This window comes from Phyllobacterium sp. 628 (genome assembly GCF_014189505.1).
Taxonomy (GTDB): Bacteria; Pseudomonadota; Alphaproteobacteria; order Rhizobiales; family Rhizobiaceae; genus Phyllobacterium.
Genome location: NZ_CP050301.1, coordinates 7,501 through 65,171, shown reverse-complemented (window position 1 = coordinate 65,171; position 57,671 = coordinate 7,501). Strand labels below are relative to the sequence as shown.

General features: G+C 55.2%; 52 protein-coding genes, 1 tRNA gene and 2 pseudogenes (2 of these 55 only partly in view). 30 read left to right on the top strand and 25 right to left on the bottom strand.

From position 1 onward, the window contains the following. The 4 genes and pseudogenes from HB779_RS01745 to argH form a co-directional block, all read right to left on the bottom strand. Positions 1 to 1,637, bottom strand: the 5' portion of a protein-coding gene (locus HB779_RS01745; protein WP_188344113.1) for a TIGR02302 family protein. 904 nt of this gene lie to the left of the window's left edge; 1,637 of the gene's 2,541 nt are visible here — the first part of the coding sequence; the start codon lies at positions 1,635 to 1,637; its stop codon lies off the left edge, out of view. Positions 1,638 to 1,766: 129 nt separating this feature from the next. Then, positions 1,767 to 3,033 (bottom strand): annotated as a pseudogene (gene lysA / locus HB779_RS01740) (diaminopimelate decarboxylase). An 11-nt stretch (positions 3,034 to 3,044) separates the two neighbouring features. Beyond that, positions 3,045 to 3,233, bottom strand: a complete 189-nt coding sequence (locus tag HB779_RS01735) for a lipoprotein (RefSeq protein WP_244642443.1) — start codon at positions 3,231 to 3,233, stop codon at positions 3,045 to 3,047. Between the two features lie 79 nt (positions 3,234 to 3,312). Beyond that, a complete protein-coding gene (argH, locus tag HB779_RS01730) occupies positions 3,313 to 4,713 on the bottom strand; it encodes an argininosuccinate lyase (RefSeq protein ID WP_188344112.1) in 1,401 nt (466 codons plus the stop codon). Positions 4,714 to 4,761: 48 nt separating this feature from the next. Here argH and HB779_RS01725 point away from each other — a divergent pair, with 48 nt between their 5' ends. Beyond that, the gene (locus tag HB779_RS01725) at positions 4,762 to 5,442 is read left to right on the top strand and encodes a TlpA disulfide reductase family protein (protein WP_188344111.1); all 681 of its coding nucleotides are present in this window, start codon (positions 4,762 to 4,764) and stop codon (positions 5,440 to 5,442) included. A 270-nt stretch (positions 5,443 to 5,712) separates the two neighbouring features. Here HB779_RS01725 and HB779_RS01720 read toward each other — a convergent pair whose 3' ends face one another. Continuing rightward, positions 5,713 to 7,656 (bottom strand): DEAD/DEAH box helicase, encoded by a 1,944-nt coding sequence (locus HB779_RS01720; RefSeq protein ID WP_188344110.1) that lies wholly within the window; start codon positions 7,654 to 7,656, stop codon positions 5,713 to 5,715. Positions 7,657 to 8,039: 383 nt separating this feature from the next. Here HB779_RS01720 and HB779_RS01715 point away from each other — a divergent pair, with 383 nt between their 5' ends. Next, complete coding sequence (locus HB779_RS01715; protein WP_188344109.1) at positions 8,040 to 10,013, top strand: CocE/NonD family hydrolase; 1,974 nt, start codon at positions 8,040 to 8,042, stop codon at positions 10,011 to 10,013. A gap of 55 nt (positions 10,014 to 10,068) precedes the next feature. Here the strand turns inward: HB779_RS01715 and HB779_RS01710 are convergent, their stop codons facing one another. The 10 genes from HB779_RS01710 to HB779_RS01665 all read right to left on the bottom strand — a co-directional run bounded on the left by HB779_RS01710 (position 10,069) and on the right by HB779_RS01665 (position 17,754). Beyond that, positions 10,069 to 10,545 (bottom strand): YaiI/YqxD family protein, encoded by a 477-nt coding sequence (locus tag HB779_RS01710; RefSeq protein WP_188344108.1) that lies wholly within the window; start codon positions 10,543 to 10,545, stop codon positions 10,069 to 10,071. Between the two features lie 2 nt (positions 10,546 to 10,547). Beyond that, a complete protein-coding gene (locus HB779_RS01705) occupies positions 10,548 to 11,186 on the bottom strand; it encodes an exopolysaccharide biosynthesis protein (RefSeq protein ID WP_188344107.1) in 639 nt (212 codons plus the stop codon). Between the two features lie 21 nt (positions 11,187 to 11,207). Next, positions 11,208 to 12,260, bottom strand: a complete 1,053-nt coding sequence (locus tag HB779_RS01700; RefSeq protein ID WP_188344106.1) for a TerC family protein — start codon at positions 12,258 to 12,260, stop codon at positions 11,208 to 11,210. 185 nt (positions 12,261 to 12,445) lie between these two features. Then, positions 12,446 to 13,327 (bottom strand): 3-hydroxybutyryl-CoA dehydrogenase, encoded by an 882-nt coding sequence (locus tag HB779_RS01695; protein WP_188344105.1) that lies wholly within the window; start codon positions 13,325 to 13,327, stop codon positions 12,446 to 12,448. Positions 13,328 to 13,426: 99 nt separating this feature from the next. After that, entirely contained in the window at positions 13,427 to 14,356 is a 930-nt protein-coding gene (locus HB779_RS01690; RefSeq protein ID WP_188344104.1) for an electron transfer flavoprotein subunit alpha/FixB family protein, read from the bottom strand. 20 nt (positions 14,357 to 14,376) lie between these two features. After that, complete coding sequence (locus HB779_RS01685; RefSeq protein ID WP_188344103.1) at positions 14,377 to 15,126, bottom strand: electron transfer flavoprotein subunit beta/FixA family protein; 750 nt, start codon at positions 15,124 to 15,126, stop codon at positions 14,377 to 14,379. A 197-nt stretch (positions 15,127 to 15,323) separates the two neighbouring features. Beyond that, positions 15,324 to 16,085 (bottom strand): rhomboid family intramembrane serine protease, encoded by a 762-nt coding sequence (locus HB779_RS01680; protein ID WP_188344102.1) that lies wholly within the window; start codon positions 16,083 to 16,085, stop codon positions 15,324 to 15,326. A gap of 18 nt (positions 16,086 to 16,103) precedes the next feature. Then, positions 16,104 to 16,685: a cob(I)yrinic acid a,c-diamide adenosyltransferase gene (locus HB779_RS01675; RefSeq protein WP_188345739.1), complete on the bottom strand. Its 582-nt coding sequence runs from the start codon at positions 16,683 to 16,685 to the stop codon at positions 16,104 to 16,106. Positions 16,686 to 16,692: 7 nt separating this feature from the next. Next, entirely contained in the window at positions 16,693 to 16,890 is a 198-nt protein-coding gene (locus tag HB779_RS01670; RefSeq protein ID WP_188344101.1) for a twin transmembrane helix small protein, read from the bottom strand. 30 nt (positions 16,891 to 16,920) lie between these two features. Beyond that, positions 16,921 to 17,754, bottom strand: a complete 834-nt coding sequence (locus HB779_RS01665) for an SDR family oxidoreductase (RefSeq protein ID WP_188344100.1) — start codon at positions 17,752 to 17,754, stop codon at positions 16,921 to 16,923. A 102-nt stretch (positions 17,755 to 17,856) separates the two neighbouring features. Here HB779_RS01665 and HB779_RS01660 point away from each other — a divergent pair, with 102 nt between their 5' ends. After that, positions 17,857 to 18,711, top strand: a complete 855-nt coding sequence (locus HB779_RS01660) for a YihY/virulence factor BrkB family protein (protein ID WP_188344099.1) — start codon at positions 17,857 to 17,859, stop codon at positions 18,709 to 18,711. On the opposite strand, the gene HB779_RS01655 is transcribed toward HB779_RS01660, so the two are convergent. Next, a complete protein-coding gene (locus HB779_RS01655; protein WP_188344098.1) occupies positions 18,678 to 19,562 on the bottom strand; it encodes a DMT family transporter in 885 nt (294 codons plus the stop codon). The two genes, HB779_RS01660 and HB779_RS01655, sit on opposite strands and share 34 nt — an antisense overlap. A gap of 282 nt (positions 19,563 to 19,844) precedes the next feature. After that, positions 19,845 to 20,699, bottom strand: a complete 855-nt coding sequence (gene gluQRS / locus HB779_RS01650) for a tRNA glutamyl-Q(34) synthetase GluQRS (RefSeq protein ID WP_188344097.1) — start codon at positions 20,697 to 20,699, stop codon at positions 19,845 to 19,847. Positions 20,700 to 20,774: 75 nt separating this feature from the next. Between gluQRS and HB779_RS01645 the strand changes: the two genes are divergently transcribed. Together HB779_RS01645 and HB779_RS01640 are read left to right on the top strand one after the other, a co-directional pair. Next, positions 20,775 to 21,419 carry a DNA-3-methyladenine glycosylase gene (locus HB779_RS01645; RefSeq protein WP_188344096.1) on the top strand — a complete coding sequence of 215 codons (645 nt, stop codon included), beginning with the start codon at positions 20,775 to 20,777 and terminating at the stop codon, positions 21,417 to 21,419. A 109-nt stretch (positions 21,420 to 21,528) separates the two neighbouring features. Then, positions 21,529 to 22,086, top strand: coding sequence for an HNH endonuclease (locus tag HB779_RS01640; protein ID WP_188344095.1), 558 nt, complete (start codon positions 21,529 to 21,531; stop codon positions 22,084 to 22,086). 33 nt (positions 22,087 to 22,119) lie between these two features. Here the strand turns inward: HB779_RS01640 and HB779_RS01635 are convergent, their stop codons facing one another. Beyond that, positions 22,120 to 22,626 carry a disulfide bond formation protein B gene (locus HB779_RS01635; RefSeq protein ID WP_188344094.1) on the bottom strand — a complete coding sequence of 169 codons (507 nt, stop codon included), beginning with the start codon at positions 22,624 to 22,626 and terminating at the stop codon, positions 22,120 to 22,122. Between the two features lie 36 nt (positions 22,627 to 22,662). Beyond that, complete coding sequence (locus tag HB779_RS01630) at positions 22,663 to 23,253, bottom strand: YqaA family protein (RefSeq protein ID WP_188344093.1); 591 nt, start codon at positions 23,251 to 23,253, stop codon at positions 22,663 to 22,665. A gap of 279 nt (positions 23,254 to 23,532) precedes the next feature. Here HB779_RS01630 and HB779_RS01625 point away from each other — a divergent pair. The 6 genes from HB779_RS01625 (at position 23,533) to HB779_RS01600 (ending at position 29,411) form a co-directional block, all read left to right on the top strand. Continuing rightward, positions 23,533 to 23,617 (top strand) — tRNA-Leu (locus HB779_RS01625). Positions 23,618 to 23,917: 300 nt separating this feature from the next. Beyond that, positions 23,918 to 24,241, top strand: coding sequence for an acyltransferase (locus tag HB779_RS01620; protein ID WP_188344092.1), 324 nt, complete (start codon positions 23,918 to 23,920; stop codon positions 24,239 to 24,241). A 1,401-nt stretch (positions 24,242 to 25,642) separates the two neighbouring features. Continuing rightward, positions 25,643 to 26,659 carry a porin gene (locus tag HB779_RS01615; RefSeq protein ID WP_188344091.1) on the top strand — a complete coding sequence of 339 codons (1,017 nt, stop codon included), beginning with the start codon at positions 25,643 to 25,645 and terminating at the stop codon, positions 26,657 to 26,659. 296 nt (positions 26,660 to 26,955) lie between these two features. Beyond that, positions 26,956 to 27,645 (top strand): alpha/beta hydrolase, encoded by a 690-nt coding sequence (locus tag HB779_RS01610; protein WP_188344090.1) that lies wholly within the window; start codon positions 26,956 to 26,958, stop codon positions 27,643 to 27,645. Between the two features lie 241 nt (positions 27,646 to 27,886). Continuing rightward, on the top strand, positions 27,887 to 29,140 hold the full coding sequence (locus HB779_RS01605) for an adenylate/guanylate cyclase domain-containing protein (protein WP_188344089.1): 1,254 nt from the start codon (positions 27,887 to 27,889) through the stop codon (positions 29,138 to 29,140). A gap of 34 nt (positions 29,141 to 29,174) precedes the next feature. Then, complete coding sequence (locus tag HB779_RS01600) at positions 29,175 to 29,411, top strand: BrnA antitoxin family protein (RefSeq protein ID WP_188344088.1); 237 nt, start codon at positions 29,175 to 29,177, stop codon at positions 29,409 to 29,411. Positions 29,412 to 29,420: 9 nt separating this feature from the next. Here HB779_RS01600 and bspF read toward each other — a convergent pair whose 3' ends face one another. The 3 genes from bspF to secA all read right to left on the bottom strand — a co-directional run bounded on the left by bspF (position 29,421) and on the right by secA (position 34,977). Next, entirely contained in the window at positions 29,421 to 30,704 is a 1,284-nt protein-coding gene (bspF, locus tag HB779_RS01595; RefSeq protein WP_188344087.1) for a type IV secretion system effector crotonyl transferase BspF, read from the bottom strand. Continuing rightward, positions 30,704 to 32,116: a lipopolysaccharide biosynthesis protein gene (locus tag HB779_RS01590; protein WP_188344086.1), complete on the bottom strand. Its 1,413-nt coding sequence runs from the start codon at positions 32,114 to 32,116 to the stop codon at positions 30,704 to 30,706. The genes bspF and HB779_RS01590 overlap by 1 nt, the downstream gene beginning before the upstream one ends. A 140-nt stretch (positions 32,117 to 32,256) precedes the next feature. Continuing rightward, positions 32,257 to 34,977, bottom strand: coding sequence for a preprotein translocase subunit SecA (gene secA, locus HB779_RS01585; RefSeq protein ID WP_188344085.1), 2,721 nt, complete (start codon positions 34,975 to 34,977; stop codon positions 32,257 to 32,259). Between the two features lie 267 nt (positions 34,978 to 35,244). Here secA and HB779_RS01580 point away from each other — a divergent pair, with 267 nt between their 5' ends. From HB779_RS01580 to HB779_RS01560, 5 genes are all read left to right on the top strand, one after another. Further along, positions 35,245 to 36,165 (top strand): peptidylprolyl isomerase, encoded by a 921-nt coding sequence (locus HB779_RS01580; protein WP_188344084.1) that lies wholly within the window; start codon positions 35,245 to 35,247, stop codon positions 36,163 to 36,165. 100 nt (positions 36,166 to 36,265) lie between these two features. After that, complete coding sequence (gene argJ / locus HB779_RS01575) at positions 36,266 to 37,507, top strand: bifunctional glutamate N-acetyltransferase/amino-acid acetyltransferase ArgJ (RefSeq protein ID WP_188344083.1); 1,242 nt, start codon at positions 36,266 to 36,268, stop codon at positions 37,505 to 37,507. A gap of 11 nt (positions 37,508 to 37,518) precedes the next feature. Further along, on the top strand, positions 37,519 to 38,268 hold the full coding sequence (locus tag HB779_RS01570; protein ID WP_188344082.1) for a GNAT family N-acetyltransferase: 750 nt from the start codon (positions 37,519 to 37,521) through the stop codon (positions 38,266 to 38,268). Next, positions 38,265 to 38,681: a (deoxy)nucleoside triphosphate pyrophosphohydrolase gene (locus HB779_RS01565; protein WP_188344081.1), complete on the top strand. Its 417-nt coding sequence runs from the start codon at positions 38,265 to 38,267 to the stop codon at positions 38,679 to 38,681. Before HB779_RS01570 ends, HB779_RS01565 begins: the two co-directional genes overlap by 4 nt. A 115-nt stretch (positions 38,682 to 38,796) precedes the next feature. Continuing rightward, on the top strand, positions 38,797 to 39,117 hold the full coding sequence (locus HB779_RS01560) for a hypothetical protein (protein WP_188344080.1): 321 nt from the start codon (positions 38,797 to 38,799) through the stop codon (positions 39,115 to 39,117). A 13-nt stretch (positions 39,118 to 39,130) separates the two neighbouring features. Here the strand turns inward: HB779_RS01560 and HB779_RS01555 are convergent. Next, positions 39,131 to 40,019 (bottom strand): annotated as a pseudogene (locus HB779_RS01555) (methyltransferase domain-containing protein). A gap of 64 nt (positions 40,020 to 40,083) precedes the next feature. On the opposite strand from HB779_RS01555, the gene HB779_RS01550 reads away from it, so the two are divergent. From HB779_RS01550 to HB779_RS01530, 5 genes are all read left to right on the top strand, one after another. Continuing rightward, the gene (locus tag HB779_RS01550) at positions 40,084 to 40,839 is read left to right on the top strand and encodes a ComF family protein (RefSeq protein WP_188344079.1); all 756 of its coding nucleotides are present in this window, start codon (positions 40,084 to 40,086) and stop codon (positions 40,837 to 40,839) included. 76 nt (positions 40,840 to 40,915) lie between these two features. Beyond that, complete coding sequence (gene grxC, locus HB779_RS01545; protein ID WP_188344078.1) at positions 40,916 to 41,185, top strand: glutaredoxin 3; 270 nt, start codon at positions 40,916 to 40,918, stop codon at positions 41,183 to 41,185. 10 nt (positions 41,186 to 41,195) lie between these two features. Next, positions 41,196 to 42,065: a carbon-nitrogen hydrolase family protein gene (locus HB779_RS01540; protein ID WP_188344077.1), complete on the top strand. Its 870-nt coding sequence runs from the start codon at positions 41,196 to 41,198 to the stop codon at positions 42,063 to 42,065. Then, on the top strand, positions 42,062 to 42,475 hold the full coding sequence (locus HB779_RS01535; protein ID WP_188344076.1) for a DUF1178 family protein: 414 nt from the start codon (positions 42,062 to 42,064) through the stop codon (positions 42,473 to 42,475). The genes HB779_RS01540 and HB779_RS01535 overlap by 4 nt, the downstream gene beginning before the upstream one ends. 64 nt (positions 42,476 to 42,539) lie before the next feature. Then, positions 42,540 to 43,445, top strand: coding sequence for a DMT family transporter (locus HB779_RS01530; RefSeq protein WP_188344075.1), 906 nt, complete (start codon positions 42,540 to 42,542; stop codon positions 43,443 to 43,445). On the opposite strand, the gene ubiG is transcribed toward HB779_RS01530, so the two are convergent. Beyond that, positions 43,435 to 44,178 (bottom strand): bifunctional 2-polyprenyl-6-hydroxyphenol methylase/3-demethylubiquinol 3-O-methyltransferase UbiG, encoded by a 744-nt coding sequence (ubiG, locus tag HB779_RS01525; protein ID WP_188344074.1) that lies wholly within the window; start codon positions 44,176 to 44,178, stop codon positions 43,435 to 43,437. The two genes, HB779_RS01530 and ubiG, sit on opposite strands and share 11 nt — an antisense overlap. Before the next feature lie 155 nt (positions 44,179 to 44,333). Between ubiG and HB779_RS01520 the strand changes: the two genes are divergently transcribed. The 9 genes from HB779_RS01520 to HB779_RS01480 all read left to right on the top strand — a co-directional run bounded on the left by HB779_RS01520 (position 44,334) and on the right by HB779_RS01480 (position 56,180). Beyond that, positions 44,334 to 44,597, top strand: a complete 264-nt coding sequence (locus tag HB779_RS01520; protein WP_188344073.1) for a type II toxin-antitoxin system ParD family antitoxin — start codon at positions 44,334 to 44,336, stop codon at positions 44,595 to 44,597. After that, the gene (locus HB779_RS01515) at positions 44,598 to 44,909 is read left to right on the top strand and encodes a type II toxin-antitoxin system RelE/ParE family toxin (protein WP_188344072.1); all 312 of its coding nucleotides are present in this window, start codon (positions 44,598 to 44,600) and stop codon (positions 44,907 to 44,909) included. A gap of 193 nt (positions 44,910 to 45,102) precedes the next feature. After that, complete coding sequence (locus HB779_RS01510) at positions 45,103 to 46,356, top strand: aspartate kinase (protein WP_188344071.1); 1,254 nt, start codon at positions 45,103 to 45,105, stop codon at positions 46,354 to 46,356. Positions 46,357 to 46,509: 153 nt separating this feature from the next. Beyond that, positions 46,510 to 48,750 (top strand): phosphoenolpyruvate--protein phosphotransferase, encoded by a 2,241-nt coding sequence (ptsP, locus tag HB779_RS01505; protein ID WP_188345738.1) that lies wholly within the window; start codon positions 46,510 to 46,512, stop codon positions 48,748 to 48,750. Positions 48,751 to 48,774: 24 nt separating this feature from the next. Continuing rightward, entirely contained in the window at positions 48,775 to 49,854 is a 1,080-nt protein-coding gene (gene prfA / locus HB779_RS01500) for a peptide chain release factor 1 (RefSeq protein WP_188344070.1), read from the top strand. Between the two features lie 5 nt (positions 49,855 to 49,859). Beyond that, positions 49,860 to 50,729, top strand: coding sequence for a peptide chain release factor N(5)-glutamine methyltransferase (gene prmC, locus HB779_RS01495; RefSeq protein ID WP_188344069.1), 870 nt, complete (start codon positions 49,860 to 49,862; stop codon positions 50,727 to 50,729). A gap of 295 nt (positions 50,730 to 51,024) precedes the next feature. Then, positions 51,025 to 51,768, top strand: coding sequence for a DUF4167 domain-containing protein (locus HB779_RS25675; protein WP_188344068.1), 744 nt, complete (start codon positions 51,025 to 51,027; stop codon positions 51,766 to 51,768). Between the two features lie 209 nt (positions 51,769 to 51,977). Continuing rightward, a complete protein-coding gene (clpB, locus tag HB779_RS01485; RefSeq protein WP_188344067.1) occupies positions 51,978 to 54,590 on the top strand; it encodes an ATP-dependent chaperone ClpB in 2,613 nt (870 codons plus the stop codon). 171 nt (positions 54,591 to 54,761) lie between these two features. Then, a complete protein-coding gene (locus tag HB779_RS01480; RefSeq protein WP_188344066.1) occupies positions 54,762 to 56,180 on the top strand; it encodes a L,D-transpeptidase in 1,419 nt (472 codons plus the stop codon). Between the two features lie 7 nt (positions 56,181 to 56,187). Here the strand turns inward: HB779_RS01480 and HB779_RS01475 are convergent, their stop codons facing one another. Continuing rightward, on the bottom strand, positions 56,188 to 57,671 hold the 3' portion of the coding sequence (locus HB779_RS01475; RefSeq protein WP_188344065.1) for a M23 family metallopeptidase. Its footprint extends 472 nt past the window's final position; only the last 1,484 of its 1,956 coding nucleotides appear in the window; the start codon falls outside the window, past its right edge; its stop codon occupies positions 56,188 to 56,190.

The following is a 57,671-nucleotide window of genomic DNA, read 5'->3' as shown; positions in this document are numbered from 1 at the left end:
GCCATGCGCTTTTCGATTTCTTCCGGGCTGGCATTCTGTTCGATTGCCTGCCGCAGCGCTTCCTGAGCTTCGCGCAGGCTGCGTTCGGCTTCCGACAAAGCCCCATCTTCAATGCCTCGGGCCACCTGCCACATATAGCCGACGACATCGCGCAACTGGTCGTCGCTGCGGGCAAGATTAAGCCGCGAACGGATACTGCGCAGTGCCAGATAATAGGTGGGGTTGTTGATGGTCTCTTCCGGCCAGATGGTGAGGGCATCGAGCATATCGAGCACGTTGCGCTTGGCATTGGCATCCAGTGCCAGAACGCGCCGCTGCTCGACAACAGCGCGGGCCAGCGGGTTGGCAAAGGGGCGCTCGGGCATCACGAGGGTCTTGGTCTCGCTTCTTGCTTCCTGCCCCGCATCATCGGTGGCAAGCAGCGTCATGCGGATTTCGGAACCGGCCCAGACATGTTCGGTCAGGTCTTTGGTTGTTTTGGTGTCTCCGCCTTGGGAGCCCCGCTTGGGCAGGCTCAGAGGCAGCTCAGGTGCGGTGTAAAGCGGGTGGGCATCTTGTGCGGGCGGCAGAGCCTGTTCGATCTTTGCCAGCGCACTGGCTGCGCCGTAGTCATCCTTGATTTCGTAGGTGAGTTCCATCGTGCCGTTGACGGCACTCGATGGTTCCTTGGTGAAGCGGATGCTGGGAGCTTGATCCGGCAGGACGGAAAAAGCCCATTCGGAATGAAGGCTGCCATTGTCAGACAGACCAATGCTGGTGTTGGTATCCAACGCGATTTCAAAGTTGCGAGGCTGATCCTTGACCGGGGCAGCCTCTTCCGCCTTTTTTCCTTCCTTGACGGCGACGTCGGTTGGCTTGCCATCCGGGAGCGTCTTCGTGACTTTTTCGGTGCCATTGCCACCAATCACGCGAATGACAAGGATGCTGTTCTGCGGAACGGTGAACTGTTTTTCCAGATCATTGGCCGACGACGTCAAAAAGACCGGCGGCCGGCCGGTATAGCGTGGCGGTGTTACCCATGCATCGATACGCGGCGGGATAGCATCGCTCGCGCCGTGGCTTCGAAAAGCATCGCTCAAATGCCCGCCAAACGGACTGCCGGAAAAGGCAAAGGCAACAAACAAAAGCAGCCCGACAACAGCACGCAAACCCCAAGGGTCGCGTTCGGGAATATCGGTCTGCGGCAGGCCGCTTTTCAGACCTCTGATCCGCTCCGCCATCCGCTTGCGGTGTTCGTCCCACAGGGCCTGCGCGAAGGGATCATCTTTGCTGGTGGCAATCGTTTCAGACTGAATGGCGATTGGCTGATGATCCAGCGCATTGACGTCTTCAAGGCGGCGGCTCACGTCGGCCTGATCCGGCAGGCGGAATTTCAAGAGAATATAAAGGCAGACCGGAAGCGAAAGAAGGAACAGCGCCAGCAACCCGAGCCGGGCCAGATCCGGAACCATTCGGAAAATACCGAACCACGACAGGATTACGAAGAGTGCGGCGACAAGCACAAGCGGCAAAAGGCGAGGCCAGAGGCGCTCGAACGCGAGGGTCAACCATGCGGACAAGCGGAGGCGATCGATACTTTTGAAAATATCGAACCTGACCCTTTCAGCGTCCCGTTGGTCGGGGTGTTGACCGGTCATCCTCACTCCATCTCGTCAACGGCGGTGATTCCTGATGCACGCGTTGATGTTCAACAAGAATAGCATTCATCGTGGCAAAGGCGAGGCCTTGGCGCAAAAAGCTCATCACCCTTGTGTGTAAAGGGCGATTTATAGCCAGTCCGGGATTGAATCGAGACCGATCAGTTCTTCATAGGACGTGCGCGGCCGCACAACATGGAAGCGGTCGCCGCTTACGAGCACTTCGGGTACGAGCAGGCGGGTATTGTAGGTCCCAGCCTGCACGGCTCCATATGCGCCCGCAGTGCCGATGGCGATCAGATCACCCGGGGCGGGTCGCGGCAAATCACGATCAAGGCCGATATAATCGCCGGTCTCGCACACTGGACCAACCACGTCGCCGCGAATGCGCGGATGCGCTGCGGGCGCTTCTCTCACCGGTCGGATTGTGTGGAAGGCATCATAAAGTGTCGGGCGGATCAGATCATTCATGGCCGCATCGACAATGATGAAATTGCGCGCATCGCCCTCTTTAACAAAGATGACTTCGCTGACAAGAATACCAGCATTGCCGACAATCAGGCGGCCGGGCTCAAAAAATCGTCTTCAGGCCAAGCGGCTTGATGTGCTTGGCAGCAATGGCAGCATAAGCGTCGGGCAAGGGTGGCGGATTGTTGTCGAAATGATAGGGAATGCCCAGCCCGCCGCCGAGATCGACGTGTTTGATATCATGGCCATCGGCTTTCAGATCGCCAACCAGTTGCGCGAGCAAAGCAAAGGCGTCTTCAAAGGGCTCCAGATCGGTGATCTGGCTGCCAATATGCATATCGACGCCGGTAATCCTCAGATTGGGCAACTTGGCGGCACGGGCATAGACCGAGCGGGCCTTGGCCAGCGGAATGCCGAACTTGTTCTCGGACTTTCCGGTCGAAATCTTCTTGTGGGTCTTGGCATCAACATCCGGGTTGATGCGCAGCGAGACCGGGGCGATCTTTCCTGCCGCAACCGCACGGGCGGACAGCATTTCGAGTTCAGGCTCGGACTCAACGTTGAAACAGTGAATTCCGGCAGCAAGCGCATAGTCCATTTCGCCGGGCTTTTTGCCGACACCGGAGAAAATGATCTTGCTGGCGGGGATGCCCGCTGCCAAAGCGCGGCGCAATTCGCCCTCCGACACAATATCAGCGCCGGAACCCAGGCGAGCCAATGTCTTCAGGACAGCCTGATTGGAATTGGCTTTCAACGCATAGCAAACAAGTGCATCCATCTCGGCAAATGCCGCGGCAAACACCTTGTAGTGGCGCTCGATGGTAGCTGTCGAATAGCAATAAAAAGGCGTCCCGACTGCCTTGGCGATATCTGGAATACTGACATCCTCGGCATGAAGGATGCCGTCCCTATAGTCAAAATGGTTCACGGAAAATCAGCCTAGATTATCGAGTCGAGGAAAAAGCGCTTGTCTTGAACAGGAGGCTTGGCTGGTTTCGGCTCACCCGGAGCCGGAGTGGTGACGGACGCGGGTGGTGGCTCAAGCGGGCCCTTGCGGCCGCAAGCCGATACCGCGCTCACAATCGCAACCGCCATCAGAATTGTCGTCAAGTAGGAACGGCTTGTCATAGATTTTGATCCTGTCGTCCGAAAGTATGTTGTTCTGTCTATCGCAAGGACGCTGCGTTTGCATCCCCCTACATTCGACTTACGATTTCGTGATGCGTTTTTGCCAGTATTTGATCTGTTTGCGCACTTGTTCCGGTGCCGTGCCGCCAAAGGATTTGCGGCTGCGTACGGATTTGTCAACGGTGAGGAAACCAAACACGGCGTCGGTAATGCCGGGATGGATTTCCTTGAGGTCTTCCAGCGCCAGTTTTCCGAGCTCAACCTTCTTCTGCTCCGCCAGAGCCACGGCACGGCCGGTCACATGATGCGCTTCACGGAAGGGCAGGCCAAGCTCGCGCACCAGCCAGTCGGCAAGGTCTGTTGCCGTGGAATAACCGGAGCCTGCAGCCTTTTTCATCGCTGCGGTGTTGATGGTCATGTCGCCGACCATGCCGGTCATCGCGGCAAGAGTAAGCTCAAGGGTTTCGGCCGCGTCAAAAACGGTTTCCTTGTCTTCCTGCATGTCCTTGGAATAGGTCAGCGGCAGGCCCTTCATGACCGTCAAAAGCCCGACGAGCGAACCGGTGATACGGCCGGTCTTGGCGCGCACCAGCTCTGCAGCATCGGGGTTTTTCTTCTGCGGCATGATCGAGGAGCCGGTGGAGAAAGAATCCGACAGGCGCACGAAACCGAATTGCGGCGTGGACCAGATGACGATTTCTTCGGCGAGACGTGACAGATGCGTTGCGGCAATGGCGGCCATCGACAGAAATTCCAGCGCATAATCGCGGTCCGAAACGCTGTCGAGCGAATTGCGGGTGGGCTCACGGAATCCGAGCTCTTTCGCGGTCATGTGCCGGTCGATGGGGAAACCGGTTCCGGCGAGCGCTGCCGCTCCAAGCGGCGATTCATCCATACGCTCGATCGCGTCTTTCACCCGGCTCAAATCACGGCCGAACATTTCGACATAGGCCATGCAATGGTGCCCAAAGGTGACGGGCTGGGCGGTCTGCAAATGGGTGAAACCCGGCATCAGGGTCGCCGCATGTTCTTCGGCACGCTTGAGGAAAGCCTCGATAAGCTTTTTCAGGGCGGTTGCCGTGCGTTGCAATTCTTCCTTCACCCACAGCCGGAAATCGACGGCAACCTGATCGTTGCGCGAGCGTGCCGTGTGCAGGCGGCCGGCCGGTGCACCGATCAGGTCGGCAAGGCGCGACTCGACATTCATGTGAATGTCTTCAAGTTTGCGTGAGAAAACGAACTTTCCGCTTTCGATCTCTGACAATATCGTGTTCAGGCCCTTTGCGATCTTGTCGTGGTCATCCGCCGCGATTATGCCGGTTTTCGCAAGCATGGCAGCATGGGCAAGTGAACCGCGAATGTCCTGGGCATAGAGTTTCTGGTCAAAGCCGATGGAAGCATTGATTTCTTCCATGATGGCAGCCGGACCTGAGGCGAAACGGCCTCCCCACATTTCATTGCTGTTTTTCTTGTCGGACATTGTAAAACCTTGGGTGAGCCTTGGGCGGATAGACGGAAAGTGCAAAATATGGACAACGGCAACGAAACACAGAAAACCACTTCACGCGGCAACAGGAAAATCATTCTTCTTGCTGCGCTCGCAGGCATAGTCGCCGGTGCGGTTGGGGTATACGTGATCGAGCGGCCTTCTGGCAATATTGTTGCAGGAACAAACGCGCCGGATCAATGCACGGCAAAGGCTGATATCGCCAAGAAGATTGATGCGGCTGCCACAGGGGGCGTCGCAGCCATGCGCGGCGCTGACAAGCCGCAATCCATGTCCTCGCTGTCGTTCACCGGACCCGATGGCAAGCCGGTGCGACTGGCAGACTTCAAAGGCAAGACGATACTCGTCAATTTGTGGGCCACATGGTGTGCACCTTGCCGCGAGGAGATGCCGGCGCTTGATGCCTTGCAGGCCAAAAAGGGCGGCGATAATTTTCAGGTTGTGACCATCAACATTGATACAGGCGATGATCAGAAGCCCAAAGCATTTCTTGGCGACATCGGCGTCAAGTCGCTCGCACTTTACCGCGATCCGACTATGGGCGTATTCAACGAATTGAAGCGCAAGAACCTGGCGTTTGGTCTGCCAGTGACTATGATTGTCGATAAAGAGGGCTGCCAGATTGCAGCCATGAATGGTCCGGCACCCTGGGAAAGCGATGACGCGTTTCGGTTGATCGATGCAGCAATTGCGGCGCAGTAGAAGATAAGGCGAAACGTGTCTTTCACCCCCTCTGTCCTGTCGGACATCTCCCCCGCAAGGGGGAGATCAGCCTTCATCGATATCGCTACCAATCTTTGACATATGAATTTAAGCGAAAGCATTCATGTCGATGTGATCTCCCCCCTTGCGGGGGAGATGTCCGACAGGACAGAGGGGGGTGAATATTTCTTTTGCTGGTGTTTAAAATACAAAAACCCGCCGGGGAATTTCCACCGGCGGGTTTTTAATATTTGAGTCGTGCAACTGACTTTATTCAGTCGGACCGGCCGCAGCTTTGCGGGCCTTTTTGGCCTTGTACTTGTCAAAGCCCGAAGGGTCGCCTGGCTTGCGTTCCTTGGGCTTCTTCACCTTCTCAGGCTTTTCGGCTGTCCAGCCTTCCGGCTTTGCCTTGGCTGGTTTGGCGGCCCAATCGGTTTTCGGCTTATCGTCATAGGCGCGCGGCTTGCGCTCTGCCCAATCACGCTTCTCGCCAAAATCCTTTTTCGGCTTGAAATCGCCGCCTTCACTGCGGCGCGGCGATGAGGGGCCTGCACCTTCGCTGCGGGTGATGTTCACACCCTTCTCGCCAGTGCCGTACTGCTTGATACGGGCAAGGAAAGCGTCAGCCTTGCTGGCTGTGATTTCAAAACGGGTTTCAGTCTCGAGAATCTTGATCGAACCCACATCGGTCTTGGTGATGTCGCCAGCCTTGCAGATCAGCGGCAGAAGCCAGCGCGGTTCGGCGCGCTGTTTACGGCCAACACTGAGCGAGAACCAGGCGCCGCTTTCGAACTGTTCGAAACGATCGGAGCGAGGGGCGCGATCACCTCGATCACCACGATCGCTTCGGCCGGGACGGTCGTCGTAGCTACCCTTGCGGATCGGTTCCATGACGTGGGCCGGTGTGTTCGACAGCTCTTCCGGCGCAGGACGCGCTGCCATCTGCTGACGCAGATAGGCGGCGGCGATCTGTTCGGCGGAATGCAGGCCGAGAAGCTCGCGGACATGTGCGCCTTCCTCGTCCGTCATCACTTCAGTCAGTGACGGATCGTTGAGGATACGGTCATGGTTGCGCTTGTTGATAGCAGCAGCATCCGGTGGCGGTACCATCGTGGTGCTGAGCTTTGCCATCTGCAGCAGGCGCTCGGCCGAACGACGGCGGGACGCCGGAACGATCAGAACGCAGATACCTTTGCGTCCGGCACGGCCCGTACGGCCGCTGCGGTGCAGCAGTGTATCCGGGTTGGTCGGAAGATCGGCATGGATGACGAGATCGAGATTGGGCAAATCGATGCCGCGGGCGGCAACGTCGGTGGCGACGCAAACGCGGGCACGGCCGTCGCGCATGGCCTGCAGCGCATTGGTACGTTCGGCCTGGCTGAGTTCACCGGAAAGCGACACGACGGAGAAGCCGCGATTGGACAGGCGGCTGGTCAGATGTTTGACCGCTTCGCGGGTGGACCCGAACACAATCGTGTTCTGTGCATCGTAGAAGAGCAGTGCATTGATGATCGCATTTTCGCGTTCGCGCGGGGCGACCGGCATGATGTGATATTCAATATCGCTGTGCTGGGATTTTTCGCTTGTTGCAGTGATGCGCAGCGCATCGTTCTGGAACTGCTTTGCCAACTGGGCAATAGGTTTGGGGACCGTGGCCGAGAACATCAGGGTGCGCCGGTCTTTTGGCGCTTCGCCGAGAATGAATTCGAGATCTTCACGGAAACCGAGATCAAGCATTTCATCGGCTTCATCAAGAACAACGGCGCGCAGCTCGGTCATGTCGAGTGAGCCACGCGTGATGTGGTCACGCAGACGGCCCGGTGTGCCGACAACGATATGGGCGCCGCCTTGCAGGGCACGGCGTTCCTTGGTCATGTCCATGCCGCCGACGCAGGAAGCGATGCGCGCGCCGGTCTTTTCATAAAGCCACTCGAGTTCGCGGCGTACCTGAAGGGCAAGTTCGCGCGTCGGGGCAATAACCAGCGCATAGGGTGCGCCAATGGAGGTGAAACGGTCGGCGCCTTCAAGCAGCGTCGGCGCGATGGCAATACCGAAGGCAACTGTTTTGCCGGAACCGGTCTGAGCGGAGACAAGAAGGTCGGCACCATCTGCTTCCGGGGCAAGTACCGCTGTCTGCACAGGGGTCAGGGTCTCATAACCACGGGCCGCCAATGCACCGGACAGCGCCGGGGCGATAGAATCGAAAATAGTCATTAATGAACTTTCAAGTACGTGTTTGGGCTGGTGTTTTCGGCTCGGCATATGTTTAAGCTCGAGCGGCACGCATATAGCTTTGTTGCGCTCTCGTAGAGGTTGCGGCTCCTTTCGTCAATGGCAGGGACGCATAGCTCGGTTGCAATTGAGCGGGAACAGAGGCCTCAAGGCCGAAATTTGGTACATGATTTGCCGTTGCGCAGGCTCAGAAGCTCATCCTATCAAACCACATAAACGGCTTCTGCAAAACAGGGCCATCGCGGGTGATTAATAATTACGCTTTGAAAAGTGTTGCATATATATTGAACAATTTGATTTTTCTATGTTAGAGGATGCTCATTGGATTTTTGTAGATTTTATTTTGAAGTTTTTGAAAGATTGCCATGAAATTTTGTCATTTATTGCTATTTGCCGTGCTCGTTCTTGCTGCATGTGACGGCTCCAATTCACCCGACCCGGCAAGCGATGTTTCGGAGAGGACCTTTACCGACAAAGGTGACTTATCAACCTTAGATGCACCTCCGCCGCATACCATTACTGAATTGCCACCAGTAGGAAATATCACTCCGCCAGCGCCATTGCCCGAAGTGGGTGAGCAGTTTCTGACTTCCCCCACAGGCGTCCCCTATGCCAAACTTGCAACGCTTTACCCCGGCCATCTGGGACCAATGGTGGATGACGGCATGATCCTGCCCTGGTTGTCCAAACGTGCGCCTCTGAGGTTTAAAGTTAACGTTCAGACGGCGATGGACACCGACGGTGACGGTAAGCTGGATCGCATTGCGTTGCGTATTGTGCAGCCAGCGGAAGTTGCCGAAGGCTTGAAAACGCCTGTGGTCGTTCGCCCCTCCATCTATTACGAAGATCCAGAATATTTGTCCAAGAGACGAGCACCGTTCCTTGGTGAAGATCAATATATTCGGATGGGGTTCACCGTTGTCTATGCGGATTCACTTGGGTCTAATGAATCTGAGGGTTGCCCGTCGATTATGGACGCTACTGAACGTCAAGCCATGGCAGATGTCGCGCGCTGGCTGACGAATGATCCTCTTGTTGAGGGAACGGACGAAAAGGGTGACGCGGCGCGTGCATCCTGGTCAACGGACCATATCGCCATGGAAGGAATTTCTTACGGTGGAACCTTGTCTACAATGGCTACCGTTATGGAGGTGCCGGGTCTTGAAGCCAATGTTACGGTGGATGGCATCAGCAATGCGTACGATTATTTCGCGCGCTATAACGGTGTTGTGCCCAACGACGACGCCTCTGTAAGTCTTACTGGCTTTGTTTTGAGTTCCGGAACGGTGAGGGACGCCAGAAGAAGTATATGCGCAGCCAACCAGAAGAAATTGGAAGATGGCGTCGACAACACGACGTTGGCGTATAACGATTTTTGGAAGGAACGTAACACGCTCGTGCTGGCAGGCAAGATCAAGGCCGCGACCCTCATTGCGCATGGCCAGAGCGATAATAACGTGAAGACAAAAAACGGTGTCCAGTTGTATGACACATTATATCAGATGAAGAAGCCCGTGCAGTTGTGGTTCCACAGCCGGAATCACGACGATCCGGTTTGGCAAAAGGAATGGCAAAAGGAGATTCTTCTCTGGTACTCCCGCTATCTTTACGGGGTGAATAACGGTGTCGAAAAACAGCCCACTTATGTCAGGGAAACACCGGCTGGCGATTTAATTGCCGGGGATCTCATTCCCCCGAGCATAAATGATAAAAGCAATACGCTGGTAGGCCATTGTGACACGAATAGGACTAACGCTCATTCGCCCCGGGATTGCATCCCGAACGGAGAACTCCTTGTAAAGGAAGATGCCTGGCCGAAAACGGAAGTTGTGTCCTATTATCTTCGCCAGAACAGTCCTGCTCCAGGCTTGTTGCTCACACCAAACGCTGGGGATGGAACTACGTCCACGCCTGTCAGCTTTAATGGAAACGGCGACAGTGGTGTTTTTGAGACCCAAGCCCTTCTTGATGCGACCCGCTTTGCCGGCACGATCAAAGTTGCCATGATGGCGCGCTTTCTTGACGGGGTGCCATATCTTAAGGCTACCCTCCTGGTTGATGGCAAGAGGGTAACGTGGGGTTGGGCCAATCCCCGCTTTTACAAGGGGTTGGAAAAGCAGGAGATGATTGCCATGGACACCTATTATCCGATTTCACTGGAGATGATGCCACGGGATTTCACGGTGCTGCCGGGGAGCAAAATTTCACTCCGGATCGAGGGGTATCGGAGCTGGGAAAGCGATGGCGCAAAACAAACGACCTTGGATCTGTCCCAAACAACTCTTGATATGCCGCTTGTTCCAAGGGCTCATCCAGCGGCTGTCATGACACTCAATTGATACGAAAATCGCGACATTGCGGTTGTGCCGGGTATAGGCGGGCACAACCATGGCTCTAAGAAGAAAACCCAGCTCGTTTCAGGCGTACAACAGCAAGATCGAGCGCAGACAGAAAGGCCGAGCGATCTTTTGGTGAAAATGGCCGTGGGCCGCCGGTTATCTGCCCGGCGGAGCGCAGCTCATCCATCAGATTGCGCGTGGCCAATGTGTTGCCGATAGATGCCTCGGTGAAGGCACGGCCTGTGGGTGAAATCGCGTCGGCACCGGCTTTGACACAGCGGCTGGCGAGCGGAATGTCGGCGGTTACGACGACATCGCCGCGCGATACGCGTTCGGCGATCCAGTCATCGGCGGCATCGAAGCCGTCGCTGACAATGACCCGCTCGATCATCGGATCGCGCGGAATGGTGATGAAGGAGTTGGATACGACGAAGACTTTGACCCCGTAGCGCTCGGCCACACGGTAAATTTCAGCTTTCACAGGGCAGGCGTCGGCGTCGACATAGATGGTAATGGTTTTCTGATCGTTCATGCTCAACCAAATATATGAAGTGCAGCCAGACCGACAGACGCTGCAAGGCCAATAGCAAAACCGGCAGCCAGTGCCGCCACAAGCAGACCGGTTCCAAGCCATACGCCATCCTGTTCGCCAAGGCCAATACTGAGCAGGACAATGCTGAGCGCTGGCAGCTGATTGACGAGCGGAATGGGCAGAACGACAAGGAAAGACAACAGGAGGACGAGGATACTGATGATCCGCTCCATGATTGCCTGCGGCAGTGGCCAATAACGCGGACGTGCAAGCTTTTCAAACCGGGTCAGCAATGGTTCGAGTTTCAGAATAAACCGCCGGTAGGTTGTGATGCTCATGGATTTGCGGCGCAGGAACGCCGGAAACCACGGGTTCTCCATGCCGATCAGCAACTGGCTCGATAGAAGGATCAGCGGGATACCGAAGATTGTCGATGAACCCGGCGGCAGAGGAACCAAATTCAGCGCCGCAAAAAGAATGAACAGAGCGACAAAACCGCGCTCGGAAAGAGCGGACAGGATATCGTCGAGCGAAATCCTGTCCGCGTTGGTTTCACCAAGTTGGACCAGAACGCTGGAGAGGCGCCGTTCGGTCTGGTTACCCGCAGGACCCCAGTTGGACGGTTTTTCGTCAGCGTTCATATAAGTCCTCCGTTGATGGGATTATGCTTTTTTACCTGCCTCAGCGATAGGAGCTGCAGAGACACGTTCTGCATCCATCGTTAATTCCGGCGTTAGCCCGGGCTCAGGTTCATCGTTCCGGGTTTTCCAGAGCGAGCTGATAATACCGGCGGCGAGAATGCCGAGTGTGATCGACAGTGACCACATTGGCGGTATCTTTGCCAGTCCCAAAGCGTCAGCCACGAATATCTTTCCGCCAATGAAAACAAGCACAAGCGACAGTGCGTATTTCAGATAGACAAAGCGGTGGATGAGGCTGGCGAGAGCAAAGTACAGCGCGCGCAGGCCCAGGATTGCAAAGATGTTAGAGGTGAAGACGATATAAGGATCGGTGGTAATGGCGAAAATGGCGGGAATGGAATCCACCGCGAAGATCACGTCCGCCAGTTCCACCATCACGAGGGCCAGCAACAGGGGCGTGATCCACAGTTTGGACTTGCCCGTATGCGGGTCGGTCCGGCGGATCATGAATTTCTGCCCGTGCAACTCGTTTGTCACCCGGAAGCGTTTGCTCATGAATTTGAAAACGGGATTGGCCGAAACATCGAACTCATCGCCGCCGGCCATGAGCATACGGATGCCTGTGATTATCAGGAACGCGGCAAAGAGATAGAGAACCCACTCATATTGTTCAACAATTGCGGCACCTGCTGCGATCATGATGCCGCGAAGGATAACCACGCCAAGAATGCCGTAGACCAGAACGCGGTGCTGATATTGTTTGGGGATGGCGAAATAGCCGAAAATCATGGCGATGACGAAAATATTGTCCATCGCAAGGCTTTTCTCGACCACAAAGCCGGTGAGATATTGCATGCCGGATTCGCTGCCCAGCTCCCACCAGATGAAGCCGCCGAAGGCGACGCCAAGACTGATGTAGAACGCCGAGAGCAAAAGGCTCTGGCGCATGCCTATATCGTGATTTTTTCGATTGAGAACGCCCAGATCAAGGACGAGAAGTACAAGGACAAGGGCAAAAAAGCCAAGCCACATCCATAGGGGCTTGCCCATGGCGTCAACAAACAGAAGCTCCATGTGAAAAATGATCCGCCGGCATCGGTTCCAGATTACAGCTCCGACATCACGAAAGAGCCGGTAACTTTCGCCAGAGGGGCCCGGTGCTGCAATTCTGCTTGAATTGGGGAGGCACCGGGATCAATGCAAGGGTTTGATTGAAATAAATAATCTGAATCGGCTGCGGCGCGTCAATGCCTTTGGTCTTAGCGGGTTGGAACGGGGTTTTCGCCGCGATAATCGTAGAAACCGCGTCCGGCCTTGCGTCCAAGCCAGCCGGCTTCAACATATTTCACCAGGAGCGGGCAGGGACGATATTTCGAATCCGCCAGACCGTCATGCAGCACCTGCATGATCGACAGGCATGTATCGAGGCCGATGAAATCGGCAAGCTGCAGCGGTCCCATTGGATGGTTGGCGCCGAGCTTCATGGCGGTATCGATGGCTTCAACCGAGCCGACGCCTTCATACAGCACATAGATGGCTTCGTTGATCATCGGCAGCAGAATACGGTTGACGATGAAGGCCGGGAAATCTTCCGAGACCGTTAGTGTCTTATCAAGGCTGGTCACAAAAGCGCGGGCGGATTCGAACGTAACGTTTTCCGTGGCGATGCCGCGAATGAGTTCAACCAGCTTCATGACCGGAACGGGATTCATGAAGTGGATACCGATAAAACGCTCAGGCCGATCTGTGGTCGCGGCAAGCCGCGTGATCGAAATGGATGAGGTGTTGGTGGCCAGAATGGCTTCGGGATTGAGATTGGGACAAAGCTGGGCAAAAATCTTGCGCTTAACGGTCTCGTCTTCCGTAGCAGCTTCAATAGCCAGATCAACGCCTGAAAGGTCTTCCATGCGCAGGGCAGGGCGAATTTTTGCCATTCCCTTGACGCGTTCGGCTTCTTCAAGTTTGCCGTGCGATACCTGACGGGCCATGTTGCCGTTGACGGTAGCAATAGCCTTTTCCAACTGGTCGGCCGACTGGTCGTGGATCAAAACATCATAACCGGCCAGTGCACAGACGTGAGCAATACCTCCGCCCATTTGTCCCGCGCCAATAATGCCTACCGTTTTGATCGAGCCAGCCATGTTTCCATCCGTTTGTTTTATATATCATACAAACTAAATGGCCGGGGTAGCATTCGTCTACCCCGGCCATACAGATTCATTTCAATCTTTCGATTAATTTCAGAGCGCTTTTTCGAGCTCCGGCAGGATGACGAAGAGATCGCCCACGAGGCCATAATCGGCGACCTGAAAGATCGGTGCTTCTTCGTCCTTGTTGATCGCAACAATGACCTTGGAGTCTTTCATGCCGGCCAGATGCTGGATCGCGCCGGAGATGCCGACTGCGATGTAAAGATCAGGTGCCACTACCTTGCCCGTCTGGCCAACCTGCCAGTCGTTCGGGGCATATCCGGCATCGACGGCAGCGCGTGAGGCGCCAACGGCCGCGCCGAGCTTGTCGGCAACCGGAAGGATGACTTCCTTGAACTTTTCATTGGAACCGAGCGCACGGCCGCCGGAGATGATGATCTTCGCCGATGTCAGCTCAGGACGGTCACCGCCGGAAAGCTTGGCTTCGATGAACGTCGACAGACCCGGATTGGCTGCTGCCGAAACGTTTTCGACAGAAGCCGAACCGCCTTCGCCAGCCGCTGCAAAGGTCGCGGTACGGACAGTGATGACACGCTTGGCATCGGTCGCCTGAACGGTCTGCAGGGCGTTGCCTGCATAAATCGGACGCTTGAATGTATCGGGCGCAATGACCTCGATGATGTCCGAGACCTGCATGACGTCGAGCAGGGCAGCAACGCGCGGCAGGATGTTCTTGCCGTTGGTGGTTGCGGCAGCAATGATCGTGTCATAATTGCCTGCGATCGAAACGATCAGCGCAGCCGTGGCTTCCGCAAGGCGGTTGGCCAGATCGTCGCTGTCGGCGAGCAGAACTTTCTTGACGCCAGCAAGCTTGGCAGCCTGATCGGCAACGCCCTTGGCGCCCTTGCCAGCCACCAGAACATGCACATCGGAACCGATGGCAAGTGCTGCCGTCAGGGCCTTGGCGGTCTGGTCGGAAAGGGTCTCGTTGTCATGTTCGGCAAAAAGAAGAATAGCCATGGTGAATTCCTTTCCTGATCTTAGAGAACGCCGGCTTCGTTCTTCAGCTTGCTGATGAGTTCGGCCACGTCCTTGACCTTGACGCCTGCCTTGCGGCCGCTTGGCTCGTCGGTCTTGAGAACCTTGAGGCGCGGCTTGGTGTCAACGCCGTAATCGGCTGCTGTCTTTTCATCCAGCGGCTTCTTCTTGGCCTTCATGATATTAGGCAAGGAAGCATAGCGCGGCTGGTTGAGGCGCAGGTCCGTCGTGACAATGGCGGGGAGTTTGATTTCGATGGTCTGCAGACCACCGTCAACTTCGCGCGTTACCTTTGCGCTATCGCCGCCAAGTTCGACTTTCGATGCGAATGTGCCCTGGCTCCAGCCGAGCAATGCCGCAAGCATCTGGCCGGTCTGGTTGGCATCATCATCGATGGCCTGCTTGCCGAGAATGACCAGCTGTGGCTGTTCAGCGTCGACAATGCCTTTCAAAATCTTGGCAACAGCCAATGGCTCGACAAGATCGTCGACCTTGACCAGAATGCCGCGATCGGCGCCCATGGCAAGAGCAGTGCGGATGGTTTCCTGAGCCTGTGCAGGTCCGATGGATACAACGACGACTTCCTCGACCTTGCCGGCCTCTTTCAGGCGCAGGGCTTCCTCGATCGCGATTTCGTCGAACGGGTTCATCGACATTTTCACATTGGCAAGTTCAACGCCTGAACCATCGCCCTTAACTCTGATCTTCACATTGTAATCGACTACCCGCTTTACCGGTACGAGGACTTTCATGGGGACTCCCTCTCATAAGAACTGCAAGCAGGTTTAACTGCCGGGCAATGGCACCCGCTTGCCGGATGCCGACATTGAGGTGAAAAAAACGACACTGGGGCGTGTCAGGATCGTGCGGGACCGTAAATATGACTAACGTAAAGGTCAATCATGCAGTTTACGCTTTGTCCGATCTTAAACGATTGAAAGTTGCAGGTTTAACGGCCCCAACGCGTCGAAGGCATTTCCGGTGGTGTTTGCGGCGGCTCCTTCTCGACAATGACAGCGCGCGGCGAAACAATTGCGCGATCAAACAGCGGAACGCTGCGGCGTTTGAAAGGAACCAGCAACAGCGCGCCAGCGATGATGCCGCCGACATGGCCGGACCATGATATGCGGTCCTCGCCATGGGTGACAAGCATCACAAACTGAAGCCCAACCCATAAGGCGAGAGGGTAAAGCGCAGGGATGCGCAAGGGAATACGGCCAAAGGCGAGCACCCACACCCGAACACGCGGATGCAGCAGGAGATAGGCGGCAACCACGCCTGCGATCGCTCCTGATGCTCCGATCAGCGGTCCCTCGGATTGAGGATCAAGCGCACCGTGCATGAAAGCACTGGCGGCGGCACAAAGCAGGTAGAAAATGAGAAATTTGATATGGCCCATCGCATCTTCGACATTGTCGCCAAAGACCCACAGGAAAATCATGTTGCCCCCGATATGCCAGAGGTCGGCATGGAGGAAGGCGTAAGTTATGTAGGTGAAGTATGTAGGGACGAAATCATATTGGTCAGGGAGAACCGTCATATGGTGTGCCACGGACGGAATATAACCAAAACCGATAGATGCCGTTTTGGAATCCGCTCCGGCCAGACTCGTCAAAGCAAAGATAAGAACGTTCAAGCCGATGAGGGACAGGGTCACATATTGGCGTTTGATGTATTTGAGGCTGTTGGCGTCGTAGAGTGGTATGAACATTCGGCGCCGTTCCCCCGTTCAGCGGTTCTTACCGGGCACCCATAACACGTCCTTTGCGCCATTGTCATTGACGGCGCGGGCTGCAACGAAGAGAAAATCCGAAACCCGGTTGATGTATTTCAGTGCTGCTGGCGTGACGATCTCATCCGGCTTCTGCACCAGCTCCACCATATGCCGTTCGGCACGCCGAGCGACAGTGCGGGCCAGATGCAGTGCGGCAGATGCAGGCGATCCGCCCGGCAGGACAAAGGAACGCAAAGGTGCCAGCTTTTCATTCAACAGATCGATATCGGCCTCGACGCGCAGAACCTGGCTGTCAATGATGCGCAGGGGTTCGTAATCAAGTTTCTTGCAAGTGTCAGGCGTTGCCAGATCCGCGCCAAGATCAAACAGATCGTTCTGGATACGCACCAGCATGGCGTCGATGTCAGGGAATTCTTTCTCTGTGTAGAGTCGCGCAAGACCGATGCAGGAATTGGCTTCATCCACAGTGCCATAGGCCTCGACGCGAAGGTCGTGCTTCAGACGGCGGTCGCCGCTGCCAAGGCCGGTTGTGCCATCATCGCCTGTCCTGGTGTAAATCTTGTTGAGCTTGACCATGACGGTTTCAGCTGGCAGCGCGGTGGAAATAGATCGCACCGACAATCAGAATAATCGCGACCAATTGCAGGAAAATGCGCAGTTGCATCATCTTGTTGGAAAAGTTGGCATCGCCGCCCTTCATCATATTGCGCAGGCCGATCAGCAGCACAATGGTGACCGCAGCGATGGCGACCAGCGCCAGAAACTTGAAGATGATATCCATGGTTCTTTCCTTTTCAGGCCAGTCTTCTTCTCAGGACTGGCCGGCAAGCATGCGGTATAGCGCACGCGACGACAGAAATCTGCGGGCAAAAACAGCAAATTTCGCAGGCCGTGTGACCAGATAGTGGGGTTTCGGGCGTGAATTTTCCAATGCGTGCCTGAGCACAGCATAAACGGCATCCGGACCCAGTTTGGCGAGGGATTTTGTGCCGCCTTGCGATAGCCGCGCGATCTGTTTGCGGTAAGCTTCGCGATGCACGGAACTCTCGACGTCAATGTATTTTTCGATTTGCTTCAGCGCATTATAGGTGAAACGCGATTCAATTGGTCCCGGCTCGATCAGGGAGATATGAATGCCTGACCCCTCGAGTTCCATGCGCTGAACCAGCATCAGGCCTTCCAGCGCGAATTTCGAGGACACATAGGCGCCGCGCCATTTCATCGGCACGAGACCGAGAATCGACGAGCAATGGACGATGCGCCCATGTCCCTGACGTCGCATGACAGGAACAATCTGTTGGGTCAGTTCATGCCAGCCAAAGAAATTGGCATCGAACTGTTCACGCAGACCTTCTATCGGCAAATCTTCGACGGCGCCCGGCAGCGCATAGGCCCCGTTATTATACAGCGCATCGAGTGTTCCGCCGGTTTGCGCCAGCACATCCTCGGCAAGTTTCTTGATGGATTGAGGTTCGCGGTAATCAAGATAATAGGCGGAAAGACCGTCTGCTTTAAGAGCTTCGATATCCTGCTCCTGCCGCGCGGTTGCAAAGACAGTCCACCCATCGGCTTTCAGTGCGCGGGCGCAATAGGCCCCGATACCGCTGGAACATCCTGTGATCAAAATCGTTCTGGAACTGGTCATTCTTTTCCGATTGGTTCAAACCGACCTGTAAAATCAAAAAAAGACTTCACATATTCGCCTATGCCTTGCAATGTCACGAGCCAAAGGGGCAAACCATTTTTGATGCGTAGAGTATATGCTTTTCTCCGGCGGGTGGCCTTCGATACATTGAGGCATTTCAGCACGGATGACGGCTGGGCTTTTGCCAGCCACATCGCCCTTTCCGGCATTTTGGCGTTGTTTCCGTTCCTGATTTTTGCCACGTCCCTTGCCAGCTTTCTTGGTGCCAGTGCTTTTACCGATACGGCGGTGCATGTCGTGTTTGACACGTGGCCGGAAGTGATTGCCCGGCCCATTGCGCAGGAAGTGCGCAATGTTCTGAATGTCCAGCGCGGTGGATTGCTGACCATCAGCGTGATCGCCGCTGCCTATTTTGCCTCCAATGGTATCGAGGCGCTGCGTATCGCGCTGAACCGGGCATACCGGGTGGTTGATACACGCTCGATCATCTACTGCCGTTTGCAGAGCCTGGGCTATGTAATCGTGGCTACGATCGGCATCATGGCGATCAGCTTTCTGTTGGTGCTTGCGCCGCTGGCATTGCGCATCGCGACACGGTGGATACCCGAACTTGATCTTCTGTCGGGTACTATCGGTTTCTGGCGCTATTGCATCGCCTCAGCCGTGCTGATCGTCGGGCTGCTGGTCGTGCATCTTTGGCTGCCTGCCGGGCGGCGCAGACTTGTCGACATCCTGCCAGGCATTTTTCTGACGCTGCTCGCATGGACCATCGGCGCGACGATCTTTGCGAGTTACCTTGAAACTTTTGCGTCCTATGTCACGACCTATGCGGGTCTTGCTTCCATCATGGTCGCCATCGTCTTCCTCTATATTATCGCCGCGATTTTCATTATCGGTGCCGAGGTCAACGCAGCCATCATCCATTATCGTGAGGGCAGGGTTGCCAAGCGTCTCTGACCCGTGGACAGGGCAACGCCGAGCGTGGCGACGGCCATGCCGCAGAGCTGGAACAGCGTCAATGTTTCACCGAAAAGCGCGTAGGCCATCAACGCGGTAACGCCGGGCACGAGATAGAACAGCGAGGCGACCTTCGATACCGCGCCCTGATTGATCAGGATCATCAAGAGAAGCACTGCCCCGATCGACAGCACCATCACCAGCCAGAGCATGGCAAAGCCCAGGGGTGCGGCCCAGATCACAACATGTGTCTCGAACAGCAGCGAACAGATGCCCGTCAGGACGGCCGCACCGAGATATTGCAGCGTTGTCCCCGCCTTCAGATCAATCGTGCCGACAAAGCGTTTTTGCCAGACTGTCCCGGCGCTGATGGCGAGCACCGAGAGGATTGATGCGCTGACTGTTGCGGGCGTGATGCCATCGGCAGAGACGGAAAGTTTTGGCCAGAGAACCATGGCGACACCGATAAAACCGACGGCCAGCCCGGCCCAATGGCGCGGCTGGATTTTTTCGCTAAGGAACGCTCCGGCAATCAGTGCCGTGATCAGCGGTTGCAGCCCGACAACGAGGGCCGACATGCCTGCAGGCAGGCCGCGATGAATGGCCCAGAACACCGCACCGAGATAAACACCGTGGATCAGGCAGCCCGCGATAATGGCGTGCATCGCGCCGAGACGGCTTGGCCAGTGATTTCCTGCCAATACAACCCACGTGCCCAGTATGGCGCCAGCGATGACAAACCTTATTGTCAGAAACAAAAACGGTTCCATATACGGCATGGCATAGCGGGCCCCGATGAAACCGGTGGCCCACAACAGGACAAACAGGGCTGGGAAATAACGAACGGGCATGATGGGTGAACCGGATCAATGGATGTGTTGCTGTGGTGTCTATACCAACAACCGACTGACAACCAGATGTTGTTTCCGTGGGCGGCGCTGAGAATGCAGCGGTGCCTCCACTTTACCCTCCCCCAACGTGGGGAGGGTCGGACCGTCAGGTCCGGGGTGGGGGGAATAACAAATCTGAAACGTAAGAGAGCGTGGCGGTTGTGAGTCCCCCCACCCCGCCGCTGCGCAGCGACCCTCCCCACGTTGGGGGAGGGTGGGAGCCATATTCTGTGATGGTTGACCCTAAAGCCCAACGCGTTCGCGAATCTGTTGAGGCGTCATCCCTTCCAGACGCAAGGAGCGCAATGCGGTATCCTTCCGGCTTTTGGAAAGTTTCTGGCCATCCTGATCGAGGATCAGCGCATGATGATGATAGATCGGCGGTTCGAGCCCGAGAATGTGTTGCAACAGCCGGTGAATGCTGGTGGCGTGAAAGAGATCTTTGCCGCGCACAACATGGGTAATGCCTTGCAGCGCATCATCAATAACCACGGAGAGATGATAGCTCGTCGGCATGTCCTTGCGCGCAATGATGACGTCACCCCAGTCCAGCGGCCGCGCCTGAATGGTGTTCCCGGTCTCGTTCCAGAACAGCGTCTGGCTGACATGTTCCATCGCCCGGTCCATGTTGAGACGCCATGAAAATGCGCGTCCTGCATTCATGCGTTTCGCGCGTTCACTTGGGGAGAGTGTGCGGTCGGATAAGGGATAAAGTGCTGCGCCGTCCGGATCATGGGGCCAAACACGATTCTCTGCTGTGGCCTTTTGCACTGCGTGCTTGATGTCGTTACGGCTGAGGAATGCCGGATAGACCAGATCCATGTGGATCAATTTATCCAGCGACACACGGTAAACTTCGAAATGTTCGGACTGACGGCGCACCGGCGTTTCCCAATTGAAACCCAGCCAGCGCAAATCCTCCTGCATCGTGGCTTCGAGTTCGGGCGTGCAGCGTTCTCGGTCGATATCCTCCATGCGCAGCAGCAGCCGTCCGCCGGTTTCCCCTGCCATTTGCTGATTCAGCAAGGCGGAATAGGCATGGCCGAGATGCAGGTGGCCATTGGGACTGGGAGCAAAACGGAAAACCGGGACAGTCATGAACTGGGATTCTTGCGTGAGGACCTTCAGGATTGATACGGTGTTTGTTGGATGATGAAAAGTGAGTGGCAAGGCATGCGCAGAATAGACACGCTTGACGATGTTGCGGAAGGGCTTGCCGCCTTGATGGTGGCGCATCCGGAACTGGCAGCCATTGCCGCGCGCGCCGGACCCTTGCCATTGCGCAGGCAGGCGCCGGGTTTTGAAAGCCTTGCCTCGGTGATCGTCTCGCAACAGGTATCGAAAGCCAGCGCCGATTCGATCTGGAAGCGATTGGTGCACCATGTCGATCCATTGACGCCGGAAAATTATATTGCCGCTGGAGAGGAAGCCTGGCGGCTGGCGGGATTGTCGCGGGCCAAGCAGGCGACCCTTGCCCGCATCAGCCAGGCGATCATTGCCGGCGAACTCGACCTTTTCGATCTCTGCGACCGGCCCATCGACGAGGCTATGACCATCATGACCAATGTGAAGGGGATCGGGCCGTGGACAGCGGAGGTTTATCTTCTGTTTTCAGCGGGACATGCGGATGTATTTCCGTCCGGGGATGTGGCTTTGCAGCATGCCTATGCCCACGCCTATGCCGAATCAGTGAAGCCTGATTCGAAATCCCTGCGGCTTTTGGCGGAGCGCTGGTCGCCTTGGAGGGGTGTCGCAGCCCGGCTTTTCTGGGCTTATTACGCTGCAACCCGTGGCCGGGATGGTACACCGGTGGGATGAAGTTGAAATAACGGGGTTTTTTGCACACTGCGATGCAATGCCGCTTCACATTCCTGTCACCTCAAGCTTACAATAATAGGGCCTGATGGTTGGACTAGGAGGTGATTCCTTGACAATAGCCGTCTCGCCGGACGGGTTACCGGCCCTGGTACTCAATGCGGACTATCGTCCGCTCAGTTATTATCCCTTGTCGCTGTGGTCCTGGCAGGACGCGATCAAGGCGGTCTTTCTTGACCGTGTGAATATCGTTGCAGAATATGAGCATGAGGTTTCCTCACCCTCGTTCGCAATGCGGGTACCGAGCGTCGTTTCCCTGAAAACCTATATCAAGCCGTCGCGCACACCGGCATTTACACGATTCAACGTGTTTCTGCGTGACCGGTTTGAATGCCAGTATTGCGGGTCGGAGGATGATCTGACCTTCGATCACGTTGTGCCGCGCTGCGCCGGTGGTGCCACCATCTGGGAAAATGTGGTTGCGGCCTGTTCTCCCTGTAATTTGCGCAAGGGCGGGCTGATGCCCGACAAGGCCAAGATGTGGCCCCGGCAAAAGCCCTATCCGCCGACCGTGCATGACCTGCATAACAATGGCCGGATGTTTCCGCCGAACCATTTGCACGAAAGCTGGATGGACTATCTCTACTGGGATGTCGAACTGGAGCCGTAACGACTCCAGTCTCCAGATGGTTACGAAGGCGGCTTAAGCCGCCTTTTTTGCGCCGCGAAACGCGATGAGTGCCAGGATCAGGCTGGCAATGGCATTCCAGCCGGCGAATGACAGGCCCAACACGCGTAGAGCTGCCGTATCGCACGCTGGCGGGTGGATCGAATTCATATCGTTCAGAAGATTACCCGCGTTGGTCGTAATCGACATGCTGACGGCGGTGCAATCGGTTGGACCTTCCCAGAATTTCCATTCAACGCCGGAGTGGAACACAGCCAGCCCGAGGCCAATCAGCATCAGGATACCGCCCAGTGCCAGAAGCAGGCGCGTGAGCCCCGCGGGCCATTTGAGCGTGGAGGATGCTACCGCAATCGCCATCAGGGGAATGCCTGCATAATAGGGAAAGCGTTGCTCAAGGCAGAGTTTGCACGGCAGGTAGCCGCCAATGTACTGGAAACCGAGGGCTGAGCCGACTGTAACAATCATGGCAAGCAGCAGGAAAACAGCTGTCTTCAGGTGGGGCGAATGGGTGGCTGGGGTCATGATGGTTCTGACATCCTCATTGAACGGGCGGGCAAATCAGGAGCTGTAATAGTGCAGTATGGCGTAAAGGAGGATCAGTACGACTGCTGCTGCCGCCGCAATCAATCCGAGGCGCTTTTCGATGAAATGACGGATTGGCTCGCCATAACGGCGCAAAAGCCACGCCAGAAAGAAGAAGCGTGCGCCGCGGGTGATGACTGCCGAGACAATGAACAACCATATATTGATATTGGCTGCACCGGACAGGATCGTCACGATCTTCATTGGGGGCAGGTGGGCAAGGCCCGAGGTGATCAGCAGGAGCAGGATCGCGTCAGCGCTGGTCGATCCGCGCATCTGTTCAAAAGCATCGAGTTTGCCATAGAATTCGAGCACCGGCTTGGCCAGTGCCTCATAGGCGTAGTGGCCGAGAAACCAACCGGCAATACCGCCAAGAACCGAGAAAATTGTTGCGACAAGAGCATAGCGATAGGCCCGTTCAGGCCGTGCCAGCGCCATTGGCAGAAAGAGAACATCGGCAGGAACAACGAAAACAGAGCTTTCGACAAAGGCGATGAAGGCCAGCCAGACTTCCGCCGATTTGCGGGCGGCGAGAGACATTGTCCAGTCATATAGTCGGCGCAGCATGAAATGGTTCCTGTTTGATCTGTTCGATAAAGCTCGCGATCCTTAACCCATGCTCGGACAAAACGGAATCATTTCAGCGAAATTTCTGTGGTGGCGGTGAAAACGAGGCAGGCTGTTTGATCTTGGGTGGTCAATCCGGCTCTATCGCCACTGTTTCTCCTGCGCAACACACAGTGATGTTATCCCTTCAGAAAAGCTTGGAATGGTGTTGACCGAAGTGGGGACTGCCTGTATTTGGCTTTTACGGCTGTGGTTCGCCCACGGCTGACGCTCATTGCGGCCCCCTTGGCGGAATTGGTAGACGCGCCTGACTCAAAATCAGGTTCCGAGAGGAGTGCTGGTTCGATTCCGGCAGGGGGCACCAAATCAGTATTAAATTTATTTGTGCTGCTCTTCCCGTTTTTACTTTTTTATGAAGTCGTGCAAGACGACATCAACTGCGAGTCCAAATAGCCCGCTATCGACCTAGTCTAGCGTGCCTTAAACTTTTCAAGCCAATGCGAATATAGCTCATTTAGTGCTGGTTGCTTTTGTAAATCTTGGCGATACGAGGTGCTCAACAGCAGATTTTATGAAGCAAGATTAGATAAGCGAAAATTGCTATTGAATTTTTGAAAAGGGACTGACATTGCTAGATTGAATGTTGTCCGAACTTGGATAGATAATGAGATATATTTCAGCGCTGGACGGCTTGCGCGCGCTAGCAGTCATCATGGTGATCGCGTTTCATTGTCAGCCAACTGTGGTGCCGGGTGGATATATTGGCGTCGATATTTTCTTTGTCCTCAGCGGTTATCTGATTACTTCCAACCTGCTGCTGGAATGGCAAAAAGATAATGATATCAATATCCCTAGATTCTATTTTCGAAGAATTAAGCGCTTGGCTCCTGCCCTTTATTTTTTCTGGGATGTTATGCGTTTATGGCTCTTTTCTCAAGTAAATCGAATGAGCACTTTAGTGCGATCGCTTACACCGCAACGTATTTGATGAATTGGGCAAGAGCTTTTGGATGGGGTTATGAAACACTTCTCGGTCACACCTGGTCTCTTGCCGTCGAGCAGCAGTTCTATCTTGTGTGGCCCATCGTTCTCCTTGGTATACTCCGCTTTGGGGGATATCAACGGGCGACTTGGGTAGTTCTTGCTCTGTTGATTGTTGCGTTTGCGTGGAGGCAGTTGTTAATTTGGTATCAGTTTTCTGGCAATCGCATCTACAACGGCTTTGACACGCGAGCAGATGCGATTTTGATTGGTTGTTTTACTGCGTTTTTAACGCTTCGCCGAAGCTCTTGGTTTCGAATATATAGTGTTTTCTTTATTGGTTTATTGGCTTGGTTCGCGATGCGAGGTTATTGGAGCTCAAACATTCTGTCTTGGGGGGCGCGGTAATCTCTGTATTTACCGCTGGATTTGTTGTGGCCACAACGGCGGGAGGCTTGGCGAATTGGGTAGCCGTGTTATTATCGGCGCGTTCGATGGTCTTCATTGGAAAGATTTCGTACGGTATGTATCTTTGGCATTTTCCGATACTTGGCATAGTCTCGCGCATCAATCTCAATGATTTTGCGAAAACCGGGCTCGTCTTCGGGTTTACGATTTTGGTCGCGTCTTTTTCTTATTATTTTATCGAACGACGGTTTCTATTCAGACAACCATTGCGCATAGACCAAGGTCAAAAGTTGTCACAAGCAGCATGATTACGGCTACGCGTAGTGGATTTGCCACGTGATAGTGTGGCCGACGGTGATGAAATAAAGAAAGAGATGAGGTCGAACACATTGCTCACACCAGAGTTCCTTATCGGAATTCAATACCCGTGCTGATTTCTCTCAAGTAACCATCATTCGAACCCGAAGCTTCATATTTCGTTTAACGAATACAAAAAGTCTCCGTTTGCCGGGATATATGGTAGGGCTGACGCGGCGCTCACCGGGGTATCGAGCGAATACGGGCAGGATTGCTTTCCATTCTTTTGGAGGTGGCCGTCCAAAGTTTGTCGAAGATATTATAGCCTTGTTTTTAGGTTGGTGTCGCCCGTTTTGCGTCCCAGCCACGCGTGATCATTGCTATGCCAAAGGCCAAGCGCTCGGCAATTGCACAGCCGAGCCGCATTGCGTCAAACCTTACTTTCTCTGATTGAATCGGTTGCAAGTTTGATCGGATCGGTTGCAAGATAATACCCAGTTTTGTCCATATTTATAACGATTGAAATATGAAATAGGGTCATTAAGTGGTGATCCATGTGAGTTTTGTGACAAAATTACAACAATATCATCCTAAAGTCCAATAATTCGTAGATTTATTGGACAAAATTGGGTGCATTCTGTTTTCGCATCTGTCAGCCTGTTCGAGCAAAAGTACGACTATTCCTATTTGGGGGACTAACTATATGAATATCAAATCACTTTTACTCGGCTCTGCAGCAGCTCTCGTCGCTGTTACAGGCGCACGCGCCGCTGATGCCGTTGTCGTCGCCGAGCCAGAGGCAGTCGAATATGTTCGCGTTTGCGATACATATGGAAAAGGCTTCTTCTATATTCCTGGAACGGAAACCTGCTTGAAGATCGGCGGTTATCTTCGTTACGACGCAAAAGCGGGTGACGATCCCTACGATGGCGGCGAGCGCGGCACATGGTGGAAGCGTTCACGCGCGACGCTTCGTTTTGATGCCCGTTCAGAAACCGAGCTTGGAACATTGCGCTCCTTTGCCGAAACCCGGTTTCAGTACACCAATGGTGTACAGGAAGCGGTTCTTCCTGCTGCTTTCATCGAGCTTGGCGGGTTCCGCATCGGTCTGTCGGATTCGCAGTTCTCGAGCTGGACAGATTATACGATCGGCATCATCTCTGATGACGTGATTTCCTATGGTGCGTTTGAGAACAACCAGGTCAGCTATACCTATACCGGAACAAACGGTTTCTCGGCCACGATCGGTCTAGAACAGGGTGTTAGCGGCTTTGTGATTGATGACTACATGCCCCACGTTGTGGCCGGTGTGAAGTTCGAACAGGGTTGGGGCAAAATCTCGCTGGTTGGCGGGTATGACTCAGTGGTTGAAGAATTTGCCGGTAAACTACGTTTGGATGCCAAGTTCTCCGACACGGTTTCAGCGTTCATCATGGGCGGCTATAATTCCGATGGCGACAAGCGCAATGCCTTTGCACAATGGTATGGCGATTACGCGGTTTGGGGTGGTGTGACAGCCAAGGTTTCCGACAAGGCGACAGTGAATGCACAGGCTGCTTATGAAGAAGGCGGCACATTCGCTGGTGCTTTGAACGTGGCGTACGAACTTGTTCCCGGCTTCACCATCACACCGGAAGTCAACTACACCTCGTTTGACGATAGCCGCTATTCCGGCGGCGATGCTTTCCAGGGCATCCTGCGCTTCCAGCGCAATTTCTAAGCAGTCAAACCATTTGACGGTGCATTGTTCTGTGCCGTCAAATTGCGAAGCAATATGACCTCCAGTCGATTGAATCGCAGAAAACGGCGGGCCTATGCCCGTCGTTTTTGCTTGGCGGGACGTTAGAGGCATTGCCCTTCTCGCCATCAACATTCATCAAAACTGACAAAACAACGTGAACTGTCACGCAGTTGTTGGGCTCGCGGGAATATGGTTCTCTGCGTGGGCGCCGATTTAAGGCTGCACTTATCCCGGCGTACCATTTTCAGTTATTTTTTTACTAGGGAGAACGCGATATGACACAGACTCCAATAATTATTCTTGTCCATGGATTTTGGGGTGGGGCTGCCCACTGGGCCAAAGTGATCGTAGAATTGACACGGCTGGGTCACACATCGATCAAGGCAGTCGAATTGCCTTTGACCTCGCTGGCTGATGATGCCGAACGCACGCGCAAAATGATTGCGCAGGAAAGCGGCCCGGTGCTGCTGGTGGGCCATTCCTATGGCGGTGCTGTCATAACCGAGGCTGGCAACCAGCCTAATGTGGCTGGTCTGGTTTACATTGCTGCCTTTGCTCCCGATGCGGGCGAAAGCCCCGGCGGCATTACGGGAAAAAACCCGCCCCTTGGCGCACCCAATCTGGCGCCTGATAGTGATGGCTATCTCTGGGTCAAGCAGGACAAGTTTCACGAAAGTTTCTGTCAGGATCTGACGGTCGACGAAGGTCTCGTCATGGGCATTACCCAAAAGGCGCCGCTTGCCAGCACGTTTGGCAACGAGATCAGCAATCCGGCCTGGAAATCGAAAAACAGCTGGTATCAGATTTCCAGCGACGACCGCATGATCCATCCAGCCAATCAGGCGTGGATGTCCGGCCGGATGAACGCAAAAAAAGTAATCACGCTGGCATCGAGCCATGCGTCACTGGCCTCAAAACCGGTCGAAGTTTCGGCGCTGATCGACGAGGCTGCCAAGTATCAGTAATTTAATTACGCTATTTCAATGCGTTATGAGCCCCGGCGCCTTTTCTGATGCTGGGGCTTTTTATGCGGGAAGCGCTGCGTGGGCTGGGCAACAGTTTACGTTGGCAAAGTTCTTCGTTGACCCCTTATAATCAGACACGTGACAGACCACATTCAGCTTGGCGTTTCGAGCTGTAGAGGCACCGCATTCTTTGATTTACGCGTCGCCCCGCGGTCATTTATGCGCATGACGGAGTATTTGAATGCAATCTTTATTGGACGCGACTTTGGGTTCGCCGCACGCAAGTGGCGGCGTCTGGCCAGCCAAGCGCAGTGAGTTGCTTGATTGGCTGATGATCGAAACGCGGGACCAGCGCTTCATCGACAACATTCTGGTGGAGCTGTGCGAAAGACTTGATGCTGTGCATATTCCGGTGGCTCGCGCGTCTCTGCATTTGAGGATTCAGCACCCCCAATGGCGCGGTGCCCGAATGTTGTGGCGCAGAGGATTGGCAGAAGCGGAAATCCGTACGTTTGAATATGGCGCGGAACAAACTTTTGAATACTTGAACAGCCCTCTGAATGACATCTACAATGGTTCGAACGAGGTTCGATGTGATCTGGAGGATATGAGCGGCAACACGCCGAAATATCCGGTCTATGATGAATTGCGGGCCGAAGGGCTCACGGACTACATTGCCTGGCCGATTGATCATACGCTCGGCAAACGGCACGTTGTCGCCTTTTCAACGGACAAGCCCGGCGGTTTCAGCGATGAACATATTGCGGCTCTGCTGGACCTGCTTCCTGCTTTGGCTCTTGTCAGCGAAATCCGGCTGAAGAACCGCTTTGCCCGTACATTACTGGAAACCTATGTCGGACCCCATGCGAGTGAGCAGATCCTTGCTGGCGCAACGACACGTGGCAGTGGTGTTACGGTCGGTGCTGCGATCCTGATCTGCGACTTGCGCCATTTCACCGGGATTTCGGACGCATGGCCGCGCGATGATGTGATCGAATTATTGAACGGTTATTTTGACGCGATGTCAGAACCGATTGAAAAATACGGCGGGGAAATCCTCAAATTCATGGGCGACGGGCTTCTGGCAATTTTCCCGCTCAGCAATCCCGAAGCGTGTACCAATCTTCTGCGGGCGATCAGCGAGGCCGACGCTGCCATGGCCGTATTGAACGCCGGGCATATAAGGGAAGGGCGCAAGCCGCTCGGCTACGGAATTGGCGTTCATGTCGGCGACGTGATGTATGGCAATATCGGCTCACGCAAACGTCTTGATTTCACGGTCATTGGACCCGCCGTCAACATTGCGTCGCGTCTGGAAACTTTGACCAAGGTGGTCAAGCGTCCGGTTCTGCTGTCAAAGGCTTTTGTGGATTTATCAGGATGTGAGTCCAAGCTGGAAAATCTTGGTTCACATGCCCTGAGGGGCCTTGATGAGGAAATTGGCGTCTTTGCGTTCTCTGGCAACTGTTTTACTGCAGAGGATGCGTTGGCCTGAACTTGTCGAACGCGATAAAACGAGGAGAAGAATAATGGCAACCCCGCCGCGCCGCCCGACAAATCCGATGGATGCCGCAGAAGCGCTATTCAAGCCGGCGAAAGCCAAGCCCGAAGCGCCCAAATATGAAGTCCGGGCTGTTCCCAACGCCAAAGAGCTCGTGTCGATCCGGATTGACCGGGCTGTCCTTGACTATTTCCAGAACGATGGACCTGGATGGCAAGACCGTATCAATGATGCCTTGCGCGTTGTTGTTCAGGGAAAGATCTGAAGCAGCCGTCTATTTCCGGCCCGTCAGTTCGCGCAAACGCTCGCGGACGAGGCGCGCGATGTTCTGGGTGCGGCGATAGAGGTGAATCTGCGCTGCTGCCTGCCGGGCCGCGCGATCGGATCCCGGCGTCAGGCCAATAACCAGCGTGCCGACGGTTTGGCGTTCCTGAAACAGGCGCGAGGCAACAGGATGATCGGGAACGGCACATGAATCCGTGCGTTCGATGTTTGGGTCATCCAGATGGTTCTTGAGCATTTCAATCATCAGGAGAACGCCGGGAGAATAGGCTGCGAGGCTTTCGTCATAGGCGGTTTTCCAGGTCCAGGCCTGGCCCGCCTCGACAAAGACCACCAGAATGGCGATGGGCCTGCCATCCAGCTCAAGCGTATGGATGCGGGCGAGATCACGGCCTGCGAGATTGTTGACAGCTTCGCGGGCAAAGGCGGCGCGGAACCGGTCAACGGCCATGGCTGAACCGCGATGGCCTTTCCAGCCGCTGGCTTCGAGTGTGAGGAAGTCTTCCAGACGCGCACGAATTTCCTCTTCGCTGCGGCTGACCGTATAGGTTAGCGTACCCTTCTCGGATAGGCGGCGCCACAACCGGCGATATTCTTTGGCATGACGTGTGCCGAGAGCTTCGCGCAGATATTCATCACCCTCCTTGGTGCTCTCAAGGAACGGGCGCTCGACGGTGTTGATGGTTACAGTCGGGAGATCGCGGTCCAGCGCAACCGTGCGGAAAAGCTGGGCAACGGGGCGGTTCAACAGCAGGTCAGGGAGAACAAGCACTTTCGGAAATTTGAGGTGCTTGCGCGCGAGCATATCGAACAGATCGTTGAGAACGCCAATCGGATCGTCGCGATCAATCAGGGGTGTGCCCTGCGGGCCAAACGGTGTTGCCCAGGCACGCAGGATAGATGAGGAGAACGTGAAGCCGGGGCGCTCGATCGTATAGGGCATCAGGAAGCGCAGGCGGCTCTTCACGTCATTCTCATCGCGCATCACCATGAAACGCACCTGACGGTCATCAAGTCGTGGCATTGCTGGCGCGAGAAAGCGCGGATTGAAAAAGACGTTGGGTTCGATTGTCCGGTAGGCCAGATGCTCCAGTTCCTCGGTCAGGTCGAAACCGGCAGAGGCGGAATAGACGGAAAGTTTGCGCGGAACACCGCGGCTGCCCAGCGTTTCCTCAATCTGCTTGGCCGCATCGCGCGATTCAAAGCCAGCCAGCTGCGAAATGATCTGCGAGGAAGGGCCACCGGCCAGTTCTTCGAGAAGCGGTATTGCAGCCATCAGATTTCTTCCTTGGCAGATGTCCTGCCGGCGAATACGAACATTGTTATGTTGAGACGATTGTACACGGTCAACGCCAGAACAAGCGCTTCAAACACCATAGAGGCAGCCGTCGCACATGCAGCACCAGCGAGGCCGTACAGAGGTATCATAATAATACTGAGGCAAATATTAACAACCAAAGTGATGGCATAGACCGCAGCGCAGATTTTCTGGTGGCCGGCCATATTCAGAAGGCTTTCCGCCGGACCAACGGAGGCACGCGCCACAACGCCGATGACCATGATGAACAACAGCGGATAGCCGTCCGTGAACTGCGTGCCAAACAGCCAGAGCAAGGGTTTGCCGAGCGCAAGCAGGGTGATTGCCATCACCAGAGACGGCCAGAATGTCCAGCGCGCGGTATCCTTGGCGAATTGTGACAGCTGCGCATGGTCGTAGTTCTGCATCAGTTCGGAGTAGCGCTGGGCCGCACCTGCCTTGACGGAAAAATAGACGAAATGCACCAGTGCCAGCAGCTTTACGGTGGCGTAATAGGTAGCCACCTGATCGGGCTCCATATAACGTCCGACCATCAGTACGTCCGCATTGGTCAGCAGAAAGAAAAATCCCTCGACCAGAAAAATCGGCAGCGACACGGCGAACCAGTGCCGGAAATGAATCGAACGCGGTCCCGGTGGCACGACACCTCCGAAGCGCTTGCGAACGGCAAAGAACTGCAGAACCGATGTGCCATAGGTTGCGACAACGGCGGAGCCAAGCGCCGTCATGGCCGTAGGCGCCATGCCGCTGATATGGGCAATGCTCATAATCACAAGGGTGAGAACGGGACGAATGATATAGGTCGGGGTCAGGGCAACCAGCACCCACGAGCGCGAGCGCGCTGTTCCATCCAGCGTATCACCGAGGGCGATCATGGGGAGACATATCAGGCCGACCAGAAATGGTGCGACGTAGTATGGTTCGATCAGGCCGCGCAGGGCATAGATGAGAACCGCGCCTGCCAGCGCAACACCTGTCGTCATGCTGACGGCAAATGCCTTGCTTGTGAAAAGGAGGCCGCGCAGGTGATCATATTGCTCGCGTTCCAGATATTCCGGGACGAAGCGAATGACAGTGGTCTGGAAGCCAAGGCAGGACAGATTGCCAAGTATCACCACCGTGACCCAGACAAGAACGAAGATGCCGTATTCAAAAGGCCCCATCCAGCGTGCAAAAATAACCTGCGAAACGAGAGCAATGCCGGCGCTGACCACGCGAACAAGAAAAGCAATCAGCGAAACACGTTGTGCGACGGCGTGTTCATTCGACCCGTCGAGCAACTGATCCAGGCGCGACAACCAGGGATTAAGGCGCAGTGACAGTTTTTCTGGCAGAAATCGGTCTGCAGTTCTTACCGCAGAAAATCGCACGGCAGCTCCACTTTTTTCAATCCCTCGCTGTATATTCCGTAAACCTTTAAAAACGGTTCGAACAGGTCGAGAGTTGCACGGGAAATACTCGCGGTAACGAAAAAGGCCGCGTTGGTTAAACGCGGCCTTGGGAAATGATGTCAGGCGAATGAGCCATGACAATGTTTGTATTTCTTGCCTGACCCGCAGGGACAGGCCTCATTGCGGCCTATCTTGCCCCAGGTGCGGGGATTTTCAGGATCGCGTTCCGACGGATCAACAACGCGCAAATCCTCGAGCACAGCTGCATCACCGCCAAAATCGTCTTCACCGGTCAGGCCGTCAAAGTGATGGCCTTCCATCTCGGGCAATTGCGGTGCTGGTGCTTCGGCTGCCTCGCGAACGATCTCGACCCGCATCAGCTGGGTTGTCACGTTCTGACGCAGATTTGTCAGCATGGTCTGGAAAAGTTCAAACCCTTCGGTCTTGTACTCGTTGAGCGGATCGCGCTGCGCATAGCCACGGAAACCGACGACCGAGCGCAGATGGTCGAGATTGACCAGATGTTCGCGCCACAGAGCATCGAGTGTCTGGAGAATGACGGACTTTTCGACATAGGCCATGATCTCCGGTCCGAAACGCTCGGCGCGGTCAGCGGCAGCCTTTTCGACATTTTCGAACAGGCGTTCGCGGATATCATCAGGCGCAATATTGTCCTCGTTTGCCCACTCGGTGATCGGCAGGTCGAGGTTGAGGATGGTGCGGACGTCTTCGTCGAGTTCCTTCACCTTCCACTGCTCGGCATAGGCGCCTTCCGGCGTATGCCTCTGGACCAGATCGTCAACAACGTCTTCACGCATTTCTGCGGTTGTCTGGCTCAGATCCGTGCCGTCCATGATTTCAATACGCTGTTCGAAGATCACCTTGCGCTGATCGTTCATAACGTCATCGTATTTCAGCAGATTCTTGCGGATGTCGAAGTTGCGCGCTTCGACCTTCTTCTGCGCTTTTTCCAGAGCCTTGTTGATCCAGGGATGGACGATGGCTTCGTCCTCCTTGAGGCCGAGCTTCTGCAGCATGCCGTCCATGCGTTCGGAGCCGAAGATGCGCATCAGATCATCCTGAAGCGACAGGAAGAACTTTGACCGGCCCGGATCGCCCTGACGGCCGGAACGGCCGCGCAACTGATTATCGATACGGCGGCTTTCATGGCGTTCGGTTGCCAGAACATAGAGCCCGCCAGCTGCAATCGCCTTCTCTTTCAAAACAGCGATATCGTCTCGGATAGCTGCTTCCTTGGACTTGCGCTCTTCGCCTTCCGGCATGTCGGCAAGCTCATGCTTGACGCGCATCTCCAGATTGCCGCCGAGCTGAATGTCCGTACCACGACCCGCCATGTTCGTGGCAATGGTGATGGCGCCGGGAACACCAGCCTGGGCAACGATATAGGCTTCCTGTTCGTGATAGCGGGCGTTCAGTACCTGGAAGTCCTTGAAGCCTTCCTTGCGCAGCCGCTCTGCCAGCTGTTCAGACTTTTCAATCGATGTCGTGCCAACGAGGATCGGCTGACCCTTGGCGCGTGCTTCATGGATATCGCGAACAATGGCTTTGTATTTTTCTTCGACGGTCCGGTAGACCTCATCATCCTCGTCAATGCGCTTGACCGGATTGTTGGTCGGGATTTCTGTGACTTCGAGACCGTAAATATTGCCGAATTCTTCCGCTTCGGTTGAAGCTGTACCGGTCATACCGGCCAGCTTCTTGTACATGCGGAAATAGTTCTGGAATGTGATTGAAGCCAGCGTTTGGTTTTCCGGCTGGATCGTCACATGTTCCTTGGCTTCCAGCGCCTGGTGCAGGCCTTCCGAGAAACGGCGGCCCGGCATCATGCGGCCGGTGAATTCATCGATAATGACGATTTCATCATTGCGGACGATATAGTCCTTGTCGCGCTGGAACAGCTTGTGGGCGCGCAACGCGTTGTTGACGTGATGAACTACAGCAACGTTTTCGATGTCGTAGAGGCCTTCGCCCTTGAGGTGACCGGCTTCCTTCAGCAGGTTTTCAAGCCTTTCCGTGCCTTCTTCGGTGAAGATCGCGGTTTTCTGCTTCTCGTCGATTTCATAATCGACCGGCTCAAGCGGCAGAATGAAAGTGTCGATCAGGTTGTAGAAATCGGACCGGTCATCGAGCGGGCCGGAAATAATCAGCGGCGTGCGCGCTTCGTCAACGAGGATCGAATCCACTTCATCGACAATCGCGTAGTTGTGAGCGCGCTGTACCATCTGCGCGCGTTCATATTTCATATTGTCGCGCAGATAATCGAAACCGAGTTCGTTGTTGGTGGCGTAGGTGATGTCCGCGGCGTAGGCAGTGGCGCGCTCTTCGTCATCCAGACCGTGCACGATAATACCGTAGCTCAGCCCAAGGAAATTATAGAGCTGTCCCATCCAGTGCGCATCGCGGCTGGCGAGGTAGTCGTTGACAGTGACGACGTGAACGCCTTTGCCCTCGAGCGCATTCAGATAAACCGGCAATGTCGCGACGAGCGTCTTGCCTTCACCGGTGCGCATTTCCGAGATGCCGCCGCCGTGCAGGACCATGCCGCCGATCAACTGAACATCGAAGGGGCGCATGCCGAGAACGCGCTTGGCGGCTTCACGTACAACGGCAAAAGCCGGTACAAGCAGATCATCAAGTTTTGTTCCGCTGGCAAGGCTCGCACGGAATTCCACCGTTTTTGCCTTCAATTGTTCGTCAGTGAGCGACGAAATTTCTGCCTCCAGCGCATTGATTTCCTCAACGCGTGGCTTGAAGCCTCTGACTCGACGCTCATTTGAAGAGCCGAAAATCTTGCGGGCAAGGCCGCCGAAACTGACCATCCCTGGTCCTCTCTTATTCGTTTCGCTAGGAAAACCTAGCATTTAGGTGTCCGATGCCGGGCATTTTACTGCCTGATACAATACGGACACTGAGCCAAATGTATAAGCCTATCTGTTACCAAGCTATCTGGACGCAAAGCCGATGGACAGATAAGAGGGGGCTCGAATGATGTCAATGTTGAAGCAGCAAGCAGTTGATCGCTTCGTCTGGGCAAAATTCTGCCGTAATCATAGCCCGTACCGGTCCTCCCAAGGAGAAATTGACCTATGAACCAATTGCGTAAAACCCTTTCATTCATGACTGCTGCTGTATTTTTGGCCGGTGTTTCCTCCGCAGCTCTGGCCCAGGACGCCAGCAAGCCTGCGGCTCCGAAAGCTGACGCTGCGAAGACAGAGCCTGCCAAGGTCGATCCGGACAAGGTGCTTGCCACCGTCAACGGCACAAAGATCACTGCCAAGGACGTGGATCAGATTTCTGCCGATCTCGATCCGCAGTTTGCCCGTCTGCCGGACGATCAGCGTCGTTTGGCCGCTCTGGCTGCCATCATCGACATCAAGTCGCTCGCAGCCAAGGCGGAAGCCGAGAAGCTGGATGCCACACCGGAATTCAAGGCACGCATGCAGTTCCTGAAGGACCGCGCATTGCACAATGACTTCTTCAAGCAGCAGGTCGTCGACAAGGTGACCGATGCGGACGTGCGTGCCCGTTACGATAAGGAAATGGCAGCAATGCCACCCCAGAACGAAGTTCGCGCACGCCACATTCTGGTGAAGACCAAGGAAGAAGCCGAAGCCATTATCAAGCAGCTTGATGGCGGTGCATCCTTTGAAGACGTCGCCAAGGCGAAGTCGACTGATGGATCCGCAGCACAGGGCGGTGATCTTGGCTATTTCTCTGCCGGACAGATGGTTCCTGAGTTCGAAAAGGCAGCCATGGCGCTCGATGTTGGCAAATACACCAAGGAGCCTGTTCAGACGCAGTTCGGTTTCCACGTGATCAAGCTGGAAGACAAGCGCGTACAGCAGCCGCCAGCATTTGATCAGGTCAAGGATCAGGTGAAGTCGATCCTTATCCGTGAACGCTATATGGAACTGGTCAAGAAAGAGCGGGCTGATCTGAAGGTCGAATACACTGATCCGGAAACGGAAAAGGCGATCAAGGCAGCCACCGAAGGCCAGCAGGAATAAACAAGACTTCGGGCCCGGAATTCCATTGGAATTCCGGGCCTTGCCAATCCCGAGTTTTACCTGCTCTAAACCTTGTCAAACATCCTTTTCGAGGTAACTCATGTCGACGTCTGTCTCCCCCTTGGCGCCCAAACACTTCCCGGCCATGCCGGAAATTCATGGTGCGAGGATCGCAACCGCTGAAGCCGGGATCAAATACAAGGGCAGAACCGACGTTCTGCTGATCGTATTTGACAAGCCCGTGGCAGTCGCAGGGGTGTTTACCCGTTCCAAATGCCCGTCGGCTGCAGTGGACTTCTGCCGTGACAGCCTGACAGGCGGAAAAGCCCGCGCTATTGTCGTCAATTCCGGTAATGCCAATGCCTTCACCGGCAAGAAGGGCCGCGAGTCCACCAAGCTTACCGCCGCCGCTGCTGCCAAGGCCATTGGATGCAAATCCAGTGAAATATTCCTTGCTTCGACCGGTGTCATCGGTGAACCGCTGGATGCCGGCAAATTCAGCCATTTGCTCGAAGGCATGGCGCAAAGCGCGACTGGAGAACGTTGGCAGGATGCGGCGAGTGCCATCATGACAACGGATACCTTTCCCAAAGTCGCGACGGAAACGGTCCTGCTGGGCGGTGTGCCGGTCACGATCAATGGTATCGCAAAAGGCGCCGGCATGATCGCGCCTGATATGGCGACGATGCTGTCTTTTGTTGCAACGGATGCCCCGATTGCCTCTGACATTCTGCAGAAGCTTCTGTCGAAGTCGGTCGGCAAGAGCTTTAATTCCGTAACCGTCGACAGCGATACATCCACATCGGACACGCTGCTGCTTTTCGCAACCGGATCCGCCGCAGAGCGCGGTGCCGCGCCGGTAACGAAGGAAAAGGACAAGCGCCTCAAAGCCTTCAGCAAGGCACTCGACCGCGTTCTGAAAAATCTGGCATTGCAGGTGGTGCGCGACGGCGAAGGGGCCCGCAAGATGCTCGAAATCACCGTAACCGGCGCAACATCGTCGCGTTCGGCCAAGCGCATTGCCTTGTCCATTGCCAATTCACCGCTGGTCAAGACAGCGGCCGCAGGTGAAGACGCCAATTGGGGCCGCATCGTCATGGCCGTTGGCAAGGCGGGTGAACCGGCTGACCGCGATCGTCTCGCGATCTGGTTCGGTGATATTCGTGTTGCCCGCAATGGCGAGCGTGATCCGGATTACTCGGAAGCTGCAACCTCGGATTACATGAAAAACGAGGATATTGCCGTCAAGGTCGATATTGGCCTCGGTAAAGGCAAAGCGACGGTCTGGACCTGTGACCTGACCAAGGAATATGTGGCGATCAACGGCGACTATCGCAGCTAATGAGTGCCAGTATGCAACTGGCGCAGATCAGGCAGATCGAGGCGGTTGGATTCCGGGCCTGGCCTGCCTCATCGGTGCATTATGATGGCAGCTGGGCAATCCGGATGACGGCCAGCCATCCTGCCAAGCGGCTGAATTCGGTTAATCCACTGGATCCCGGTGATACGGATAATATGGAGCAAAGGGTGGCAAATGCCATCCAGCGTTTCCGGGCGTATGGCAGCCGGCCGATTTTTCGTCATTCGCCGCTCGCGCCCAAAGAACTGGACGATTACCTGACAGAGCTTGGCTGGTCGCGTTTCGACGAGTCTGTCGTCATGGTGGCTGATCTTGGCACTATCGACCTGTCTGATGCCATTGAGCAGATTCCGCTGGAAGATATTGACCGCTACATCGATGCTGCCCAGCAAGTGCAGCAGGAAGACCCGGCCCTGAAACCCGGTCTGTTCGAGGTTATCAACGCCATTCGCCCGTCCAAGGGCCTGTTCGTTGTGGAAGAGGGTAATGAGCCGGTATCAACCGCAATTTGTGTACAGGACGGCGCATTGGCCGGCTTGCTGAACATTGCCACTCTTTCGAACCGCCGCCGTAAGGGTTATGGCCGCATGATCGTGAAATCCGCCATCAAATGGGCTTTTGCACGGGGCGCCACGCGCGGCTGGCTGCAGGTCGAGGCCGGTAATCTGGCAGCCATTAAGCTCTACGAGACGATGGATTTCACCGAAGCCTATCGTTACGTCTACCGGCAGGCTCCCAAATGAGCGAAAAGCCTGTTCATCCCATTTTGCTCGTGACGGCTTGCGCTTTGGTTGATGCCGATGGCCGTGTGCTGCTGACCCAGCGCCCGGAAGGTAAGTCGCTGGCCGGACTGTGGGAATTTCCCGGCGGGAAAGTTGAACCGGGTGAAACACCGGAAGAAAGTTTGATACGCGAATTGCAGGAAGAATTGGGCATAGTGGTCAAGCCCGCATGCTTTGCGCCACTGACGTTCGCCAGTTTCACCTATGAGAAATTCCACCTGCTGATGCCGCTGTTCATCTGCCGCCGCTACGAGGGCATTCCGCGTTCGATGGAAGGTCAGGCGTTGAAATGGGTGCGGCCCAAGGACATGCGCGATTACCCTATGCCGCCTGCCGATATTCCGCTTATTCCCTTCCTGATTGACCTGCTCTGACGGGCGAAACATGGTTAAAAATTCCTCTTCGCGGAATTAACCCAATTCCTTAATTGATCCTTCACGCGAATGAGCGACTTTTAATCAATTCCGGATCAATTTTTCCAGGTGGGGCATGGGATATAAGTTTGATAATCTTGACGACGTTTCAGTGCAATCCAGAGCTTTTCTGGACGCTGGCAGGGGCATTCTTCGCATAACGTTGCTGTTTGGCTCGGCTGCAATCGCGCTCGCTCTGGTTATCGCACCCCTTGCAGACCGCGGATCAAAATCTGTGGTCGATTATGCAGCCAGCCGGTCGATCGATACGATGTCGACGGGCTCGATCAAAAAAGCAGGTCCAAGCGAATATACCGTGCGCCGCAGCGTGACGCAGAAATCACCCAATGCCGTGTGCATTCTCAATAGCGATGGCACAAAAAGCGGCGATTGCTGAATAATCCTGCCGGTTATTTCTTTTCCAGCGTTTCGACCTCTTTGAGAAAATCGGCCAGAGAGGCTTTGGCTGAGCCGGGTTTGAGCGGCTTTTGCTGCGATTCGTGTGCGGCCCAACCCGACATCCAGATAAAAGAAAAGGTTGCCCTGATACGCCCATCCGGGTCGCTGAAGCGTTCGGCATAAATCTCCGCCGCCCGCATGAAGAACTTTCGGGTCAACGGTTTGCGCGAGCGTCCGAGGAGGACGTTCTGCATCCCCATGGCTCGCAGGTCGCGCATCAGCGCAAAAGGGAATCGTAACGCACCGTATAGGTTTCGATATCGGTGACGGGCAGGGTAAAGCCCGCACGCTGGAGCAGCCCGCCTACGTCCCGCACATCGGCAAAAGGTGCAACACGGGGGAGACCCCGCCGCTGATTTCAGTTTCGGTTGCAACAAACACCTCACGCAGTTCCGACAGTGTCGCTTCGCCCGCCATGGCGCCGAGAAACAAACCGTCAGGCTTCAAAGCGCGTCTTATCTGCAGCAGGGTGCCGGGAGTGTCATTGGTCAAATGCAGAGAAAGCAGCGAGACGATCAAGCCGATGCTGGATGGTTTCAACGGCAGGATTTCTTCGTCGGCCACCACAGCCGGAAAGGCTGTCTGCAGAAAACTGGGGTCCTGTTCAACACGGATAATCATATCGGCTTTGCCGGACCGGTTGATGGCTTCTGCCGCCAGTCCGGTGTGGCTGGCAAGGTCGACAGCGACGTCGAATCTGCGCTCAACAGCCGAAAGGCGCTCCTCCAAATCGTCAGCGGCTCGGGCGAGCAGGAAATCCCCCGTCTTTCCATGCTGACGCAGCGCTCGCAGACGCCGTTGCCGAAGCAGATTTCGATCGAAGATCTGGTGTTGATCCATTCCGAATTTCTCTGATCAATGTATAGTTCTCAGCGCTAAATGCGTCGCCCGAGATGGAATTGCAATGGAAACTGCCCGCGCTTTTGCGCGCATCGTCACAAATCGGCTGTCCACACTGCTGTTCCCGCCCGTTTGCGTGGAATGCCAAAGTCTGGTTTCCGAGCCCGGTAGCCTCTGCGCCGCCTGCTGGTCAAAAGTCCGGTTTATCGAAAAACCCTATTGCCCGGTGCTGGGAATACCGTTCAGCCACGATCTTGGCGCGGAAATCATGTCCGCCGAAGCGATTGCCGATCCGCCACCATTTCACCGGGCGCGATCTGTTGCGGTCTATGAAGGCGCAATCAGTACGATGGTGCACCAGTTGAAATACAGTGACCGGACTGATCTCGGTCCATGGATGGCACGGTGGATGGCGCGCGCGGGCAGCGAGCTTCTGAATGAGTGTGATGTGATCGTTCCCGTTCCGATGCATGCACGGCGTTTCTGGTTTCGCCGGTTCAACCAGTCTGCGGAACTTGCGCGCAATCTGGGCCGGATCAGCGGCAAGCCGTTTGAGCCCGATGCACTCAAACGCATCAAACCAACGCAGCAACAGGTTGGCCTTGGTGCAAATGAGCGCATTGCCAATGTTCGCGGTGCTTTCAAGGTGCCGGAAACACAGGATATCAAGGTGCGCGGGCGCACTGTGCTTCTGGTCGATGATGTCTATACGACGGGCGCTACGGTTAAAGCTGCGGCACGCGCTTTGCTCCGTGGCGGCGCATCCCATGTGGATGTTTTGACCTTCGGACGGGTCCTGTCGAAAGAATTATCTGTCTAACAGCGGTTTTGCAGAAAAAACGGGTCTTTGCGCTTTGAATATGCGTGCTTATATAGACCTGATATGGAGTATCGAGATGGTTGATGTAACGATCTACACACGTGATGGTTGTGGCTTTTGTACCGCTGCCAAAGGTTTGCTGGATAAAAAGGGCGTGGCTTTTGTCGAGCACAATGCGACGGTTGAACCCGATGCACGGCAAGCCATGCTGGCACGGTCGAATGGGCGCACGACTTTTCCGCAGATTTTTATCGGTGCGGTTCATGTGGGTGGTTGCGATGACCTCTATGCTCTCGATCAGCAAGGGCGTCTTGATGCGCTGCTGACAACCGGCGAATTGGCGTAAGGACCAGATCATGAGCTCATTTCGTGCTGCGGCTATTCAGATGCGCTCCGGGGTTGATCCGCAGCGTAATGCCAGGGATTTGGGAGATTATGTTGCTGAGGCTACCAGCAAAGGCGCGGTATATGTCCAGACGCCGGAGATGACGGGAGCTTTGCAGCGCGATCGCAAGGCACTTGCCGAGGTTCTGCGCGCTGAGGACGAAGATATCATTGTCCGTACGGCTTCGGGACTTGCGGCTCAACACGGTATCCATCTGCACATCGGCTCGACGGCCATTGCCCGGGATGATGGCAAGATTGCCAACCGCGCCTTTTTGTTTGGCCCGGATGGTGAAATCATCACCCGCTATGACAAGATTCACATGTTCGACGTCGATCTCGACAATGGCGAAAGCTGGCGCGAATCCGCCGTCTATGCGCCGGGCTCGGATTCTGTCGTCGCGACCCTGCCATTTGCGCGTCTTGGCTTTGCCATTTGTTACGATGTGCGGTTTCCGCAATTGTTCCGGGCTCAGGCCTTGGCTGGCGCATCGGTGCTGACGGCACCGGCGGCTTTCACCCGCCAGACTGGCGAGGCGCATTGGCATATTCTGCAGCGGGCCCGTGCGATTGAGAATGGTGCTTTCGTTATTTCCGCAGCCCAAGGCGGAGTGCATGAAGATGGACGTGAGACCTATGGTCATTCGATCATTGTTGCGCCGTGGGGCGAGGTTTTGGCTGAAGCCAATCATGCGGATCCCGCTGTGATTGTCGCGGATATCGACACCTCTTTGAGTGCCGCTGCGCGTGCGAAAGTACCGAACCTTAAAAATGCGCGACCCTTTGGTCTGGTTATCCAGTCGGATGACGGCCAGAGCGAGAGACAATCGGCCGCGTCATGATCCATTTTTCCCTTCACTGTGAGCGGGACCACGAATTCGAAGGCTGGTTCCGCAGCAATGACGACTTTGACAGTCAGACACAAAGGAAGCTGGTTGCCTGCCCCGTATGCGGCTCGCACAAGGTGGAAAAGGCCTTGATGGCGCCATCCGTGACCACCGGGCGGCAAAAAGAGAAGATCGCCGTTGCCATGAGCAAGATGGTCAATGAGCTGAAGGAAGTGGCCAAAAAGGTGCGCGAGAATGCCGATTATGTCGGAGCGGACTTTGCCGAGGAAGCGCGAAAAATTCATTTTGGCGAGACGGAGCAGCGCGGAATTTACGGTGAAGCCTCGAGCGATGAAGTGAAATCGCTGCTTGAGGATGGCGTGGAAATCATGCCATTGCCGAGCTTCCCGGACGAGCATAATTGACCCTTGCCAGTTTAAGACGAAAGTCTAAGGTGCGGCAGTCTTAACCGTCCCCCGGGTGCCTTTCATGCCATTTCTGAACTCCGCTCCTGCGCTGCTCATCCTGACCGGCGCTTTCCTCGGATTGACGCTGCCGTTCGGCAAATTGGCTTTTGGCGCGGGGATAACGCCCGCTATCTGGGCATTTGTTATATCGACCGGGGCAGGAACAGTGCTGCTTGTAGCCTTTCTCGCTATGGGCAAACGGCCGCGCATCAATGCACACATGATCCGCTATTATCTCGTTGCTGCGCTGATCTCCTACGCCATTCCTAATCTGATGACCCTGTCGGCGATTCCGCATCTTGGATCAGGCTTCACCGGTATCATGTACACGCTGTCGCCGGTTTTCACGCTTCTGCTGTCTATGTTGTTCAAGCTCAAGCGACCCAATATGCTTGGGCTTTTCGGTATCTTTGTCGGTTTTGCCGGTGCTGTGCTCGTTGGATTCACGCGTGGGCAGGTGGGCCAGCCTGCCGAACCTTTCTGGATCATTGTCGGATTGCTCATTCCGGTATTGCTTGCCTTGGGCAATGTCTATCGCACCATTGATTGGCCCAAGGATGCTGATCCAACCGAGTTGGCTGCAGGCAGCCATCTGACCACGGCTGTGCTGCTTATCCCGATTATCTTCCTGATGACGGGTGGTTTCCCGGTTGAGCCGCTGGGCAATGTGCCTTGGCTGGTGGTGGCGCAAATTCTGGCGTCCACATGCATGTTCGCGCTGTATTTCCGGTTGCAGGCTGTCGGAGGCCCCGTCTATCTCAGCCAGATCGGTTATGTCGGCGCAGCGGTGGCGCTGATCGCCGGTACGTTGTTTCTGGGTGAAGTATATCAACTCGCGACATGGATGGGCGCTGTCATCATCACGATCGGCGTACTGATGACGACAAAAGCGCAGCGTATGGCAGCAAAAGAAACTGCTACGGCCTGACCGCCAAAATCATGTAGTTGACGTTCGTATCCGTTGAGCGGTTCCAGCTGTCGGCCAGCGGGTTATAGGTCACGCCGACTTTTTCGGTGACTTCCAAACCGGCCTGGCGCAGAGGGCCTTCGATCTCTTCCGGGCGAACCAGCTTTTCGTACTGATGCGTGCCGCGTGGCAGCCAGCGCAGGACATATTCAGCGCCGAAAATTGCAAGGCCAAGCGCCTTCAACGTCCGGTTGATCGTGGCGACAAGGGTCAGGCCGCCAGGTTTGACCATCTGTGCACAGGCTGACAGATAAAGATCGACATCGGCCACGTGCTCGACCACTTCCATGTTCAGCACGATATCGAATTTTTCACCGGCTTCGGCGAGAGCTTCAGCTGTGGTGGCGCGATAATCAATATCGAGACCGCTCTGCGCGGCATGAATTTTTGCCACCTCGATGTTGGTTTCACCGGCGTCCGCGCCAACCACACTGGCGCCAAGGCGCGCCATCGGTTCGCACAACAGACCGCCGCCACAGCCGATGTCCAGCAGGCGCAATCCGGTAAACGGTTTCGGGCTGTTCGGGTCGATGCCGTAATGGGCGCAGACCTTTTCCTTGATATAGGCAAGACGTGTCGGGTTGAATTTGTGCAGAGGGCGGAATTTGCCTTGCGGGTTCCACCATTCGGCCGCCATGCGCGAAAAACGTTCTACTTCAGCGGCATCAATTGTGCTGCGTTGGGCTTCGGTCATGGCAACGTCCTTTTTGCTGTCTGTGGAGAGGCCCGTTCCGGCAAAAAATGTCAAGACGCAAATTCCGCTTCGCGCCAGTTGTGTTATCCATTAGTATCTATTGTTATCGAATGATGGGCCAATTATGGTCGAAGCCGATTTGAGGAATGGATGCCATGACAAGCATTGCGCTCAGTGATCACTATGAACGTTTTATCAAGAAGCAGCTTGAATCCGGGCGTTACAACAATGCCAGTGAAGTTGTGCGGGCAGGCTTGCGTATGCTGGAGGATTTTGAAGAGGCGCGTGAAAATTGGCTGCGAAAAGAGGTTCCGGACCGCCTCGCTGAATTGCAGGAGAATCCTGCCATTGGCATTCCCGCCGACAAGGTGTTCGCCAATCTCGAGGCTCGCGGCCGCAGTAAAAGGATCAAGTCATAAATGGAGTACAAGGTCGTATTTCACCCACGGGCCGAACAGGAACTGGTTGAACTTTACGACTACATCCATACCAATGCCAGCGCGGAACGGGCTCAAGCGTTCTTGTTTGGTATTCGCGAATATTGCCTGAGCTTCTCGACCTTTCCCAAGCGTGGAACAGTTCGTGACGACGTCATGAAGGGCGTTCGAATAGTTGGGTACAGGCGCAACCTGAGTATCGCCTTTGCCGTTACAAAAGACAGCGTTCTGATATTGGGTATTTTTTATGGTGGCCGCAACATTACGACCGATCTGTTGGAGGATCGCGATTGAATCTCGTGTTGGCTTTTGCTTTTACCATTCGAAATAAAGTTACAAAGTGATGAGGGATTCAAAAACCCATATGGGCTTGGTCCCCTGTTCTTGCAGTTGCGTCATAATTTCGTTATGGGAAACCGCGTTCCGCCTTTGTTGAGGTGGATCGTTTTAAATCTCATTTTCAAGCCTTTCCAGAACGGTATTTCCCATGGCACGCATTGTGATGAAATTCGGCGGCACTTCGGTGGCCGATATCGACCGCATCCGTAATGTGGCCCGGCATGTCAAACGTGAAGTTGATGCTGGTCACGAAGTTGCAGTTGTCGTTTCAGCAATGGCAGGGAAAACCAACGAACTCGTCGCCTGGACCCGTCAGACCTCGCCGATGCATGACGCACGCGAATATGATGCGATTGTTGCTTCGGGCGAACAGGTGACGGCTGGATTGCTCGCAGTTGCCCTGCAACACATGGGCGTGCATGCGCGTTCGTGGCAGGGCTGGCAGATCCCGATCAAGACTGACAATGCCCATGGTGCCGCTCGGATCATCGATATTGACGGATCATTCCTGATCGAACGCTTCAAAGAAGGTCAGGTGGCGGTTATTGCCGGTTTCCAGGGCATTGGCCCGGATAACCGCATTTCTACGCTTGGGCGCGGTGGTTCGGACACCAGTGCAGTTGCCATCGCCGCGTCGGTCAAAGCGGATCGCTGCGATATCTATACGGACGTCGATGGTGTTTACACAACGGACCCGCGCGTTGAGCCAAAGGCCCGCAGGCTTTCACGCATTTCATTTGAAGAAATGCTCGAAATGGCCTCGCTTGGCGCAAAAGTGCTGCAGGTACGTTCCGTCGAGCTTGCGATGGTGCATAAAGTGCGCACATTTGTCCGATCCAGTTTCGAAGACCCCGATGCACCGGGCATGGGTGATCTGATTAATCCGCCCGGTACACTTATTTGCGACGAGGAAGAAATCGTGGAACAGCAGGTTGTAACTGGAATTGCCTACGCCAAGGACGAAGCTCAGATCTCCTTGCGCCGTGTTGCAGACCGCCCCGGAATTTCCGCCGGCATTTTTGGCCCGCTGGCCGAAGCGCACATCAATGTCGATATGATTGTCCAGAACATCTCTGAGGACGGATCAAAGACTGACATGACTTTCACGGTTCCGTCAGGCGATCTCGACAAGGCGCTCGTGGTTCTGGAAAAGGTCAAGGCGGAGATCGGCTGTGATATCATCCAGTCGGAAGCCGGCATGGTCAAAGTTTCGGTCATTGGCATCGGTATGCGCAGCCATGCGGGCGTTGCTGCCACGGCGTTCCGCGCCTTGGCCGACAAGGGTATCAATATCCGCGCCATCACGACCTCGGAAATCAAGATTTCCATTCTTATCGACGGCCCCTATGCGGAACTTGCCGTACGGACTTTGCATTCTGTCTATGGTCTGGATAAGCATTAAGTTACTGTCTAAGACAGAGATTCTATTTGTCGGTGAATTCGTTGGCTGACATGATGAATCAACCGGTTGATTGGCGGGACCATTCCGGTCCTGCCAATACTATTAGGGAGCAAATGGGTGCCCACACGCGAGCAGATATCCGGCCCTCGTGTCATGCTGAAGCGGCTCCGCGAACTGATGGCGGAGGCTCTTGAGCCGCAGGAGAGGCTTGACCGTATCGTTCGCGAAATTGCGCAGAACATGGTCGCGGAAGTGTGCTCATTTTACGTGCTGCGCTCGGACGGTGTTCTTGAGCTGTATGCTACTGAAGGTTTGAACCCGTCGGCTGTTCACTTGGCGCAGTTGCGTCTCGGTCAGGGTCTTGTCGGTACGATTGCTTCGAGTGCACGGCCGCTGAATTTGACTGACGCCCAGACGCACCCTGCCTTTGCTTACCTGCCCGAGACAGGCGAAGAAATCTACAATTCGTTTCTGGGCGTGCCGATCCTGCGGGCAGGACGCACGCTTGGTGTTCTTGTCGTGCAGAACAGAACCAAGCGCGTCTACCGGGAAGATGAAGTCGAGGCACTTGAAACCACAGCGATGGTTCTGGCGGAAATGGTTGCCGCCGGTAGTCTTACCCGGCTGGCCCGTCCGGGCGTCGAACTTGATCTTGGCAAGCCGATGAGTTTTTCAGGCAGTGCTTTCAATGATGGCGTCGGTCTCGGCCATGTTGTGCTGCACGAGCCGCGTATCGTCGTCACAAACCTTTTCAACGAGAATATCGATACGGAAATCGACCGGCTTGAGAATTCGCTTGGTTCCTTGCGTATTTCAATCGACGATATGCTCTCGCGCCGCGACGTGGCGTTTGAGGGTGAGCATCGCGAAGTGCTGGAAGCCTACCGCATGTTCGCCCATGATACGGGCTGGGTGCGCCGTCTCGAAGAGGCGATCCGCAACGGTCTGACGGCTGAAGCTGCCGTTGAGAAAGTGCAGAGTGACACCCGCGCACGGATGATGCATCTGACCGATCCTTATATGCGCGAACGGCTGAGTGACTTTGATGATTTGGCCAATCGGCTGCTGCGCCAGTTGATGGGACGGGATGTGAAGACCATGGCCGGATCGCTGGCCAAGGACGCGATTATTATTGCTCGTTCGATGGGTGCTGCCGAGCTTCTGGATTATCCGCGCGAACGGCTGCGCGGGCTGGTTCTGGAAGACGGTGCTGCCACGAGCCATGTGGTGATTGTGGCGCGCGCCATGGGAATTCCGGTTGCCGGGCAGGTCAAGGGCGTCGTGTCCATGGCAGAAAACAATGACGCGGTGATTGTCGATGGCGATGATGGCCGTGTCCATTTGCGCCCGCAGGCGGATGTCGAGGCGGCCTATTCGGAAAAGGTCAAGTTCCGCGCCAAACGTCAGGCGCTGTATCGTGAATTGCGCGACAAGCCATCGGTCACCAAGGATGGCGTGCCGATTTCTCTGCTGATGAATGCCGGGTTGCTGGTTGATCTGCCGCAATTGGCAGAAGCCGGAGCGGCAGGTATCGGTCTGTTCCGCACGGAATTGCAGTTCATGGTGGCTTCCACCTTCCCGCGTGCCGAGCAGCAGGAGCGGCTTTACCGCTCGGTGCTGGAAGCAGCAGGCGAGCGGCCAGTGACCTTCCGTACGCTCGATATTGGCGGCGACAAGGTGCTTCCCTATTTCCGCAGCAATGTGAACGAAGAGAATCCGGCCATGGGCTGGCGTGCGATCCGGTTAACGCTGGATCGTCCGGGTTTGCTGCGCACGCAGGTACGCGCGCTACTCAAAGCAGCGGGCGGACGTGAACTGCGCCTGATGATTCCGATGGTCACGGAAGTGGCGGAAGTGCGCAAGGCCAGTGAACTGATCAATCGTGAAGTTCAGCATCTGTCGCGGTTCGCCTACAATTTGCCAACGCGGGTGAAAATCGGCGCCATGGTCGAAGTGCCGTCGCTCCTATGGCAGCTGGATGAGTTGATGTCCGTGGTGGATTTTGTCTCGGTCGGTTCCAACGATCTGTTCCAGTTCGTCATGGCGGTTGATCGCGGCAACTCGATGATCACCAACCGTTTCGACAATTTGTCGGTGCCGTTCCTGCGGGTGCTGCGCCAGATCGCCGATGCGGGCATCCGCAACAATACGGATGTGACGCTTTGCGGTGAAATGGCTGGGAAGCCTCTATCGGCCATGGCCTTGATCGGACTTGGCTTCCGGTCCATATCCATGTCGCCTGCATCCATCGGCCCTATCAAGGCCATGCTTGGCACATTGGACGTTGGTCAGTTGCATGCCCATCTTGCCGATGCCATCGACAATCATGGTGAGACCGGATCACTGCGCCACGTCCTGACCAAATTTGCAGAGCGAGCAGGCGTTCCGCTGTGACATTCGCAGAGGTAGCATAATAAAATGATGTCTATTCCGCAGGATCGTATGGATCAGCTGCTGAAGCGGTTCGCCATGATTGAAACGCAAATGGCGAGCAATCCGGATTCTGAAACCTATGTGAAACTCGCATCCGAATATTCCGAACTGGATCCGGTGGTTGCCAAGATTCGCGAGCTGCTGGCAGCCCGCGCCGAGGCCGACGGTCTGAAGAGCATGCTTAACGATGCCTCGACCGACAGGGATATGCGCGATCTGGCGGAAGCTGAATTGCCCGATATCAATGACCGTATTGAAACGCTTGAGCAGGATCTGCAGGTGCTGCTCCTGCCGAAGGATGTTGCGGATGAGCGCAATGCCATTCTCGAAATCCGTGCTGGTACCGGCGGGTCGGAAGCGGCGCTGTTCGGTGGCGATCTGTTCCGGATGTATGAGCGCTATGCGGCCAACAATGGCTGGCGGGTAGAAATTATCTCAGCCAGCGATGGCGAAGCCGGCGGTTACAAAGAAGTCATTGCCATGGTTTCGGGCAAGGGTGTGTTTGCCAAGCTGAAATTTGAATCGGGCGTTCACCGGGTTCAGCGCGTGCCTGATACCGAAGCCAGCGGGCGTATTCATACATCTGCCGCGACGGTAGCCGTGCTGCCGGAAGCGGAAGAAATCGACATCGACATCCGCCCTGAAGATATTCGTATCGATACGATGCGGGCCTCGGGCTCTGGCGGTCAGCACGTCAACACGACCGATTCGGCCGTGCGCATCACTCACATCCCATCTGGCATTGTCGTGGTGCAGGCGGAAAAGTCGCAGCACCAGAACCGTGCCCGTGCCATGCAGGTTTTGCGCTCGCGCCTGTTCGACGCGCAACGGCAGAAGGCTGATAGTGAACGTTCGGAGGCACGGCGCAGCCAGGTTGGTTCCGGCGACCGTTCCGAGCGCATCCGGACCTATAACTTCCCGCAGGGACGCGTGACCGATCACCGTATCAATCTCACGCTCTACAAGCTGGATCGCATGATGGAAGGTGATCTGGACGAATTGATCGGCGCGCTGATCTCGGATCACCAGACTGCTCTGCTGACCCAGATGAATGACGGATTCTGATCGCGATGGTTGATCTTGGTTCGCGCCTCGCCGATGTCCACATTCAGGCGCGTACTTTACTTGTTAAAGCTGAAATTGAAACTGCCGATCTTGATGCAAGGCTGCTCGTGGAGTGGGTTACCGGTTTTGACCGGCTTGCGATGGTTCGAAATCCGAGCATCATGATTGCAAATGATGTTTCGGCGCGGCTTGATGCCGTGCTTGTCAGGCGAATCAATGGCGAATCGGTGCATCGGATCATTGGAAAGCGCGAATTTTTCGGGCTCGAATTTACGCTTTCGCCTGACACCTTGGAGCCGCGCCCGGATACGGAAGCGCTCGTCGAACTCGCCTTGCCGTTCCTGCGGCAGCGGATTGCTGCAAATGGAATTGCCGATCTTATTGATCTCGGCACAGGGACGGGCGCCATCGCCATTGCGCTGCTGAACCAGTTGCCGGAACTGCGGGCCATCGGCGTCGATATTGCACCGGGTGCACTTGCAACAGCCCGCGACAATGCCCATATAAACTACGTCTCCAGCCGTTTTGCCGCGCTTCATTCCAACTGGTTTGCTGAGGTAACTGGCGGATTTGACATGATTATTTCCAACCCGCCCTATATCCGGTCGAAAGACATTGCGGACCTGCAGCGTGAAGTAGCTGTGCATGACCCGGCCCGGGCGCTGGATGGTGGACCGGATGGTCTTGACCCCTACCATATTATTGCCGACCATGCCGGAGATCACCTTCGGCGAGATGGGGCGGTAGCGGTAGAAGTGGGCTTTGATCAACGCAACGATGTTGAGGCCATTTTCGCAAGATCAGGTTTCACATTGACAGGTCTTCAAAAGGATATAGCGGGGCACGAAAGAGCAATGTTGTTCATGAAGACGTAAATTTATTGAAAAAAGGCTTGGAATTTGCTGCGAAGACAGCTAGTTTCCAGTCACCGCTCTAAACCGAACAAGTCTGGTTTTGCCTATCAAGAGATTGATACGGAATTTTCCGGGTGTTTGATTTCTCATCGGAATTGTTCTTGGGGAAATGGTTTTAGCGGAAGCACAAAAGTTTTATGAACTTTGGATGCGATTGAAGCGCGGGGCGCGCTTCAGGTCGGCACTTGAGAAGCGAAGCTTTTTGACTCAAATGGTGAGCAAATTAGCGCCCCTGATTTTCTGAAAAGAGATAAGTATGAGGCCAGTACAGCAGAATAGGCGCATGCGCGGACGCGGTAACAATAATAACCGCAGCAAAGGTCCCAACCCCCTATCCCGTAATTATGAGAGCAACGGTCCCGACGTTAAAATCCGGGGAAATGCTCAACACATCGCCGAAAAATATACAACGCTGGCGCGTGACGCGCAGAGCAGTGGCGACCGCGTCATCGCGGAAAACTATCTTCAGCATGCCGAACATTATAACCGCATTATTCTTGCGGCTCAGGCTCAGGCGCCCGTTCAGTATCAGCGCGACGACCGCGATGATGGTGATGAGCAGGACGATGATAACGGTTATGATGATAATGGCGGCAACGATCAGCAGCAGGATAGCCCGGTTCAACACCAGCAGATCAATGGCAGCGGACCGCAGCCAGTGATTGAAGGTACACCGGCCGAAGTTGCCTATGGCGAACAGCCTGTCAGCCAGCGCCAGCCGCATCATCAGCAGCGCAAGCAGTATGATCAGGTTGCAATCAACGATCAGAATACGTCCAATAATGACGACGACTCTGAATCCGAGGACACTGCCGAGGCCAAGCCGGTTCGCCGTGCTCCACGCGGCCGTCGTCCAGCCCGTCCACGGGAGCCCCGTGCTGCCGATGAAGGCAACGCACCAGCACCTGCTGCTGCGGTAGACACATCCAATGATCTTTCTCCGGCAGGCATTGTTGCCGAAGTGAAGAAACGCCGGGCAGCTGTCGATTCTGACGTCTGATCCCAAGCGCAGTACTATGTTCTGAAAAACGGCGTGGAATCATTTCCGCGCCGTTTTCTTTTTCATTCGACATCGATTTGGCTATCTTGCGGCCACAGGAAAGCATTCCCATATGAGCTTCGAAGCGTATGGATCTGCCTCCTGCAGGGGATCCGTCACCAACAGACCTCGAAGTGCCGCTTAAGGGCTTCGGGGAAAAGGAGACAAGAATGAACGTTGAAAAATATACGGAGCGCGTCCGCGGCTTTATTCAGTCGGCGCAGACATTGGCTCTCTCTTCCAATAACCAGCAATTCACGCCCGAACATCTGCTCAAGGTGCTTGTTGATGATGATGAAGGCCTCGCCGCATCGCTCATCGAAAGAGCCGGTGGCCGCATCGCCGATGTCCGTCTTGGCTTGCAGACGGCGCTCAATGCACTGCCCAAAGTAACGGGTGGTAATGAGCAGCTTTATCTGGCCCAGCCATTGGCAAAAGTATTCTCAACTGCCGAAGAAATCGCCAAGAAGGCTGGTGACAGCTTTGTCACGGTCGAACGGCTGCTGACTGCCCTTGCGGTCGAAAAGTCGGCAAAGACGTCAGACATATTAAGCCGCGCCGGTGTAACGGCTGCGGGCTTGAATGCGGTTATCAATGATATCCGCAAAGGCAGGACTGCCGATTCGGCTTCCGCTGAAAACACCTATGATGCTTTGAAGAAATATGCGCGCGATCTGACTGCCGATGCGCGTGCGGGCAAGCTCGATCCTGTGATCGGTCGTGACGATGAAATTCGCCGGACGATCCAGGTTCTGTCGCGCCGTACCAAGAACAATCCCGTTCTCATCGGTGAACCCGGCGTAGGCAAGACGGCAATTGCCGAAGGCCTTGCCTTGCGCATCGTCAATGGCGATGTGCCGGAATCACTCAAAGACAAGCAATTGATGGCGCTTGACATGGGGTCGCTCATTGCCGGTGCGAAATATCGCGGTGAATTCGAAGAGCGGCTGAAAAGCGTGCTCTCTGAAGTGCAGTCGGCCAATGGGGATATCATCCTGTTCATCGACGAAATGCACACGCTGGTCGGTGCCGGCAAAGGCGAGGGGGCAATGGACGCCTCCAACCTGTTGAAGCCGGCGTTGGCACGCGGCGAGCTGCATTGCGTTGGCGCGACTACGCTTGATGAATATCGCAAGCATGTTGAAAAAGATGCGGCTTTGGCCCGTCGTTTTCAGCCGGTGTTTGTTGATGAGCCGACCGTTGAGGATACGATTTCGATCCTGCGCGGTTTGAAGGAGAAATACGAACAGCATCACAAGGTCCGAATCTCCGATTCGGCGCTGGTTGCTGCCGCTACTCTTTCCAACCGTTATATCACCGACCGGTTTTTGCCTGACAAAGCCATCGATCTGATCGATGAAGGCGCCGCCCGTTTGCGTATGCAGGTTGATTCCAAGCCGGAAGAGCTTGATGAAATTGATCGCCGCGTCATGCAGCTCAAGATTGAGCGAGAGGCTTTGAAGGTTGAGAAGGATGATGCCTCAAGGGATCGTCTGGAACGGCTGGAAAAGGAACTGGTCGAACTCGAGGAGCAGTCAACCGCGCTTACCAACACATGGCAGGCGGAAAAGCAGAAGCTGGGTCATGCAGCAGACCTTAAGGGGCAGCTGGATGATGCACGCAATGCTCTGGCATCGGCACAGCGCAAGGGCGAATTCCAGAAGGCGGGTGAACTGGCCTATGGCACGATCCCGCAACTGGAAAAGCAGCTTGCACAGGCCGAACAGCAGGACGGTTCAAACTCGATGGTCGAGGAAATTGTGACGCCTGATCACATTGCGCAGGTCGTCTCGCGCTGGACCGGCATTCCGGTTGACCGGATGCTCGAAGGCGAGCGGGAAAAGCTTCTGCGTATGGAAGACGAGCTGGCCAAGCGTGTCATTGGGCAGGGCGAAGCAGTTCAGGCCGTGTCCAAGGCTGTTCGCCGTGCACGTGCCGGTCTGCAGGATCCGAACCGGCCGATTGGCTCGTTTATCTTCCTCGGACCAACTGGCGTGGGCAAGACCGAACTGACGAAGGCTCTGGCCTCATTCCTGTTCAGCGATGAGACAGCCATGGTTCGTCTCGACATGTCCGAATATATGGAAAAGCATTCGGTCGCGCGGTTGATCGGTGCTCCTCCCGGATATGTCGGTTACGAAGAGGGTGGTGCGTTGACGGAAGCGGTCCGTCGCCGGCCTTATCAGGTGGTGCTGTTCGATGAGATCGAAAAGGCGCATCCTGATGTGTTCAACGTGTTGTTGCAGGTTCTCGATGATGGACGTCTGACCGATGGTCAGGGCCGGACTGTGGATTTCCGCAACACGCTGATCATCATGACGTCTAATCTCGGGTCGGAATATCTGGTTTCGCTGGGCGAAGATCAGGATGTGGAAACCGTGCGTGAGGAAGTCATGATTGTGGTCAAGGCGTCGTTCAGGCCGGAATTCCTCAACCGTGTCGATGAGATCATTCTGTTCCACCGCCTGAAGCGGAAGGAAATGGGTGCGATTGTCGCGATCCAGATGCAGCGCTTGCAATCTTTGCTGACGGATCGCAAGATCACGATCAAGATCGACGAGGATGCAACCAACTGGCTGGCTGAGAAGGGTTATGACCCTGCTTATGGCGCGCGTCCATTGAAGCGCGTGATCCAGAAGCAAGTGCAGGATCCTTTGGCAGAAAAAATCCTGCTCGGAGAGATTTTGGATGGCTCAACAGTCAAGATCACGGCGGGCTCTGACCGGTTGAATTTCAAGTCGGTCAAAGGCGTACCTGAACGGGAAAAAAGCCAGGCGGCCTGACGGGTGTCTGATTAAATACGCAAATAAAGGAAATGGCCGCCCTATGGCGGCCATTTTCATGTCTCGTTCCTCGTGTAAATGCGACGATAATTGTGCCGCATTAACCATAAAGACAGGAAAGTCGGTCATTTATGCTTAAGAGTGCGTTAGCGGAAACCGGAAGTTGAAAATATGGCGTTTCGTCGTCTGATACTATTTGCATCACTTTTTGCCGCTGCTTTGGCGGTTTTGGCGCCTGTATCTCCCGTGCAGGCTGCGAGCGCAGGTGCGCAGGAAAGTGCGAATCAGGCGCCATATGAGGTTGCGCAGTTTTTCGACCGGCGCCCGCGCCAGGAAGAATACCGGGTCTATTTCGATGAATATGGCCGCAGGGTTACGCTGGATCGCCGTGGCCGCGTGGTTTCCGTCGAAGAGCCGCGCAATGATACACGCAATGGTCAGGGCGACGATTACTTCCCGGAAGCACCGCAGGATCCCTACGATACCGGCTCAATTCCGGAAGATCGAAATGCAAATCGCCCGAATGATCCTTTTCAAGGACGCTCGCAACCCTCCGAGCGTGATTATCGCACGGTCGAGCGCGCACCTTTGCCACCGGCAAACAACGATCCAAATCTGCAGCCATCCGATCCAGGTCTGATCGAACCGGATTTCCCCGGCGACAACATGACGAATACGCCTTCACAGGAAGCAATCCCTGCGCACCCCAATCCGGCACCGGCAGTCCAACTGCCAAAGGGGCAGGGAGCAAAAACGAAGATTGCTGCAATTCAGGTGCTGCTGGATCGCATCGGTGTTTCACCCGGTGTGATTGATGGGCGCAAGGGCGGCAATGTCGATAAAGCTGTTGCAGCCTTTGAGGAAATGACCGGCCAGAAGTTTGATCCGCTCAATGAGGCGGGGATCACTGCCTCGCTGGAGCAAACGGGTGGCCCGGCTTTCGTCCCCTATACGATTACGTCGGAAGATGCGGCCTATCCTTTTGTGGCTTCCATTCCTGAAGACTACAGCCACAAAGCACAATTGGAACGGATGGCCTTCACCTCCGTGACCGAGATGCTGGGCGAACGCTTCCACATGGATGAAGCCTATCTGAAGGAGCTCAATCCGGGTGCCGATTTCAACAGGCCCGGCGTGACGATTCAGGTTGCCAATCCCGGCCAGAACGTTGCTGGTTCCGTGACAAAGATTATCGCCGACAAGGGGCGCAAACAGGTTCGCGGATATAATGCCGAAGGCCGGTTGATTGTTGCCTATCCTGCAACGATTGGTTCCACCGATACACCGTCACCCTCCGGTATCGTTCAGGTCGAGCGCATCGCGCTCAATCCGAACTACACCTATAATCCCAAGCTGAATTTCAAGCAGGGCGAAAATGACAAGGTGCTGACCATTCCACCGGGCCCCAACGGGCCTGTCGGTACCGTGTGGATTGCCTTATCGAAGCCAACTTATGGCATTCACGGCACACCTGAACCATCCAAGATCGGCAAGACCAACAGCCACGGCTGCGTGCGCCTGACAAATTGGGATGCAACGGAATTGTCGAAACTGGTGCAAAAAGGTGTAACGGTTGAGTTTACCGAATAGGCATGCTCTAGCCGCTGGCCGCGACCTTGGCTGGCGGTACGTTATTGTCATCCTTCAGCAGTTGATCAATACGTTCGCGTTCGCGCTTGAAGGCGACGAGATCATCGCCATCCAGTGCCCGTCCGCCCGGCAGGCGTATGCGCATCGGATCGACCTTTGATCCATTGACGATGACTTCATAATGCAGGTGCGGTCCGGTCGACAGGCCGGTTGAACCGAGATAGCCGATCACCTGACCCTGACGCACCTTGGCGCCGGGCGTCACACCTGACGCAATGGCGTTCTGGTGCGAGTAGCTGCTTTCATAGCCATTGGAATGGCGAAGCAAAGTCTGGTTGCCATAACCATTGGTCCAACCGGCACGCTCAACAACGCCATTACCCGCCGCGATGATCGGTGTGCCGCGCGGGGCTGACCAGTCAACACCGGTATGCATGCGGGAATAGCCGAGAATTGGATGGCGGCGCATGCCGAACGGTGAACGGAAGACGCCGTTGGGGACCGGATTGCGCAAGAGGAACTGTTTCGAGCTCTTGCCGTTCTCGTCATAATAGTCGGTTGAACCATCCCCCGAGTGGAAACGGTAGAATTTGCGCAGGTTGCCGCCAAAGTTTGCGGCGACATAGAGGATTTCTGATTCGTCGCCGGCTTTTTCCGAATCAGCGGGCAGCGAGAAGAAGGCTTCCAACTGGTCAGCCGGGGCGAGCTGCGACTGGAAGTCGACATCCGAAGCCAGCATACGAATCAATTGCTCAATCATCGTATCGGTCATGCCATAGGCAATGCCCGCACGATAAATGCCGTCATAGACCGTAGGCAGATCACCAGCCTGCCGCGACGCCGGCGGGTTGTCGTCAAAGGCGACCTGCAGACCGGGCGTCATTTCAGGTTCATCGGCCGGGACATACTGGTCTTTATCATTGAGGGCGATGGTCAAAATATGCGTTGTGCCATTATACACGCTGGCGCGCATGATCCGGTCGACGCTGTTACGTGATTCGATACCCAGCCGCAAAACGCTGCCGGCTTTCAAACGGGGAGAATTCAGCAGCTTGGCAATCGCATCGGACATGCCGGTCGCATCGTCGTCCTCGTAGCCGGCTTCACTGAACGCGCTCAAAATTTCCTTGTCGCTGTGGAACGGAATAATTTCTTCCGAATATCCATGGCTGTCGGCATCTTCCGCATCGCGCGGCGTGACGCTGACGTTTTCCTGAATGATCTTGACGGCGAGGGGATTGCGCAGATTGAACGGATCTTCGTCAACGCCAAAACGCAAGGGATCGACGTAATGCAGTGAGGCAACTTGAACCGCCCCGTCTGTGAGCAAGGAACCGGTATTGCGAACGACTTCTTCGACTTCGTCGGCACTCAAATCGTCGGATGGATCGAACTGCGCCGTGGCGAGCGGGAAATCGATGGTGCGAAGACTGACTTCGCTCTCGACCTTGGCGCCGTAAATCAGACCGGTCTTGGGAGTAGGGTCCGTAC

Coding starts and splice junctions, on each gene's coding strand:
- HB779_RS01670 (WP_188344101.1), bottom strand. CDS start 16,890: ATGGATATCATCTTCAAGTTTCTGGCGCTGGTCGCCATCGCTGCGGTC.
- HB779_RS01700 (WP_188344106.1), bottom strand. CDS start 12,260: ATGGAGCTTCTGTTTGTTGACGCCATGGGCAAGCCCCTATGGATGTGG.
- HB779_RS01645 (WP_188344096.1), top strand. CDS start 20,775: ATGCGCAGAATAGACACGCTTGACGATGTTGCGGAAGGGCTTGCCGCC.
- HB779_RS01515 (WP_188344072.1), top strand. CDS start 44,598: ATGGAGTACAAGGTCGTATTTCACCCACGGGCCGAACAGGAACTGGTT.
- HB779_RS01605 (WP_188344089.1), top strand. CDS start 27,887: ATGCAATCTTTATTGGACGCGACTTTGGGTTCGCCGCACGCAAGTGGC.
- HB779_RS01580 (WP_188344084.1), top strand. CDS start 35,245: ATGAACCAATTGCGTAAAACCCTTTCATTCATGACTGCTGCTGTATTT.
- HB779_RS01620 (WP_188344092.1), top strand. CDS start 23,918: ATGAGATATATTTCAGCGCTGGACGGCTTGCGCGCGCTAGCAGTCATC.
- HB779_RS01520 (WP_188344073.1), top strand. CDS start 44,334: ATGACAAGCATTGCGCTCAGTGATCACTATGAACGTTTTATCAAGAAG.
- bspF (WP_188344087.1), bottom strand. CDS start 30,704: ATGGCTGCAATACCGCTTCTCGAAGAACTGGCCGGTGGCCCTTCCTCG.
- HB779_RS01720 (WP_188344110.1), bottom strand. CDS start 7,656: ATGACTATTTTCGATTCTATCGCCCCGGCGCTGTCCGGTGCATTGGCG.
- HB779_RS01550 (WP_188344079.1), top strand. CDS start 40,084: ATGGAAACTGCCCGCGCTTTTGCGCGCATCGTCACAAATCGGCTGTCC.
- HB779_RS01610 (WP_188344090.1), top strand. CDS start 26,956: ATGACACAGACTCCAATAATTATTCTTGTCCATGGATTTTGGGGTGGG.
- prmC (WP_188344069.1), top strand. CDS start 49,860: ATGGTTGATCTTGGTTCGCGCCTCGCCGATGTCCACATTCAGGCGCGT.
- HB779_RS01540 (WP_188344077.1), top strand. CDS start 41,196: ATGAGCTCATTTCGTGCTGCGGCTATTCAGATGCGCTCCGGGGTTGAT.
- HB779_RS01535 (WP_188344076.1), top strand. CDS start 42,062: ATGATCCATTTTTCCCTTCACTGTGAGCGGGACCACGAATTCGAAGGC.
- HB779_RS25675 (WP_188344068.1), top strand. CDS start 51,025: ATGAGGCCAGTACAGCAGAATAGGCGCATGCGCGGACGCGGTAACAAT.
- HB779_RS01690 (WP_188344104.1), bottom strand. CDS start 14,356: ATGGCTATTCTTCTTTTTGCCGAACATGACAACGAGACCCTTTCCGAC.
- secA (WP_188344085.1), bottom strand. CDS start 34,977: ATGGTCAGTTTCGGCGGCCTTGCCCGCAAGATTTTCGGCTCTTCAAAT.
- clpB (WP_188344067.1), top strand. CDS start 51,978: ATGAACGTTGAAAAATATACGGAGCGCGTCCGCGGCTTTATTCAGTCG.
- HB779_RS01570 (WP_188344082.1), top strand. CDS start 37,519: ATGCAACTGGCGCAGATCAGGCAGATCGAGGCGGTTGGATTCCGGGCC.
- HB779_RS01615 (WP_188344091.1), top strand. CDS start 25,643: ATGAATATCAAATCACTTTTACTCGGCTCTGCAGCAGCTCTCGTCGCT.
- prfA (WP_188344070.1), top strand. CDS start 48,775: ATGATGTCTATTCCGCAGGATCGTATGGATCAGCTGCTGAAGCGGTTC.
- ptsP (WP_188345738.1), top strand. CDS start 46,510: ATGCTGAAGCGGCTCCGCGAACTGATGGCGGAGGCTCTTGAGCCGCAG.
- HB779_RS01480 (WP_188344066.1), top strand. CDS start 54,762: ATGGCGTTTCGTCGTCTGATACTATTTGCATCACTTTTTGCCGCTGCT.
- HB779_RS01560 (WP_188344080.1), top strand. CDS start 38,797: ATGGGATATAAGTTTGATAATCTTGACGACGTTTCAGTGCAATCCAGA.
- HB779_RS01635 (WP_188344094.1), bottom strand. CDS start 22,626: ATGACCCCAGCCACCCATTCGCCCCACCTGAAGACAGCTGTTTTCCTG.
- HB779_RS01735 (WP_244642443.1), bottom strand. CDS start 3,233: ATGACAAGCCGTTCCTACTTGACGACAATTCTGATGGCGGTTGCGATT.
- gluQRS (WP_188344097.1), bottom strand. CDS start 20,699: ATGACTGTCCCGGTTTTCCGTTTTGCTCCCAGTCCCAATGGCCACCTG.
- HB779_RS01665 (WP_188344100.1), bottom strand. CDS start 17,754: ATGACCAGTTCCAGAACGATTTTGATCACAGGATGTTCCAGCGGTATC.
- HB779_RS01710 (WP_188344108.1), bottom strand. CDS start 10,545: ATGAACGATCAGAAAACCATTACCATCTATGTCGACGCCGACGCCTGC.
- ubiG (WP_188344074.1), bottom strand. CDS start 44,178: ATGACCGAAGCCCAACGCAGCACAATTGATGCCGCTGAAGTAGAACGT.
- HB779_RS01695 (WP_188344105.1), bottom strand. CDS start 13,327: ATGGCTGGCTCGATCAAAACGGTAGGCATTATTGGCGCGGGACAAATG.
- argH (WP_188344112.1), bottom strand. CDS start 4,713: ATGTCCGACAAGAAAAACAGCAATGAAATGTGGGGAGGCCGTTTCGCC.
- HB779_RS01565 (WP_188344081.1), top strand. CDS start 38,265: ATGAGCGAAAAGCCTGTTCATCCCATTTTGCTCGTGACGGCTTGCGCT.
- HB779_RS01675 (WP_188345739.1), bottom strand. CDS start 16,685: ATGGTCAAGCTCAACAAGATTTACACCAGGACAGGCGATGATGGCACA.
- HB779_RS01530 (WP_188344075.1), top strand. CDS start 42,540: ATGCCATTTCTGAACTCCGCTCCTGCGCTGCTCATCCTGACCGGCGCT.
- HB779_RS01510 (WP_188344071.1), top strand. CDS start 45,103: ATGGCACGCATTGTGATGAAATTCGGCGGCACTTCGGTGGCCGATATC.
- argJ (WP_188344083.1), top strand. CDS start 36,266: ATGTCGACGTCTGTCTCCCCCTTGGCGCCCAAACACTTCCCGGCCATG.
- HB779_RS01685 (WP_188344103.1), bottom strand. CDS start 15,126: ATGAAAGTCCTCGTACCGGTAAAGCGGGTAGTCGATTACAATGTGAAG.
- HB779_RS01655 (WP_188344098.1), bottom strand. CDS start 19,562: ATGCCCGTTCGTTATTTCCCAGCCCTGTTTGTCCTGTTGTGGGCCACC.
- HB779_RS01630 (WP_188344093.1), bottom strand. CDS start 23,253: ATGCTGCGCCGACTATATGACTGGACAATGTCTCTCGCCGCCCGCAAA.
- HB779_RS01680 (WP_188344102.1), bottom strand. CDS start 16,085: ATGTTCATACCACTCTACGACGCCAACAGCCTCAAATACATCAAACGC.
- grxC (WP_188344078.1), top strand. CDS start 40,916: ATGGTTGATGTAACGATCTACACACGTGATGGTTGTGGCTTTTGTACC.
- HB779_RS01600 (WP_188344088.1), top strand. CDS start 29,175: ATGGCAACCCCGCCGCGCCGCCCGACAAATCCGATGGATGCCGCAGAA.
- HB779_RS01660 (WP_188344099.1), top strand. CDS start 17,857: ATGCGTAGAGTATATGCTTTTCTCCGGCGGGTGGCCTTCGATACATTG.
- HB779_RS01705 (WP_188344107.1), bottom strand. CDS start 11,186: ATGAACGCTGACGAAAAACCGTCCAACTGGGGTCCTGCGGGTAACCAG.
- HB779_RS01725 (WP_188344111.1), top strand. CDS start 4,762: ATGGACAACGGCAACGAAACACAGAAAACCACTTCACGCGGCAACAGG.
- HB779_RS01715 (WP_188344109.1), top strand. CDS start 8,040: ATGAAATTTTGTCATTTATTGCTATTTGCCGTGCTCGTTCTTGCTGCA.